Origin of the sequence: Hymenobacter sp. BT730 (assembly GCF_030542105.1) — a bacterium.
Taxonomy (GTDB): domain Bacteria; phylum Bacteroidota; class Bacteroidia; order Cytophagales; family Hymenobacteraceae; genus Hymenobacter.
Genome location: NZ_JAUOFB010000002.1, coordinates 173,015 through 230,685, shown reverse-complemented (window position 1 = coordinate 230,685; position 57,671 = coordinate 173,015). Strand labels below are relative to the sequence as shown.

Below are 57,671 nucleotides of genomic sequence, written 5' to 3'. Positions count from 1 at the left end.
TGTATTGGGCGGCAGGCGCAGGCTTTCCTGCTGGGCTAGTGGGCCATATAGATACAGCATTATCTCAGGGCATAGGCTATGAATCTGTTCTACAAATTCCTGTACCCGGTCGCGCTCCGGCAGGGCCGTCATCACGGTGCATAATGCATGCGGCTGGTACGTCTCGCACACGGCCTTTAACTCCCCTACCGGCAGGTTCTGTCCCAGATACAGCACGTGCTGCCCGCGCAGGCGCAGGGAATAATTCATAAAAAGCAGGGCCAGCTCGTGCATTTCTCCCTCCGGCAGAAATAGTACCCACCGCCGGGCCTGAGCCGGCTGCACCGGCGGCAGGCCATCGATGGCCACTATCATTTTTTGCCGCAACAAATTGGCTACCAGGTGTTCTTGGGCCGGATTAACAGAGCCTGCCTGCCACAGTACACCTATGCGCTGCAGAAATGGATAGGCAACCTGCAAAACGGCTTCTTCAAACCCCAGTTCCTTAATAGCCGTGTCTAACAGGCAGCACAGGCGGCGCTCATCCATTTCCAGCATGGCGGCCAGCAAGGAGTTTACCTGTTGGCAGTAGTCGTGCACATCATCGCAGCAGGAAATAACTGCCTGGCTCAGTTCCTCGGGCTTTAGCTGAGCTACCCGTGAGATGCGGTGCCCGCGGGAGCACAGGGTAGCCACATTCAGCAGCCGGCGCAGGTCTTCGTCGCAATACGTGCGGATATTAGTGGCCGTGCGCACTGGCTGCAGAATGCCATAGCGCTGCTCCCACATCCGGATGGTATGCGCCTTAATACCGGAAAGCTGTTCCAGGTCGCTGATTGAAAACTGTCCCACTAGCGTATTATTTCTTTCTGATTAGCAAACTTTTGTGTTGGCGCCGGGCGGCGCCAGGCCTTCACATAGTATTTAGGGGATACCCATAGCATTCCAAACTCCACCGAGCCCAGGCGGCCGGTAGTTTTGTGGTGCATCTTATGAGCCATATTCAGGGCCCGCAGGTAAGTATTGCGTGACTTACGCCAGAAGCGCAGCCGCCCATGAATCAGGACATCGTGCACAAAAAAGTATACTGTACCGTAGGCAGCAATGCCGGTGCCCACCCAAAAGCGCCAATCTTTAGTTGGGGAGCCATACACGATAAACAGCATTGACAACAGCCCATAAAACAGGAAAAAGAAGTCGTTGCGCTCAAAGCGGTGAGGGTGCCGCACATGATGTGAGCGGTGCAAAAACCACAACGGCCCGTGCAGCACAAATTTGTGCATACCCCAGGCCACCAGTTCCATTCCCAGAAAAGTAGCGGTGGTAACGGCTACAGCTGCCAGCGTTGTCATGTGCTGCTAACCAGCGGATAAGCGAAAAGTTGAGAGAAAACCTCTAGATGAGGGCGCTAGCCTGCAGGTAGATTGAGCAAGGTAAGCAATATAAGGCCCGGCTTTCCTGCAAAAAGCAGCAAAGTCAGGCCTTATTCTATGATTTACCTTAATCCCAGGAGATTTTCTCTTTGTTCAGGAAAGCCGCAATACCGCGACGGCAATCCTGTGAGCCCCTGGCTTCAGCATTCATCTGCGCAGCATACAAGAGGCTGTCTTCCAGCGGCATTTCCGGGATGCGGGCCAGCATTTCCTTGGTCAGCTCCATGCTTTGCCCTGAATTCTCCGTGCACAAGCGGCGGGCAAACTTGAATACGTTATCAGCCAGCTCTTCGCGGCTTACTATAAAGTTTACGAGGCCAAATTCGGCGGCTTTATCAGCGGTAATAATGTCGCCGGTGAGCAGTAATTGTTTGGTTCGCGCCTCCCCTATTTTGCGCAGCAGAAATACGCTTACAATGGCAGGCAGGAAGCCTATTTTCACCTCCGTGTAGCCAAACTTGGCTTCAGGCACAGTAAAAGCAAAGTCGCAAATGGTAGCCAGGCCGCAACCGCCGGCCAGCGCATGGCCCTGCACCTGCCCCACTACTACTTTATTCAGGGTATATATCTGATGAAACAGCTGCATCAGGTGGGTACTGTCGGCCAGGTTATCAGTGTAGCCAAAGCCCTGCAGCTCCTGAATGTATGCCAAATCGGCACCAGCGCAGAACACCTCTCCGGCGGCCCGCAGCACAATTACTTTACAAGTTTCATCGTCTTCAGCCGCCGAAAAGGCCAGCTTTAGCTCGCTTACCATCTCGGCACTGAGCGCATTGCGCTTTTCAGGCCGGTTCAGGGTAATATAGCCGATAGCGTCGCGGCACTCATATTGAATGTAGCGCAGCGCTTCTAACTCCTGGGTAGGAAAATTGTCCATGGTTATTGTTGCTGGCGGTGGTAAAATGGTCGGCCGTAGCGCGTTTTGGTATTTGCAGGCCGGAAAGTGCAGTATCTAAACCTAACAAAAACGATGCTACAAAGAAAGACTTCTCGTGGTATTGTTACGATGAACGGCTGCTGATGAACGTCTTACCGGGGAGGCCGGACGATGAAAGCGCCACGGGCAGCTACATCATATACTTGAATACCAGCTGCTTGAAAGAGAGAATCCTGCCGTAAAATGTACCATGATTTACAAGATGAATCGAACACAACCGGAGGCTGCTTCCCAAAGGTGGCGGCCACCTCCTCGGCCTTCACGCGGGCGTTCCGGCGCAGCACCACTACATCTACGGAAACGGGCTGCCGGTAGCCTTCCAGGCGGCCACTCACCAGAGCTACGCGCAGCCCCTGCCACACCAGAACCTGTACGCCCGGAGCAACCGGCCGCACCGCCAGCGGCACTCCTTCCCACCCCTGATAGTAGCGCACGCGTCGTGCCTCCCGCTGAATGATGCCCGGCACAATACGGTAAGTACGCTCCGTTTCCGACAGGGGTAAGGAATCGGTGGTGACGATTTCCGCCGTAGCGCCGCGCCAGAACCCGCAAACGGAGCGGCGCGGGATACTATAGACAACAAACTGCTCATCGGGCGCCAGGCGGTGGGCAGCCCACACCCGGCTACCGGCAAATATGCCTAACAGGGCGCAGGCCACCATCAGCCACGAGAGGCGCCGCACGGCAAAAAAGGCCAACAGGGCCAGAATACAGGCAAAAATGAGCCAGGCCTGCGGGGCGGTTACGTGAATGCCCGTGAGCAACGCCCCGGGCATGGCCCGCCCAATCCAGAAGATATATTCGTTGAACAGCCAAATCATCTGCTCAAATATCCAGGCAACAAGCCGGGGAAGCCAATCAAGGATAGAGGCCGCTGCCGGAACCAGCAGGCTGAGCAGCGTCACCAAGCCCTTCAGCAGCAACAGCACCACCCCTACATACACCGCCCCCGAGGAAATAGGAACGGCAACCAGATTGGAAAACAGGAACGTGAGGGGGAACTGATGAAAATAAAACAACCCCAGCGGGAAAGTGGCTACCTGTGCCGCCAACGACAAGGCCGTAGCCTGCCAGATCCAGTCGGCGGTATGGCCGGCGCCGCGCCACAGCCGCTGCACGGCGCGTGGCTGCCAGGGACGCAGCTGCTCCAGAGCTTTATCCCGGAAATCAAACCACGAAGCAATGCGCGGCTGCAGGTACACAATGCTCAACACAGCCAGAAAGGAGAGCTGAAACCCTACATCCACCAGCAAAAAAGGGTCGTAGCACAGCAGCACAAAAGCAGCCACGGCTAGGGTATTGTACATGTTGCTCTGCCTTCCCCAGGTACGGGCCAAAATAATGAAGGTGAACATGACGGCTGCTCGCAGCACCGAGGCCGACAGCCCGGTGAGGAACGCATAGCTCCAGATAACCGCCAGCCCTACTCCTGCCGACCAGAACCGGAAGCCCGGCATAGCGCCGAAAAAGCGCGTCAGCAGCCAGGTAACCAGCGCAAACAGCAAGCCCACCTGCAACCCCGATACGGCCATAATATGCGTGGTACCCGTGTTAGCATAAGCCTGGCGGGTTTCCTGATCTACATCATCCTTAATCCCCAGCACCAGCGCCGAGGAAAGCGCATATTCCCGCTTAGCGTGCACATACTCGCGAAATACGCCATCCAGTACCCGGGCCGCCCGCATACTCATAGCTTTTAGCGGGTTAGGCGGCGTGTGCGCCAGGGTGCGATATTGGTCGGGATGAATAAACTGCTGATGGTAAACCTGATGATACTCCAGGTAGCGGCGGTAGTTGAACTCCCCGGGGTTCAGCGGAGGCTTACTGGGAGCGGGGGCTCCGCGTACCAGCCATACATCACCATACTGCGGCATTACCACGCCGGAGTCGCGCGGGATAGACACCCGGATTCCGCCCACTGCGGCCTGCCACTGTCCTGCTATCCGCACCGCCGACACCCGCACGGTGGTAGCATACGTGGCGGGGCGGACCACTGTATAGTCATCTACCACGGCGCGGTAGAACTCTATTTTACCGCCGAAGCGGTAGATATGATTATGCCGGCGGCTCTGGGTAGCTTCCTGTGTGAGTGTGGCCCCCGCCAGGTACAGCACTGCTATGGCTAACAGGCCCGTGGCATCAGTAGCGCTCCGGCTGGGTTGACGACTGGCCCACACTTGCACTACTGCATACACCGCTACCAGGCCTAAAAGCGGGCCCAACAACGGCGGCAGTTGCGTTCCTATGTAGAGGTAGGTAATAATGCCGGCAGCCAATGCCAGCGTTAACCGCACAAAGGCATACGGAGCCCAGGTTATCATAAATTATAGGACAGAAACTATGGAATAGCATAAAACTAACAGCCATGTTACGCAATTACAGGAAGTTCAACAAAAGCAGGATCGATATTTTGTTGCCTTCCTGATCATAAAAGCGCCCTGCTATTCCGAAGAACAGCAGGGCGCTGGCTATTATTAATAGTCTATGAAAACTTACGCCTCGGGGCGCTGCCACTCCATTTTGTAGTGTTCTATGTCGCACTCCGTGAATTTCTCACCCACTTTCACAAAGCCATGGCGCTCATAAAAGGCAATAGCCGGAAGCTGGGCATTCAAGTACACCGTTGCATTGGGATGCTCCTGCTGCACGTCTGCTAGTACGCGCTGCAGAATGGCACTGCCGGCAGCGCGGTTACGAAAGGCCTCCAGAACGGCAAAACGCTCTAGCTTTACCCCATATTCAGTGGTGCGCCAGCGTGCAGCGCCGCAAGGAGTGCCCTCATCTGACACCACCAGGTAATGCCGGGCGTCCCGCTCATCGTGCGAGTCATACTCGTCAGCCCGCGGAACTCCCTGCTCTTCCACAAACACTTTTTCGCGGATGGCAAAGGCCGTGGCACGGTCCTGGGGAGAGGAAATTTGGTAAGCTTTCATGCAGAGGTAAGCGGGGAAATTACAGCTGCTCGTGGTTTACGGGCAACTCAGCGGTACCATCTTCAGCCCGCCGGGCATCCGGATGGTTTTCAGGCGTTTCGGGGCGACGATACTCCCGGCGCGGACGCTGGGCCTGGTCGTGCTGTAGCTTCACGTCGAAACGGTCGTAAGCCATTACAATTTCCTTCACGAGGCGGTGGCGCACCACATCCTCGGCCGTCATTTCCACAAACCCAATACCGCTCACATCCTTCAGAATATCCATGGCCTGGATCAGTCCCGATTTCTGCTTGGTCGGCAGGTCAATCTGGGTCCGGTCGCCGTTCACCATCACCTTGGCTGAGGGGCCCATGCGCGTCAGGAACATCTTCAGCTGGGAGGGCGTGGTGTTTTGGGCTTCGTCCAGCAGCACAAAGGCATTGTTCAGCGTGCGGCCGCGCATGTAGGCCAGCGGCGCTATTTCAATGATTTTGTTTTCCTGGTAGAACTTTAGCTTTTCCGCCGGAATCATGTCTTCCAGGGCATCGTAAATCGGGCGCAGATAGGGGTCTACTTTTTCCTTCATGTCTCCGGGCAGAAAGCCGAGGCTCTCGCCGGCTTCCACTACGGGGCGGGAAATGATGATTTTCTTGACCTCTTTGTTTTTGAGCGCCCGCACCGCCAGCGCCACCGACACGTAGGTTTTACCGGTACCAGCCGGGCCCAGCGTAAACACCAGGTCGTGCTTCATCACGGCATCCACCAAACGCTTTTGATTGGCCGTTTTGGCTTTGATAATCCCACCTTTGGCGCCAAATACAATAACATCGGGGGCAGCAGCCAGGCTGCGCTCCTCCTGCTCCTCATCGGCAGCGTTGAGGTACTGGTTAACGGTTTTGTCTGTGATTTGCCCGTACTGATGGTAGTGCTCGATGAGCGAGGACAGGATTTCGTTGATGCGGGCGATGATGGGCGTCTGCCCTTGAATTTTAATTTCGTTGCCTCGGGATATAATCTTGCTGCCGGGGAAGGCCGCGGCCAGCTGTCGGATGTTCTGGTTATCAGGTCCCAGGAAATCGACGAGGGAGACGTTTTCGAGCGTGATGATTTTCTCGACCAAACTTAAGGGGATTTTGAACGGCGTTAAGAAAAGAAGAACCCGGAAAGACAGCACTTGTTCGAGGCAAATAGCCTACTTTTGCCGCCCTCACGTGGGTAAACAATAGTACGAAGAACTCAGCATTTTGGCATGGGCCTGATTACGTTTCTGTCTGATTTCGGCTACCGCGACCATTATGTGGCCGCCGTAAAGGCGCGGATTCTGCAGCTGGCTCCCATGCAACCGGTCCTGGACATTACCCACGCCATTGAACCCTTTAACATCGCCCATGCCGTGTACGTTCTCGGCGCCGTATTTTCTGACTTCCCAGCCGGCACAGTACACCTGGTTGGCGTAAACGACTGGGGAACGGCAGGCGGCAGTTGGCGGGCGGCTCGCTACCAGGGCCACTATTTTGTTACGGCTGATAATGGGCTGCTCCCTTTACTCACGGATGGACAGGCCGATGAAGTGGTAGCGCTTTCAGCGCTGGAGCCTACTGCCTCCCCCACCCGCGACGTGCTGGCCTCGGCCGCAGTAGCGCTGGCACAGGGCCGCTCCTTATATGAACTGGGCCCACCAGCACCACCACAATATCAGCTCCTCAATCGGCAGCTACGCCTGCAGGACCACCGCATTACTGGCCACGTGGTGCATATGGACCATTATGGCAACCTGATTACGAATATCTCGCGCACCGCTGTGGAAGCCGTCGGTCACGGCCGACCATACACCATTCACTTTGCGCGTGAAGTAGCGCGCGAGATTCTCCCTCACTTTCAGGCTACAGCACCCGGCGAAGCAGGCTGCATCTACAATAGCCAGGGGTATTTGTGCATCGGCATCAATCAGGGCCACGCCTCTGAGCTCCTCGGGCTGCATTATGATTCGCAGGTAGATATCCGCTTTCCGGCAACTACTTAATTAAAAAAGAAGGCCCTTTGCTGCTTTGAAACGCCCTTTTCTTGGAAGCGACATTGATATTTATTTATTATGTTAAGTATTATATGACAGCCTGTCACTCTTTACTTAACCTCTTATTCCTTCTTCCCATATGTTAATTCGCATTGTGCGCATGAGCTTCCAGGCAGAGGCGGTAGCAGCATTCCAGACTATTTTTCAGAACTCAGAGGAAGCTATTCGCAGCATGCCGGGCTGCCTGTATCTGGAGCTATGGCAGGATGCCGATGCGCCCCATATTTTCTGCACGCACAGCCACTGGGAATCCGCAGCGGCTCTGGATGCTTATCGTAAATCGGAGTTATTTGGGCAGGTATGGCCGGCAACCAAGCGGCTTTTCTCTGCTCCTCCAATGGCTTTTTCCGTACGCCACGTAAGAGGGGATTCCGCTGCCGCCCCAACTTCCTCCTAGCTTTTGTGGTTGAGTAGCATCTCTCCTCTCGTTCCTTTACTTATGCAACCAGACTATTTTGAGTTCTACCAGCTTCCCGAAACCTTCCGTCCGGATGAGGCTGCGCTAAAACGCGCATACTATAAGCTCAGCCGCGAATACCACCCCGATTTTCATGCTACCTCGTCCGTAGAGCATCAGCAGGAAACCCTGCATCTGGCAACGCTGAACACTAACGCCTACCGCACCCTCTCCGACCCCGATCTTCGGATGGCCTACATTCTGAGCCGCCATGGTCTTTTGGAGGAAGGCAAACAGGAGCTTCCCGCTGAGTTTCTGATGGAGGTAATGGACCTGAACGAGCAGCTGATGGAGTTGGAATTTGACCCTGATGCCACCAATGTGCGCCGTGTTGAAGATGAAGTAACTATACTTTCCGATACTCTGGAGGCAGGAATTGAGCCTGTACTAGCTGGCTATGAGATGCTTCCGGGAGACAAAAAGCCACAGGCCCTGCAGCAAATCCGCACGTATTATCTTAAAAAGCGGTATTTGTTGCGCATTCGTGAAAGTCTGGCTAAGTTTGCTGCCCGATCCTGAACAACTAACCGAGTTGTTCCTCTTGCCCAGATGGCGGAATCGGTAGACGCGTCGGTCTCAAACACCGATATCGAAAGATGTGCCGGTTCGACCCCGGCTCTGGGTACTTTTTAACGATTTTCATGCTTAAACGCCGGAAAAGTGCCGATTGCAAAGTGCATTGCAGGCTCGTTTTCGGCGTTTTTGTTTACAGATGTTTAAAAGCCGTTTAAAATATGGCTACTGCCAAAATCGTCATGCGGCCACCGGCCCGGGCAGACGGTACGGCCCTAGCCCGGATGCAGGTCATTCTGAACCGTGAAGTGGTAACTATCGGGCTGGGTATCACTTGGCCAGCCGTTTCATTCGATGAAAAGGAATTATTGTCTGACGAAGCTGCCGAAATCTCAGCAGCCGGGATGCTATGATGCGGCTATGAAGGCAGTATATGGCCCGGGCTGGGAGAAACGGGCGAAGGACCACAACCTGCTGATCGGGAAAGGTGGATCAGGTATTAATTCAGGCCCGAGTGGCGAAATGTCTCTCACGAAAGAAGTCTTTCTGCGGTAATATAAGTCGTCGAATAACAAAGCAGACTTCCTGATCTACATGGAACCGCAGTTTAGGGAGCGTTTCAACCGTGGCCATATCAAGCCCAACACCGTCAAAAATCATAATTCCACGCTGAAGAAGGTTTGTTAAAGATCTATTTATTTGACTTCACCACTTTGTAATTATCCTCTACCTTCCAGTCAATCAACAACTGGCGTGGGTCAACACCAACTTTGGCGGGTCGGTCGGGTAGCGTCAATACAATCGTCTGCTTGCCGGATTTGATAAGGTGCTTTTGCAGGTAGAGTTGCTTACCCACCTCCTTTCCTGCCTCGGCGGGTGCGAAGACGCCGATTTCCACCCACTCCTTCATCGGTAGTTTGGTCTCGGTGCCGGCGCTATCCACTACCAGCTTGGTTGCCTGCAGGTGGAGCATTACCTGCCAGGTGCCTCCTTTGAGCTGTTTGGCGGTGGCGGTTTCCGTCGCCAGCTCCCAAAAGGTGTTGGCCTTAAACAGATCATGCAGCAATGGTTGGAGCGAGTCCGGCGTGGCCGTCTGCAACTCCCGGTAGAGGTCCAGCGAAGTTGCGAAGGGAAGCGTCCCGGGGCGGTGCTTGGCCAGCAAATTCCGGAGCGCCCCGTTTACCTGGTCCCGACCAATGTATTGGCTCAGCGCGTACAGCGCGAAGGGCCCTTTGCGGTAGTTTTGGTAAAAGTCGTCGGCCTGCAGCAGCGGCTTGGCAGCCCGGGTACGCGGGGTTTCGTTCTCTTCCCGTAGGAAACTCAGGAGTGTCTGGAGGTGCTCAGAACCATATGCGTCCTCCAGTACGCCCATGGCCGAGTACCATGCCAAGCTTTCGGTAATAAGGCCGGCGCCCTCTACATAGGCTTGTTTGAGTTGGTTACCCCACCATTGGTGCGCTACCTCGTGTGCCACCACGGCCGTTACCAGGTCGAAGCCCCGCTTGTCATCCTTCGGGTTCAGGAGGAAAAAGCCCTCCTCTGCCGTGATGTCGATGGGCGCGGCGTGGTGGCCGAAGGCGTAGCTGGGATGGGCCACGAAGCGCAACTGCCGGTGCGGATAGGGACCAAACTGCTGGGTGTAATAGTCCAGCGAAGCCTGGGCACTCCGGACCATGCGCGCCGGGTTCTCCGTCACCCCCGGGGGATAATAAATCTGAATAGCAACCTCCTGCCCCGGACCGGCCGCAGGGTTTGCCCATTTCCCTTCCTGCAGCGCGTAGTTGGCCGAGAAGAAGGCGTATTCATTCCGGATGGGTGCATCCGTGGCGTAGTGGAAGTAGCGGCGGCCCGCTTTGGTCCAGGTGCGGCGCAGCGTGCCTGGCGCCACCACCGTCTGGTTCGCATCCGTACCCACTACTGCCACAAAGCTGATTTGCTCCGGAAACGGGGCATACCGGCGAGCCGCTAGGTCGTAGAGCGAGTAGGTGGCGGGCCGGGGCGACAGACCATACGCTTTGCGGGCGCCGGCCTCATCCAACTCCCGGTACGGCTGATACCCTAAGACTGGAAGCCACTCCAAATTCCGGAAACTGGTGCCATTGGCCACCACCTGTGCGTCGGCTCCGTTGTTAGAAAAGCCCTGCGCTTTGTGCGTTACCTTAAAGCTCAGGCGCAGCGAATCACCGGGGTGGAGAGGCCTGGCCAGGGCGTAAATCTGGTAGCCATGCTCCGCGTCCGTGAGGACTTCCTTGGCTGGCAGGTTGAAGTGAATCGCGGCGGTTTCTACGCCCGCCCCCGTCGCCAGATGAATGGAGTCAATGGGTGCCGAGCTATTGTTCACCAGCCGGTAAGTGCCCTTTATCTCTACTGCTCGCTGCTTGGGATATATTTCCACCTGCAGGTTTACACCGGTCAGCAGGGGCTGAGGTACGTTCAGGTACCGGCGGTAGCGCTGCTCGTAGGCGGCGCGTTGTGCTGTTATTTCTGCAGCGGACAGGTAGTTATGCAATACGTTGGTGTTGTAGAAGATAAAACCGCCACACAAGAGGATGCCGACTACTGCCGCTGCCGAAACCACGGCGGTGGCACGCGTGAAACGCCGGCGAGCGAGCTGGAGTCGCGAAGCAAAACTGCCCTCCCGGCCCCGTACCCAGAACAGCCGCGCCACCACCGCTAATAGCAGCGCCCAAGCCACCCAATATCCCTTGAACCACAGCCAGGGTCCCAGCGACGAGCTAAAACCAGCCATATCAGTATAGGTCCACGGCGGACTAGAGCCATAGAGGAGGAGCTTGTGCGCTATGCCCAGGTTGGGGGCGTAGGCGATAAAGCCATAGGCTAACAGCGCCACCAGGTGACCTACGAACTTCTGATTGACCAGCACGTGCACCAAGAGGGCCAGCAGGCCGAAAAGCAGGCAATCCACCAACTGCAGTCCGAAGATGGTTTGCAGGTACAGACTGATTTCCGGAGTAGCACCTCCGATGGCCACTTGCGCCACTATTCCGGCCATCATAAGGAAGGCTAGCCACACCACAAGCACAAGACTTAGCGCCAGAAAACGGCTCAGGAAAAGCACCCATTCCGGCACGGGTGCCGCGTTGGCAATTTCGCTCAGACCAGTTTCCCGTTCCCGCCACACCAGCTCGCCGGCGTAGAAAATGGTGAGCAGGGCGATGAGAATCCAGAAACGTTCCGGCGGCGCAAGAGGCCCAGTCAGATAATCCAGAACAAAGTCGGTTCGGGGCAGCAAGGGCGTGCCGCGGCCCTTCAGGTTGCCAGAGATTGTCAGTCCCACCACCAGGGCTATGACGGCCAGCAGGGGCAGCCCGGCCTTGCTTTTGGCGAGCTGCAGAAAGGATTTCGAGGTGATGAGGCGCAACTGGCGCAACTGCGTGACGACTCCATACGTCCCCCGGACTGGCGGCAATGCCTCCCCTGTTCCCCAGCTCAACCTCTCCTGAGGGAGTGCCTCCTCGGGTTTGGGCCGTTTATCCGGCTTCTGTTTTTGACCAGTTTCGGGTAAAACGAATTGAAATCGAAAATACGTGAATGTCAGCAGGCCCAGCGAAATGCCAAGCCAAAGCAGGCGGTTAGTGAGAAAGGAGCCCTCCAGCAGGAACAAGCGCGTATTCTTCTCCAGCGGGCTCCAGTCATTGGAAAGATGACTCAGAACCAGGGTGAACCCCGTGGGGTCTACCAAATTTCCCCATTCCCCCACATCCTGCAACCCCTGTCCTATAATGTAGGCCGCCGCGAACAGGAGCGCCCCGACCAGGTAACTAGCCATGGCCCGGCGGCTGAGCGCCGAGAGCGAGAATTGAATGGCCGTCGCGAAAAAGGCGTTGGGCACCAGGATGTAAAAAACGGTCGTCAAGTAGGCCGCTGCCCGGAACGGCCCCAGAATTTCGGCCTCTACCCCGGCAGCGTGCATGGCCAGCAGAATGCCTACCGGAATAGCAAGCAGAACAAGGACACTTAGGGCGAAGGCGGCCAGAAACCGTCCACCCAGGTAGTCGGCTTTGCTGGCGGGGGCCGTGTAGGTGAGCGAATGCATGCGGGTCTGTACATCGCGGGCGGCCGCATCGCCCGCCACGGAGGCGCCGACCAACAGCCACTTTACGCTGCATATCACCGCAACTGCCGCAATGACGATGGGTGCATTGAGTAAAAAATACCCATCCCGCGCATCGGAGGCAAAGTTGGCAATGACAATCAGAAAAGCAATGGCCAGCAACACCCCGAAGTAAAGCCAGGTAGCGACCCGGCGCAGCTGGTAGCCGAATTCCAGCGCAAAGATTCGTTGCAGCTTCATAGTAATATCCCTTCCGCTTTCGGCTGCTCACTGGCCACTCCGAAGCATCCCGTCATGGCACTGAAATAGACATCCTCCAAATCAGGCTCTGCCAGCTCAAACCCGTTGCCTGGCATTTCAGGGCTGTACACGTGCACCAGAGTGCGGCCACTCAAGAGTTTGGCGGAAATAATCCGGTGCTCCTGCTCCAGCGCCGGCAAGGTAAGTTTATCGGTTAGCTTGCGCCAGATGTGGCCTTTGAGGGCGGCCACGGCCTCCAGGGGCTGGGCCTCCAGCAGGATTTGGCCTTGGTTGATGATGGCCATGTTGGTGCACAACTCGGAGACGTCTTCCACGATATGGGTGGAAAGAATCACCACGCTGTTTTCTCCTAATTCGCTCAGCAGGTTGAGGAAACGGACCCGCTCGGCCGGGTCCAGGCCCGCCGTGGGCTCGTCTACAATAAGCAGGCTGGGGTTACCTAGAAGGGCCACCGCCACGCCAAAGCGTTGCCGCATGCCGCCGGAGTAGCCGCCCAGCTTCTGCTTGCGCTTGTCCCAGAGGTTAGTTTGCTTGAGCAAGGCCTCGGTGGTTGCTCTGCGCAGCGCCCGGTTGGTAATACCTTTCAGCACCGCGAAGTAGTCCAGCAGTTCCTCCGCACTGGCTTTGGGGTACACACCAAACTCCTGGGGCAGATAGCCCAGCGTCTGGCGCACCGCTTCCTTCTGGTTCACTACATCAATGTCGCCCAAAAAGATTTGCCCTTCATCCGGCTCCTGCAGCGTGGCGAGCGTGCGCATGAGGGTGGACTTACCCGCGCCATTCGGGCCGAGCAGCCCGTACATACCCGGCGGAATATCCAGCGACACATTGTTCAATGCCTGCACGCCATTCGCATACCTTTTGGAGACATTGCGGATGACCAAGCCCAACGGGTGATTTCCCATTTTATCGGATTTGCTTCGGTGAATCGTTTAAAAAGAGAGACGTGAAGCACCTTGACTAATGCCTGCTTTCTCTATTTCAGGACGAAGCAACTGTTACCCGACAGGAAAGCAAAAAACGATATGCTGATGCAGAGAAGTATTCGACCAAGTTGGATTTTGCTTCTGCCAAAGCACTGGCCGGCTCCTTTGCACCTCTCGTAGATTCGCCTTAGCAACTAGTCGAAACACTGGCCTGGGCAACAGCCGGAAAAACCACCTTTGTGCTATGGACCGCGTCAAAAAAATCTTCTGGCTGATTCACCTATCCGTTTGGATCTTGTTCACCTTGTTGGTCGGCTTGCAGCTGAGCAGTGAAGGTGATGCCCACTGGCTAAGCACAACCAAGGGATTCATAGCGACCTGCCTGTATGTTTTTTACAGCCATTTCTACCTGCTGACCTGGTATACCGGGCAGCGAAAAGACAGAGGCTATTGGCTCCGACTGGGGGGAATTGCGTTGAGCGGGCCGTTTCCCTTTTTGCTTTTCCACCAGAAGCCGTTCGATTTTGGGTTTTATTTGATGTACTTGGTCACGACTGTACCCATCTTTCTCTTCCTGAGTTGGCTGGCCCGAGTCACCGAGACGCTGGTACTGAATACCATCCGGAAAGAGCAGCTGGAGAAGCAGGCCGTGGAGGCCGAACTCACCAACCTGAAGTCGCAGATTAACCCGCACTTCCTGTTCAATACCCTCAACAACATCCACACGCTGGTGTACAAGCAGGCCCCGGCCGCTCCGGAGGCGGTCATGCACCTGGCCTCGTTGATGCGCTACATGATTTATGAGTCCAATGCGTCCACGGTTCCGCTGACCCGGGAGCTGGACTATTTGCGGGATTACGTGAGTTTGCAGCAGCTCCGGTATAAGAATAGTCCAGTAGTGGACCTGCAGATAGCCGGGGAAACCGAATCCTGCTACATTGCCCCCTTGCTGTTTATTCACTTACTGGAAAACGCCTACAAACACAGCCCCGCCCGCCTGGAACCCGGCGACCTAAAGGTGCGGATGGAGGTAAAAGAAGATACCCTCATTTTCAGCGTGCAGAACCCCATCGGGAAAAAGTCGGCTAATCCGCTGGAAGAACCCGGTGGCATTGGCTTGCCCAACGTCCGGAAAAGGCTGTCTTTGTTGTATCCTGACCAGCACACGCTGACCATTCAGCAAACCGGCGAAACCTTTACGGTCAATCTTACCATCCACGGTCTTCACGTACCGGCTCATGAAAGACAAGCTCACCTGCTACATCATTGAAGACGAGTACCTGGCCCAGGAAATACTGGAAGAATACATCCGGAAAGTCTCTTTTCTGGAGTTGAAAGGGACCTACGTGAGTCCCTTGGAGGCCGCTGCTCATTTGGCAGAAGACAAACCCGACCTGCTGTTTCTGGATATCAACATGCCGGACCTGGATGGACTCAGCTTCATCCCGATGCTGAACCCCAAACCCATGATTATCCTCACCACCGCCTACGACCAGTACGCGCTGAAGGCGTATGACCTGGAGGTGAAGGATTACCTGTTAAAACCCTTTACGTTCGAGCGGTTTTACAAAGGCGTGTTACGCCTGTACCAGGAACAAAGCCCTTGGCATGCCCTAGAAAAGAAGGAAGAAAAAGCGGAAACGAAGCCGGAGCAAGAGTATATTTTTCTAAAGGTGGGCCACCGCATCCAGAAAGTAGCGACCCGCGACATTCTCTTCGTGGAGGGCATGAAAGACTATTTACGGATTCATACCAGGGAAGAGAAGATCATGACGCTGCTCAGCTTTGCCAAACTGGAAGAGCTGCTGCCCTCCCAGGATTTTGCCCGCGTGCACCGATCCTTTCTGGTCGCCCTTGACAAAATTGACCACATCGAGAAAAACCGGATTCAGATTGCCGACCAAATCATCCCCATCAGTGATACCTATGCCGAGGCTTTTTATAAACTGCTGAAGGGGCTTTGAGGGGGAAGTTCGTAGTTGAGGTCTTTGGGTGTTGGTAAACAAATCGGGAGAGATGACCTCGCCCTGGTTTATGCTCACCAAGACAGTGGTGTACCGCTGTTCGCGGGGGCTTTTCCGGCACTGGCGCGAATTTTCCGGCACTGACGCGAAAGGGTATGCGGGTAAGGCCAGAGCGTCGCAGTTTTGGGCTGTTCATCATCTCAACTCCTTTCCCGACCATGACCACTCAGCAACTCGCCCGCGACGTAAAATTCCTGAAAGCTTACGCTTTAGTAGCCACGCTCCTCCCAGCCACGGCGCTGCTCTTCGCCTTCAGCAAGCCCGACAAGCCCGTCCGCTTCGGCGAAATTACAGTGGAGCGCCTGGAGTCTTACTTCAACGATACGCTGGTGGTGCACCTCAAAGGCCAGGCTACTACCCTGACCAGCAGCACGCACCGCACCCCGGAGCTACGCCGGTGGCTGCTCGGCAGCTAATGTCAGGTCTAGGAACATTGACTTATCCAGCTTCATGAGAGGTATGAAATGTACTCTGCAAGCTCTGATAAGACTGGATTATGAAGTCGTCGATGGTCCAAATAAAGTTGCTTATTCCTTAGTTAAAAGGCACAGAATAAAGATAATCCGCGGGCTTGGTAAGACCAAAGGCAGCAAATCGTGGGGTGAAAGAAGAGCAAAACAGTGTATACCTGCTTTCTGAAAGGCGTAAATGTGTTTTGTATTCACTTTCTTGGGTGCTCTATTTCCTATCCTTCTTATAGTTAGTGGTTATTCGATTATGAAAAACTCTCTGCTTATTGGCTTGAATTGTTGACTCCAGAAGTGAGGAAGTTGCGTCGAGCCAATGAAAATGCGCGGGTAATCATCAGCTTGAGAAATTTAAAGAAGCACTGGAAGGCCATCGATTTATCAGCCGAAACACTGGCAAATCTGCTACAAAAAGTTAGTCTGGTATCAATGGTTGATTACCGTATTGCGGCTTGTATTATTGGCGTCGCGGCCTAAACTGAATTTGCATCTGAATAGAAAAATTGCAGTTTAATGAACGGCAATTGTGTCATATCCTTTAGGTGTATGTGCACAAAGCTGACTTCATCTAACTTCTACTATCATTGCCATCTACATCAACAGACCATTATCTTATCCAATGCAGCTTATGATTCGCGTCGGCTTTCTTCTGGTTTTGCTTTGCGTAGTTGTGGCACTGCCAGTATCGGCGCAGGCACGCCGGGAAATTCTACTGGATAAGAACTGGAAGTTTACAAAGGGAGAAGTAGCAGACGCTGCTTCGCCGGACTTTGATGACAGTAAGTGGCAAAGTATTTCTGTGCCGCACGACTGGGCTATTTATGGTCCTTTTGATGGTAATAATGATTTGCAGGAAGTAAGAATTGAGCAAAACAGCGAGCAGAAGGCTACTTTGAAAGCCGGGCGCACGGGTGGGCTGCCGTTTATTGGAACAGGCTGGTACCGGCGCAGACTGCAGGTGCCGGATTTTAAAGCGGGTAAACGGGCCTTGCTCCTCTTTGATGGGGCCATGAGTAACGCCAAAGTCTATGTAAACGGTAAGGAAGTTGGCTCCTGGCCCTACGGGTACAACTCATTTTTCTTCGATATTACTTCCTCCTTGCGGTCGGATGGGAATAATACCTTGGCCGTACGTTTGCAAAACCAGCCGCAGTCCTCGCGCTGGTACCCAGGAGCCGGGCTTTACCGGAACGTACACCTACTGATAACCAATCAGGTCCATATTCCGGTCTGGGGTACTTACCTTACCACCCCGGACATCACGGCAGAGCGGGCTAAAGTTCACCTGCAAACCCGGGTAGAAAAGTCTGCTGGCACTCCGCAACTGAGGCTGCATACCGAAATCCGCGATGCGGCCGGCAAAGTGGTAGCCAACACGGAAACCCTGCTGGCCCCAAATGCCGGAGGGGAGTTCGAACAGAATCTGGAAGTAAAATCTCCCCGGCTTTGGTCGCCGGAAACGCCGGTTCTATATACGGCCTATTCCCGGCTTTTCGACGGCAAACAGCTTCTGGATGAATACAGCACCCCGTTTGGCATTCGTTCCTTTCGCTTTGAAGCCGATAAAGGCTTTTTCTTAAACGGGAAAGCGCGCAGGTTTAAGGGCGTGTGCAACCACCACGACTTGGGGCCACTGGGCACTGCCGTAAATACGGCCGCCCTGCGTCGTCAGCTTACCCTGTTGAAAGACCTGGGCTGTGATGCCATTCGTACGTCACACAACATGCCGGCCCCGGAGCTTGTCAGCCTGTGCGATGAAATGGGCTTTATGCTAATGGTAGAATCCTTTGATGAGTGGAAGACTCCAAAGGTAAAAAACGGCTACAGCCAGTATTTTGATCAGTGGGCAGAGAAAGATCTGGTCAACATGATTCACCGGGACCGAAATCATCCTTCGGTTATTATGTGGAGCATTGGCAATGAGGTGCCGGACCAAAAAACGCCCGAAGGCGCTTCCATTGCCAAACGCCTCCAGGATATCTGCCACCGCGAAGACCCAACCCGGCCGGTCACGGCAGGTATGGACCAGATTGACCATGCCTTAAAAAACAACTTTGCAGCAGTGCTGGATATCCCTGGCTTTAACTACAAGCCTTCGCGCTACCAGGAAGCCTACAACCAGCTCCCGCAAAAACTATTGTTGGGCTCCGAAACCGCTTCCACAGTCAGTTCCCGGGGGGTATATAAGTTTCCGGTAGAACCTACCAAAGACAAAAAGTACCCGGATAACCAGGCCTCTTCCTACGACCTGGGCGTGTGCTACTGGTCGCAGACTCCGGATGAGGAATTTGTGAAGCAGGACGACCTGCCTTACGTGCTGGGAGAATTTGTGTGGACAGGTTTTGATTACCTCGGAGAGCCGACCCCCTATGATGAGCAGTGGCCCTCTCATAGCTCTTACTTTGGCATCCTGGATTTAGCCGGCATTCCGAAAGACCGATACTACCTCTACCGGGCCCGGTGGAATACCACAGCTCCTACCCTGCACCTGCTGCCGCACTGGACCTGGCCTGGCCGCGAGGGCCAGATTACCCCCGTATTCTGCTATACCAACTCCCCTACCGCCGAGCTGTTTGTAAACGGCAAAAGCATGGGCAAGCAAACCAAAACCACCACGGGCAGCCCCCAGGAGCGCTACCGCCTGATGTGGTATAATGTGAAATACGAGCCAGGAACCCTGAAAGTAGTAGCCTATGATGCCCAGGGAAAAGCTGTAGGGGAAGAGCAGGTACATACTGCCGGTCAGCCACACCATATCCGGCTGGTTTCCGACCGAACCAGTTTAACGGCTGATGGCAAGGATCTGGCCTTTGTTACGGCGCAGGTAGAGGATGCCAAGGGCAACCTTTGCCCGGAAGCTACCGATCAGCTACAGTTTACAGTAAGTGGAGCAGGGAGTTTCCGGGCGGCAGCTAATGGCAACCCGGCTAGCCTGGAGCTGTTTCACGAACCTCAAATGAAGGCTTTTCAGGGAAAGCTGGTAGCCGTACTGCAGGCAACGGAGCAAGCCGGCACCATGGAATTGAAAGTAACCGGCAAGGGCTTGAAGAGCGCCTCTCTCCAGTTAAAAACCAAGTCTGCCTCCCGGAATCAGAATTGATTTCAGGGAGGCAGACTTGGAAAATAGTCTCTGTGCTTTAGCGCCCGAAGTCATCCTGCACCCGCACAATATCCTGCTCATCGGAGGGCTGTTGGGCATCTGTGTGCTGCCAGATTTCGGCAATAATACCCCAGTCATTCAAGCCCACCAGCCGGTGCCGCTCACCTTGCGCCAGCGTAATTGTTTGGCCAGGACCATAAGTTTTCAGCTCGCCCTCGGTATCGGTGGGGCTGGTAATGACGCCCACAGTTCCCTGCACTACTTTCCAGATTTCGGCCCGGCGGTGATGATACTGCCAGGACAAGCGCTGGTGCGGCGCTACCAGTAAAATCTTAGGACTGAGCTTGCCGGAAATGCGCAGCTGCTCCACCGGCAACCCATCGAAATAAGTATCAGCAAACGACTGGGCCTGGCTTTCATCCAACACGAAAAAGCCTCCCCACGGGCGCGCCTGATCCTGCTGGGTAATGCCGAAGCCTTGTTGCTGAAGCCGCTGTTCTATTTGCTGGAACAGATGTTGTTTAGATAAGTCAGTGCTCATAATCCAATCAAAAGAAGATTCACAACAGGTTAAGTGGCCTTAGCCACCAGGATACTTACGCTATTTGGGCAAGCTCGTCTGCCGCGAATGGTGCAGAGAGGATTCGCGAATAATCAGTTCCGGCTTGAGCACCAGGTGCGGCGGCACATACGAGGGGCCCCGTTTGAGCAACTGCAGAAACAGACGCACGGCCGTTTCCCCCATCTGCTCTGCCCGCTGGTCTACCACCGTGAGTTGGGGCTGCAGCATGGCCGTGAAGGGCTCATTGCTGAAGCAGGCAATGGCAATATCCTGGGGCACGCGCAGAGACTTCTCCCGCAGTACTTCCAATGCCCCCACCGTGGGTATGGCGTAAGCAGCAAATACCCCATCCAGCGGTGGCTCCAGGGCCAGCAGGTGTTGCATGCCTAAGCGGCCGGCATCATGTGTTAGAGATGGCAGGGCATATACCAACTGCTCATTAAACGGCAGGCCATGCGCTTCTAAAGCCGATTTGTAGCCTAAAAACCGGTTGCGGCTGGTATTCAGGTGCTGCGGACCGGCCAAGTGGGCAATCCGCGTGCAGCCCTGCTCAATAAGATGCCGCACGGCTTGGTAGGCCCCCTGAAAATCATCCAGAATAACGGCCATGCTTTGTGGCAGCTCGGGCATACGGTCAAAGAAAACCAGCGGGGTCCCCTGCTGGCGCACCTGCTCAAAATGCTGCGTCTCGCTGAATGTAGTAGCCGAAACGGAGATAAGAATACCTTCTACCTGGGCCGCCAGCAGGGCCTCAATGTTCTGCTGTTCCCGCCGAAAGTCTTCGTTCGACTGGCACATCATCAGGGTGAAACCCTCCTGGGTGGCAACTTTTTCAATGCCGTTCATCACGGCCGGAAAAAAGTAACCGTTAATGTGCGGCACAATTACGCCCAGAGTTTTGCTGTGGCCTTTGCGCAGAGCGGCCGCCAGTTGGTTGGGCCGATAATGAAGCTCCTGAGCTACCTGACGGATTCTTTCCTTGGTGGCCTCACTGATATCCTTGTGGTTGGCCAGCCCCCGCGACACCGTGGAAGTAGACAATCCGAGCAGTTGCGCTATGTCGCGGATGGAAGTTTTTTGCTTGGAAGCGGCCATACATCAGCGCATTTGATGGAAGAGAAATTGTCTGTCAACCCCAAATGAACGCAACAGAAGTCTATTACCAAGCTTTGGCCCTATTTAAACTGCCAGGAGAAGCAGGCTTTTGCCGAAAAAAACGATTTAGCGGAAGCCGCCGGGCTTAAGCCGCCTGAATCTCGAAGCCGGCGTTTTCTACCGCTTCCATAATCTGTTCGGCCGTGAGCTTGTCCGTAGTAACCGTTAAAATCTTATTGGGGTTGGTAGTATCCACCTGCCAGTTGCCGGCACCAGCCTGCTCATTAAGCGCTGGCGTAACTGCCTTTATGCAGCCGCCACAGTTAATATTCGTCTTGAATTGGAGCGTTTTCATGTATATAAATGTAAGGTGAAACCGGAAAAGTGGCTTTGGAAAAGTAACACGCAAAAGTACAAAGGGGTGCCACCTGACAGGTACGCAATTGTGCCGGTTACTTGCAGGATTATGGACTCTGGCAGCCCGGTTTCATCCTTCTAGCAGGGTCAGCGTGCAAATTATGTACCTCTGAGGACGGATTTCGTAAGAACCCTCCGCCAGGCAGGTTGTTTCTTTGTAGCACCGTTCCGGGCTTTAGCACTACTGCTTTCTGACCCGCGGCTATGCTTCTCTGATTCTACTGATGGAACCCCAAACAAAAACGGAAACCCTTGATATAGAGGGCATGACCTGTGCCTCCTGCGCGGCCTCCGTGCAGAAGTCGCTCAGCCGTACCCCTGGCGTGCAGCGGGCGGTGGTCAACTTCGCCACCGAGAAAGCCACTGTGGATTATATACCCTCCCAGGCAACCTCGGCCATGCTGAAGGATGCTGTGGTGAAAGCAGGCTTTGGCATTATGGAGCGTGCGCCGGAGACGTCCGCGGCCGAGCGCAGTGCCGAGATAGACCGGCAGAAGGCAGCCGCATATCAGAAGCTGAAGCGTCGGTTCTGGGTAGCGGCCGCCCTGGCCCTTCTCATCATGCCCCTGAGTATGCTTATGCTCTGGCCCGGGATGATGACCTGGATTCCCATGCCTGTGCTCAATTACGTGCTGCTGGGCCTTACACTGCCGGTATTGCTGTACAGCGGACGCGAGTTTTACTTTTCGGCCTGGAATGGGTTTAAGCACCGCTCTGCCAACATGGATACGCTCATTGCAGTGGGTACCGGGGCAGCCTTTCTCTACAGCCTGGCCACCACGCTAATCCCAAATTTCTTTAGGCAGCATGGGCTCATGCCGGAAGTATATTATGACACCACCGCCACCATAATTGCCCTGATTCTGCTGGGAAAGATGCTGGAAATGCGTGCTAAAACCCAGACCTCTGCGGCTATGAAATCCTTGTTGGGACTACAGGCCAAAACCGCCCGCCTCGTGCGCCCGGATGGCCGGGAAGTAGATGTGCCCATTGAACAAGTGCAGCTGGGCGACCTGGTGGTGGTGCGCCCTGGTGAGAAAGTAGCTACTGATGGCTTGATTGAGGAAGGACACTCCGCCGTGGATGAGGCCATGCTGACAGGCGAGAGCCTGCCAGTGGAGAAAAAAGCGGGGGACCCTGTATTTGGGGCCACCCTCAACAAAACCGGGTCTTTCCGTTTCCGCGTGACCAAAGTGGGTACGGAAACCATGTTGGCCCAAATTGTAAAAATGGTAGAAGATGCCCAAGGCAGCCGCGCGCCAATCCAGCGCCTGGCAGACAGGGTCAGCGCCATTTTTGTGCCTACCGTGGTGGTCATTGCCATCCTCACCTTTGTGCTCTGGTTTAATCTGGCGCCAGTAGAATCTCGCCTGCCGCTGGCCCTGGTTAACTTTGTGGCTGTTCTTATCATTGCCTGCCCCTGCGCGCTGGGATTAGCTACACCCACGGCCATTATGGTGAGCACGGGCAAAGGCGCCGAAAACGGAGTCCTCATCCGCAACGCCGAGGCCTTAGAAAAAGCCTATCAGGTGAATACAGTGCTGCTGGATAAGACCGGCACCATTACCCGCGGCGAGCCTGCCGTAACTGATGTTGTGCCTGCCGAAGGATGGCAAGCCGCGCAATTATTGCCGCTGGTGGCAGCTGTGGAGCGGCAGTCAGAGCACCCGCTGGCCGAAGCTGTGGTGCGCTATGCGGAGGCGCAGCCGGCCCCCCTCCTCACCGCCACTGGTTTTCGCGCCGTGGAAGGAAAAGGCGCGGCGGCTAGTGTCAATGGGCAGGAAGTACTGATTGGCAATGCCCGCCTGCTGGAAGAGGCCGGGGTAACCCTTTCCCCCGCACTGCGCCAGCAGGCGGAAAAGTTACTGACCCAGGCCCAGACGGTGCTCTACCTGGCCGTAGCGGGGCAGGCAGCCGGACTGCTTGGCGTGGCCGATACCGTGCGCGATACTTCGGCGGCAGCAGTTCAAAAGCTGCAGGCCTTGGGTATTGAGGTGGTGATGATGACCGGCGACAATCCGCAGACGGCGGCCCAGGTAGCCGCGCAGGTGGGTATTAAGCGTTACTTTGCTGAGGTGCTTCCCCAGGATAAGGCCGCGAAGGTGAAACAGTTGCAGAGCGAAGGCCGCATTGTGGCCATGGTTGGGGATGGTATCAACGACGCACCCGCGCTGGCCCAGGCCGACCTTGGTCTGGCCATGGGAGCGGGCACGGATGTGGCCATGGAGGCCGCCGGCATCACGCTGATGCGCTCTGATCTGAACGGTGTGGTAACGGCCATTGCGCTGTCCCGCCAGACCATTCGCACTATCCGTCAGAACCTATTCTTCGCCTTTATTTACAATACGCTGGGTATTCCGGTAGCGGCGGGCGTGCTGTATCCCTTCTTTGGGCTGATGCTCTCCCCCATGCTGGCCGCGGCCGCCATGGCCCTGAGTTCTGTCTCGGTGCTCACCAACTCACTGCGGCTGCGCAGCTTCTCCCCTGCTAAAAGCTAACCCTTATGGATTCGGCAGAAATCATCGTGACCGGGATGGGACTTGCACTGGCTGTCCTCGTTATCTGGTACTTCTTTTTCTCGGCTCGCCAGACGGCCAGCGCGGTGTCGTCCTCTGGCGGGGTGCAGGAAGTCGGCATCACGGTAAAAGGTGGCTACTCACCCGATGTCATTGAGGTGGAACGCGGCAAGCCCGTGCAGCTGAGCTTTTACCGGGATGAGGAAAATACCTGTTCCGAGGAAGTACTGTTTCCGGATTTCCGCATTCGCCGAGACCTACCCGCCTTCAAAACCACCCTGATAGAACTGCTGCCGGAAAAGCCGGGTACTTATCCGTTTACCTGCGGTATGGGCATGCTGCGCGGTAGCCTGGTGGTCAAATAAGCCTGCTCTAACCCAGGAAAGCTAATGCAGGGGCCGTCTTTTGAGCATGCCGCCCACCGCATCATCCACGCTATGCTGCACCAGAAAGGCATGCGGATCCAAGCGTTTTACTTCTTCCCGAAGCTTGGGCAGCTCTAACCGGGTAACTACTGTGAAAATAATATTCCGCTCCTCCCGCTGCTCGCCGCGCTTGCCATAGCCACTCTGGCCTTTATAAATGGTTACGCCCCGGCCAAGGTGAGTGGTAATAGCTTCCCGGATTTCCTCACTGTGCTCTGAGATAATGGTTACCCCGGTGTATTGCTCAATACCATTGAGCAGAAAGTCCAGGGTTTTAGACGCCGATACGTACGTGAGGATGGAATACAGCGCCTCTGTAACGCCCAGGATAAAGGCCGCTACCCCGAAAATGAAGATATTCAGGATCAGGATGATGTCGCTGACTTTAAGCAGCGGTGTGTTGCGGTTGATGAGCAGGGCCAGGATTTCGGTGCCATCCAGAACAGCTCCGCCGCGCATGGCCAGCCCAATGCCGGCCCCAATAAAGACCCCGCCAAAAACGGCCGTAATCAGCAGGTCCGGGGTTACATCGGGGTAAGGCACCACTACCAGGCACAACGCCAGGCCGGCAATGGCTACCGCGCTTTTTACCGCAAACCGCAGGCCCATTTGCCGGTAGCCCAGCAGCAGGAAAGGCAGGTTAATCAGGAGCAGCCCCCAGGACAAGGGTAGGTTCAGCCCGGTAGCCAGCAGCATGGAAATACCTGTGGCGCCCCCATCAATGAAATGACTCGAGAGTAGAAAACCCTTCAGACCCATACCCGCCGACAAAATACCCGCCACAATAAAAGCGGTGTTTTTCAGAATGCTGCCGAGGCGTTTACCAGGTGTGCCGGAATCCGGCTTAGCCGCAAGGGAGGCCGTAGCTTGGTTCATAGGAATGGGAATATGTCGGGAAGAAACAGCTCAGCGAGATGCTTCAAAGTATTTATCAATTAGGGGCACATGCCGGACCCAAAGCTACCCCTTTGGCGCCATGCCCATTTATTGACCCTGGCAAGAAAAAAATTCCGTCTAATTCCCTGTACCCTGCAGGTGGGCTTTTGGTGCAGCTTGGTCCAGAAAACGTACCTTCTGTACCGTTAGCCGCTATTTATTTAGCTACGCCAACTTTTATCACTCAATAAAAGCAGAACCCCCGTGGCAGAACCCAAGTAAATATAAAAATATAAGCAACGAAATTATGTATGTACATTATATGTACATACATTTATAAGCGAATAAGGGTAGCCCCTGGCGCCTGCCTTTCAAAGTTGCTGCTCTGTATAGCTTTACTCTGTCTCATCTTTTTCTAAAACTCAATCATATGGCCACCAACTGGAAATTAGACCCTGCCCACAGCGAAGTGCAATTCAAAGTGAAGCACTTGATGATTACAACTGTAACGGGCTATTTCAAAAAATTCGATGTGGAAGTTACCACTGAAGGGGATGATTTCTCCACGGCCACGTCTGTCGTTTTCAGCGCTGATGTGGACTCTATCAGCACCAACAACGAGCAGCGGGATACGCACCTGAAATCAGCTGATTTCTTTGATGCAGAGACCCACGGCCAGATTGTTTTCCTGGGCCGGCAGTTTGAAATGACGGGCTCAGACACGGCCAACCTGCACGGCGACCTGACTATCCGGGGCGTGAGCAAGCCCGTGACGGTGAAAGTAGAGCTGGGCGGTATTGTGGTAGATCCTTATGGCCAGACCAAAGCTGGTTTCACGGTGGAAGGCAAAATCAGCCGCAAAGAGTTTGGCCTGACCTGGAATGCCGTAACAGAAGCCGGTTCGGTTGTGGTTAGCGACGATATTAAGCTGCTGGCTGAAATTCAGCTGATCAAGCAGGCATAACCCGAAGAAGGGCTGTTTCTTCGGTCTTTCTTTTCTGGCAAAGCCGTCATTCCCGCGTTTCCCTTGCCAGGGCAGCGTTTTGGGAATGGGGGCTTTGCTGCTTTTATGCAGCGGTACTTTCGCCCATAGGCGGGCTGTTCTCAGCATAAATTAGCGGGCAGGTCAATAGGGTATGGAAAGCGGGCAACACCGGAGTAGGGATTTATGGCGAAGAACTACAACTTGCCCCTGAATTCTGCCTCTTCCTGCTTGCCTGCTATTGGGAGTGCGCAGGCGCAGTAATTTCTTCTCTCCCCTGCTTCCCATCCTCCTGCAGCAACCCGGTTGCAGGAAGCTAACTGTCCTAAATAACAATTATGATGAAACAACTTCCCGGTTTCCGGTTGTCTGCTCCCCGGCACAGCCAATGGTTTCTGCTGCTTTTTGCGTTTCTGGTATGCCGTGCGGCCAGCGCAGCGGAAATCAAGTCTCCTGATAAGCAACTGACGCTGGACTTTTCGGTGCAGCCCGGCGGCGTACCCACGTATAGCCTGACTTACAAAGGCCGCGCCGTGATAAAGCCCAGCAAGCTGGGGCTGGAGCTAAAAAACACTACTTCGCTCACCAGCGGTTTTACTATCACCGACACCAAAACCTCTTCCTTCGATGAAACCTGGAAGCCGGTTTGGGGCGAGGTAAAAGAGATTCGCAACCATTACAACGAGCTGGCCCTTACTCTGACCCAGGCAGAAACCAGCCGTACTATTATCCTGCGCTTTCGCCTGTTTAACGACGGCCTGGGCTTCCGCTACGAATTTCCGCGGCAGCCCAAGCTCGATTACTTTACCATTAAGGAGGAGCGCACACAATTTGCCCTGGCCGGCGACCATAAAGCCTTCTGGCTGCCCGGCGACTACGACACCCAGGAGTATAGCACCGTTACCTCCAAGCTCTCGGAAGTACGCGGGCTGATGAAATCGGCCGTGACGGGCAATGCCTCGCAGACTACCTTCTCGCCTACGGGGGTGCAGACGCCCCTCATGCTCAAAAGCCAGGACGGCCTGTACATTAATATTCACGAGGCAGCGCTGATTGATTACTCCTGCATGCACCTGAATCTGGACGACAAAAGCTTCGTGCTGGAGTCGCATCTGACGCCCGACGCGGTGGGCGACAAAGGCCTGTTGCAGACCCCGGCACTCTCGCCCTGGCGCACTATTATTGTGAGCGACAAAGCAGGCGACATTCTGCTATCCAAGCTGGTGCTGAACCTGAATGAGCCCACTAAATTCAAAGATGTTTCCTGGATTAAGCCCGTAAAGTACGTGGGCGTATGGTGGGAGATGATTACGGGCAAGAGCACCTGGTCCTACACCAACCAGGACAACATTAAGCTCGATTCTATTGACTACCGCAAGGTGAAGCCCAACGGCACCCACGGCGCCAACACGGCCCACGTGAAGGAGTACATCGATTTTGCGGCCAAGCACGGTTTTGATGCGGTGCTGGTAGAAGGCTGGAACACCGGCTGGGAAGACTGGTTTGGCAAGCACAAGGACTACGTGTTTGACTTTGTGACGCCCTATCCCGACTTCAACGTGCCGGAATTGCAGCAGTACGCGGCCAGCAAGAATGTGAAGATCATTATGCACCACGAAACCTCCGGCTCCGTGCGCAACTATGAGCGCCACCTGGATTCGGCCTTTCAGTTTATGAACAAGTACGGCTACGATGCGGTGAAGACCGGTTACGTAGGCGACATTGTACCCCTGGGCCACCACCACTACGACCAGTGGATGATAGACCACTATAACTACGTGCTGAAAAAGGCCGCTGACCACCATATTATGGTGAATGGGCACGAGGCCGTGCGCCCCACGGGTCTGGCCCGCACCTACCCCAACCTCATCGGCAACGAGGCAGCCCGCGGCACGGAGTACGAATCCTTCGGCGGCAATAATGCCGACCACACCACCATTCTGCCCTTCACGCGCCTCATCGGCGGGCCGATGGACTACACCCCGGGCATTTTCCAGACTAAGGTCAGTGCCTACAATCCGCAGAATAACTCCTTTGTGCACAGCACACTGGTGCGGCAACTGGCCTTGTACGTAACGATGTACTCGCCCCTACAAATGGCCGCTGACCTGCCCGAGACATACAACAAGTACCTCGACGCTTTCCAGTTTATCAAAGACGTAGCGGTGGACTGGGATGATACCAAGGTATTGGAAGCGGAGCCCGGTGACTACATCACTTACGCCCGCAAAGCCAAGGGCAAGAGTAGCTGGTTTGTGGGCAGCACCTGCGACGAAAATGGCCGCACCTCCAAAATCAGCCTGAGCTTCCTTGACCCGAAGAAGAAGTACGTGGCTACCATCTACGCCGATGCCAAGGATGCGCACTACGAAAAGAACCCGCAGGCCTATACCATTCGCAAAGTCACGGTAACCAACAAATCCAAACTCTCGCAGTATTGTGCGCCGGGCGGCGGCTATGCCATCAGCCTGATAGAAGCCGGCAGCAAATAGCCTGGCGTAAACACAAAGTAACCGGGCTCGTTCCGCTCCGCTACAGGAAAGCATGTTGCTACCTGTGGTGAAGCAGGACGAGCCCGGTTCGATAATTGGCAAGTTCCTGCGGGCTTGCATCTGGCCCCAGGGGTACCTTCAGGACTAAGTTTTATGGCAAAGACTGGTCTGGTTTCTACTACACCGGAAGGGTGTACTGTTCCCCACTGGCCAACAAATGCACCTTCAGGTCGCGGATGGAAAATACCTCCCCGGGCTTAATCCGATAGAGCGTGTTGCCGGTGCAGTCGTGGCCATCTACCAATACCACAATGCCATTGCCGAGCACTTCCATTTCTTTGCCTTTGCTGATGAGCACGGCCGTATCCTCTTCCAGGCCCAGGCCAATACAGCCGGGGTTGGTAGCAATGATCTGAGCCATGCGCACGATGCGCCCGCGGGCAACAAAGTGTGTATCAATAGCTACATCCCGCAGCAGCTGCAGGCCGGTAGTAATATGAATCTCATCTTTGAGGTAGCCGGCATCGTTACGACCCTGATAAATCATGGGGGTAGACATAGCCGCTGCCCCGGCACTGGTACCCGCTATTATTATGGGCTCCTGCATATACCGCTCGTACAGACGCTTCAGCACCTGGGTACCACCTAAAATACCCGTAAGCCGGAGCTGGTCGCCGCCAGTGAACATGACACCATCGGCCTGATTGATCAAATCCAAAGCCTCCGGACTATTAGCCTCCGTGCGGCTTTGCATATTCAGCACCTTCACCTGCTTAATACCCAGGGAGGTAAATACTTTGATGTAGTCTTTAGCCGCTTCTTCTGGCTGTTCGGAAGCGGTAGGAATGACGACGACCGTGCCTTTGCTGGCTAGCTCATCCACGAAGCGCTTCAGGATAAATTCGGCCGAGGCATCGTCGCTATCCTGCTGATCTTTCTTGTCCGGTGATTCTCGTTGCTCGTGCCCGCCAATGGCCAGTAAGCGGCCCTTGGGAATGGTGGTAAATGCAGTCATTAGTACTTTAAAGTATATATAGATACCGACGACACGTGCCTAACGGGCACAGCGCCATCCTCTTGGAAGCTGGCAGGCCTCCGAGAGCCGAGAATCTCCTTTAGCATTCCCGCGTTTTGGGAGGAGTTTAGTCCGCGGCTTCGTCGGTCCAGATAGCTACGAAGGGCTCCTCCTCCCCGATGCGGTAGCCGCGGCGCATCACGTTGCAGTTGGTTTCCAGGGCCACGTTGCCGTCTTTATCAATGGCAATAAAACCTTTGTCTCCTTTCAGATCTTCGGCCCGCAGTTCAAGCGCTTCACGGCAGGCTTCCGGCGCCGAAAGGCCTTTGTACTTCACCAGCGCATAAATTTCGTGCGCCAGTGCCCCCCGCATGATTACTTCCCCGTCGCCGGTGCAGGAAACAGCGCAAGATTCGTTGGCAGCGTATGTACCACCACCCAGCACGGGGCTGTCTCCCACACGGCCTTTCAATTGGCCTTCGATGCCACCGGTGCTGGTGGCGGCGGCCAGGTTACCATCCTGATCCAAGGCTACGGCCCCTACGGTGTCTTTTTGGGGCACTTTCTCCTGCTCCTGCACAATTTCCAGCCACTCTTGCCGGGTCTTCTCCGTTTCGAAGTAGTGCACTGCCTCTATTTCCAGTCCATGCTGCAGCGCAAACTCCAGAGCACCATCGGCGGAGAGGTACACATGGGGGCATTTCTCCATAATGGTGCGGGCCAGACTAATGGGGTTTTTCACGTACCGCACCGTATCCACAGCGCCGGCTTTCAGGTTGCTGCCGTCCATGATGGAGGCATCCATCTGTACTTCGCCCTGCAGGTTCAGGCTGCTGCCGCGCCCGGCGTTAAAATGCTCGTCGTCCTCCAGTACCCGCACGGCGGCTTCCACCGCGTCCAGCGCGCTGCCCCCCTGGTGGAGTATCTCCCAGCCGGCCTGCAAGGCCTGCTGCAATCCTTCCCGCTGGGCCGCTTCGGTTTCCGGGCTTAGCTCGCTTGGGTCCATAGTGACGGCCCCACCGTGAATGACAATGGCGTATTTTTTCATAAAAGAGCATAAAAAGAGGCTTCGCCAGCAGCATCCAGACGGATGCCGGAGAAGCCTCTTTTACGATGGAAGATTAGGGAGGAATTATCCTCGTGCCAGGGATAATGAGAACAAGAACTGAGGGGCTACCAACCTAAGTGACTAGTATTAGTAGTGGGACTGGGCCAATCATTATTGCGGCTGTCCAGCGGCGATAAGTAGGCATGGTCGTTTTCGCTCGGCAAGGGGTCAAAGTCCTGAAAACGGGCATTGTTGCGGCGTACCTGCTCGTTGATTTTCCAGTCCGGTTTTTGCGCTTGGTTTTTGGTTGTGGTCTTGGTATTCATGGTACTGTTATTAAAGTAAGTCAGCCTTTTTATGGGTTGCTACTCGCTTAATTCAAACGGCCGTTGCACAGCCGAGGATGCCTAAAGATGCCCCCGAGGGTATTTTTAAGTATGTTTTGGGAAGCTCATCCGTAGATTCATCAGAGTCTCGGAGAGAAACACGGAGCAGGCCGCCCTTCGCTACTCTGGAAGCGTCAGGCACGGGTTATTTCTCGTTTTTTCTTTGATATAGTTCTGCCTCCCGCTCTTGTCTCGTCCTGCTCCAGTCACCCGCGCTATACCGGTCTATTGGCCGTTGCCTTTTAAAAGGCTTGATTAAACCTCACCTTAATATATGTATTTTCTATTATTTAATTATACTTCCCATTTACCCTTCCGAAAGTGGCATTCCGTGGCCACTGCGTTTTCCCGGAGTATCCAGTTACCGGGTCGGCCCTGCCAGGTCAGGCGCCCATCCGGGGCAGGAGGGCCGGCAAAATCCAGGGAGCATACGTCCAGGCTTTCCGTTTCTACCCGGTTTACCCGCAAGGCTTCCACATACTGCAGCGTCAGCTTGCCTTTATCAATACAGGAAGGGTGCAGCGCCAGGTTGTGTGCCGGGGAAGGCATGGCGGCCGAAGGGTAGAGCAGCCCATCGAAGGCGGTGCCTAGCTGGCAGGCCTCCGCAATGGCAATAGACAGGCGGTAGTTATGCGCCTCATCCTGACCGGTTACTGGTTTGGTGAAGGCGCGTGTGAGAAAGTTGGAAAGGTGGCGGACGGGGGCCGGCAGTTGGGACAGGGCACGCCGCAGGGCGGTATCCCGGTCCGTGTGGGGGTCATCTACGCCCAGTTCTGCGGGCGCGAACGTAACAATGCGCAGGGGCCGCTGGGTTTGCCAGCGACTGATGATGATAGGGTCTTGCGGCTGCACCCCGGCTTCAAAAAAAGGAGGATGCCAGGTAGCGCTGCAGTAAAACATGGGCACGCCGGCCCGGCTGGCCCGTTGGTCGTGGTGCACGCGCCCGGCCGGCGGATACGAAACCTCCTGCAAGCACCTAGGGCGGTGCGCGCCTGCAATACCCCGGTAAAGAGATACACCCGCCGGAAAATTCAGACAGCGCAAAGCATGCCCTTCCAGTAGCGCCTGAACTCGAATGCAAAGCTCCTCTATTGAATAGTGCTGCAAATCCAGGTGCTGAAGCGAATGAATCTCTCGCTTGAGGGTAGACTGCTTAGAAGAAAGTGTAGGCATGGAAAGCAAAAAACCATTACGGCCAGGGCGTGCTGCCTGCCTGGCCCCTCCGCAGTGGAACCGGTTATGGCTAAGTGCGCAACCCTAACGAGAAAAGTGCTTATCAGCAGCCTGACCATACGTGGCCAGGCTGCTTGCCTATACGAAGTTCTAAAAGGGGAAACCGGTAAAAACGGCTCGAATAAATACGGATTTTGCCTGATAAAAACGGAGGCGCTTCCCCTAAAATACTGAGCGGGGCTGCTTGCAGAGCTCTTAAAAAGGTCTAGTTTGTCCAGCGGGTACAGGCTTCGGCATCCAGCAAGGAGGCGGCTATCAGGAGCTGGTCTTCTGGCAGACCCGTATGTGCCGGAAGGCGACAGGAGGCTGGCGGATGACAAAGCACTACCTGTACTCCTATTTGCCGCAGCCGAGAGGCTTCCTGCATTACCAAAGTCAGTGCCTGGTCCTCTAACTCATCCATATGACTGCAATCCACCCAAATATTGGGGCGCCCGCTCCGGCCGGCACGCTGCAAAGCCTCCCGCAGGGAGGCAAGGGCGGGGTCAGGCTCGTTGCTTAAAATAAGTAGATAACTGTTGTGTAGAATTTCCCGATCAATGCGCATGGAATTAAATAAACGGTAACTATTTAGGTTGAAAAGCCATAATTCGGGAAGTGGTTGGCACCTCTTCCAATAGCAAATCCTGAGGGCCTCGGTAGGCCTGGGCAGGCAAGAGAGACAATACCTCTGCCAGCCCCGTAGCGGTTAAATGGGTGGCTACATCTGACGGCAAGCCACACCAGTGAAGCTTAATCCCTTCCTTCCGGGCCTGGCGGTCCAGTTGCAGCAGGGCACGCTGGGCCTGGCTGCTGAGCGACTCTAACTGTCGGCAGTCTATCCATATTTCCAGACTGCGTATTTCCAGCACAAAGCCTAAGGCCTGCTGCAGGTGCATAATTTCCTTCGGCTCAGTGCAATTTCCCCGAATACTGATTCCCACACTGCCCTGATAGCCGCCGGTGTAAATATGTAAATTCGACATGGCAGCGGAAGACTCTTATACCTAGAATATCAAATCTAGGCATGTCCTCAGAGAATGTTGCCGAGTAAAACACTGATTCTCACACAGGAAAACACGTAATAATGCCTTTGTCGCCTCAGCCGGCTTGACCTAGTTCCAGGGCATATACATAGAACGAGCCTACTTAGAAAGTGACGACGTAAGCTTAAAGTCTTCAAAAACCGCTTCTGCCGAGTTAGGGCCTTTTACAAGTAGTCCGGCGCGGATGCCCCGGTCCCAGGGCGGCAGATAGCTTCCATCTACTTTGGTGCCATCAGCCGGCATCTTGTGCCAGTTTTGTCCCCCATCAGCGCTCCAGACGAAGGCAAACCGGCTTCCTTCCTTAGCATCCAACATCATTAGAACCGTTTTGGTAGCGGGTAGCGCAGTTTCTTCCAGCACTTTCAACTGCCCTTTTTCCGTGCGGGCGAGCTGTATTTTCCCATTTCCAGCCAGCAGGGCCAGCGTGTTGTCCTCGTCGCCGTGCACGGCCAGACCAGCGTGGGCACCGGCCGGCAGCGCGGCATAGTTTGTCAGCGTAGTGGAAGCAATAAAATTGGGGGAGGTTACGGATTGCCCAAGAGCCGCACCCGAATGATCGGGGCGGGCGGTGAGGTGCAGCTGCCCGCCTTGCAGGCTAAAGGCAGGACGCTGCTCTATCGGCCACTGCCAGGAGGGCTGTAGCACGGCACCTTTAAAATCGTCGGTGAACAGTCTTGGAAACAGAGGATTAGCCGATACCGGCGTGCTACCCCCTTTGAAAGTAGGCCAGCCACTTTCGGTCCAGACAAACTCACTGAGCACGCCCTGACGCCCCACAAATTGCCGGCCATCATTATTGTAAGCGTGGTGCAACAGGTACCAGCGGCCTTTGTCCTCCACCACAGTGCCGTGGCCCGGGCATTTCCAGGTATCGTTATTCATCAGCACTGGGTTCCGGGTGTATTTCTCCCAGGGGCCCAGCAGATTCTCGGCGCGAGCTACGCCGGTGGCATAAGTGCAGCCGCTGCCGCAGCAGCCATTGGCCGCATAAAAAGCATAGAAGTAGCCATCATGGCGCACCATCGAGACGCCTTCTACCAGGTTACCTTCCCAGGTGCTGGCATCATTGCGAAACAACTCCACCTTCTCCCCTACCAAGGCTGTGCGCTCCTCATTCATACGCTGCGCCCAAATAGGGGTAGGCTCCTGCACACTGTTGCCGTCTTCCTTCCAGATGAGATATAACTCTCCTTTTTCGTCGCGCATCGGAAAGCCGTCGATGGAGCCATGCGGCTGTCCTACCAGCGGGCCGTGGTCGGTATAAGGGCCGGCCGGATTAGTGGCGCTGGCCACGCCTACGGCCAGGTTGCCGCCGCGCCGGTGGGCCGTGTAGTACACGTAGGTTTTGTTTTTTTCCTGGCTGATTTCCGGAGCCCAGAAATAGTAGTCGGCCCAGCCGGGTGGGCCATCCGGAAACACGTGGCCCACCAACTCCCAGCTGGTCAGGTTGCTGGATTTGAGCAACGGAAATGCCGGGCCCCAATTGGAGGAAGTGGCCGTAGCCCAGTAGGTGGTGCCTACCTTGGTTACGGAAGGGTCTGGGAAGTCACCCGGAAGCACCGGATTGGGCAAAGCCACTGCAGCGGACGCCATTCCACTTTTTCTAAGCGTGGTGGCCGGGCTGGTAGTGACTAAGGGACGCTGGCAGGCCGTCAGCAGCCCCAGGCTCACTATCAAAGCCTGGGCGGTATACAATTGATGGGCAAGGAAGCGGCGCATAGCGGTGGATATTCGGATGAGTGGATAATGGTGCAATTTCTATGGGGTGCGGCTGATCCTAAGCCGGGTTTATTGCTCGCCGGAGGGACGGGGCAGGGCTACGCCGGCCGGCTGGGGAGAACCGAAATTAGGTGTGCCATCTGCGTTCCAGGAAAAGGGCTGCATGCGCGGGCTGCGCTGATTACCGCAGCCCTGCCCGGGCTGGCTGTTGGCGTGGTACAGAATCCAGTCCTGCGTGCCATCCGGAGACTTAAAAAAGGAGTTGTGTCCCGGTGCGTAGACGCCCGCAGTGGCATCCTGCCGGAATACCGGCTCCGCCGATTTCGTCCAGGAGCGCTGCCGGCGCAGGTTACTCCCCGGAGTGGCCGTGAGCATGCCCAGGGCATAGGAATCGGTCCAGCAGCCGCTGGCGGAATACACCAGGAACAGCTTATCGCCGTGCCGTAATATCTGTGGACCTTCGTTTACATCCACGTGGGGCGGATTCTCCGGGTCGTGCAGGTCCCCATCCTTTTCCCAGGCATACTGCGGGGTAGAAATCAGCTGCCGCCGGCCTTTCACCTGCCAGGGATTCTTCAGCCGGGCCAGATAAATGCTTTGCCGGCCATTGGTGTCTCCTTCCCACCCCGACCACACCAGGTAGAGCTTTTTCCGATACTCGAATACCGACCCATCAATGGCCCATTTGTTGGTGCCATCGGTGAGCTGCCCTTTACTGATCCAGGTGCCCTGCAGGGGGTCGGTAGAAGCATTTTCCAGCACCCAAAGCCGATGAGTCTGGTTGCTGCCGGCATCGGCGGAGTAGTACAGATACCACTTGTTGTGGATGCGGTGCAGCTCGGGTGCCCAAATGCCGTGCGCGTTAGGCCCTTCAGCGGGCGGGGTCCACACTACGCGGCCCGCAGCCTGGGAAAGCTGACTCAGGGAGCGGGTTTTCCAGACGGTGATGTTGTGGCCGGTGGTATGGGTGTAGTAATAATAGCCTGCGTGGTAAATACTCCACGGATCAGCGCCGGAGGGCAGCAGTGGGTTGGTAAAGGTGGCAGCAGCCGTTTGCGCTACGCTCGGAGCGGTGACCAGCAGGCACAGAAACAGTGCTGTGCCCTTTATTTGGTTTCGCAGCGCCGCGCAAAAGCAAGCCAGATACGCTGCCATGCTACTTGCCGTTGAGCTTCTTGATCAGGTCGGTTTCATCCCGCCGGTAGGGCTGCCCATCCTGCCGAAATACCTCATGAAACCACTCAATGGGCTCGCTGCCATCGGCCAGGGGCGTATCCCAGGCATACTTGGTGTTGGTTTTGCCTTCCACCAGGCCCCAGTTAATAGCGCCCACATTTTCCCGCTTCAGCAGGGGCATAATGTTGGCAAAGCGGCTGTTGCGGGGCCGGGCCATGTACTCCGTACAGATAACGGGGCGGCCGCTGGCTTTCAGCAGCTGGATAACCCGCAGGTGCCAGGCCTCGTCCTCGTAGTCGTGGTAAGTGATGATGTCGGAATGGCGGAGCTGCAGTGCATTCAGCGCAGTAAAGTCCCAGGCCCAGAGGCCCACACTTAGCGGCTGCTCGGGGTTTACTTCGCGGGCCCAGGCAAATACGTTGCGCACCAGCGGCAAGGAGGTCGTGCGCTTTTCGGAGTTGCCGGGCTCGTTGTACAGGTCCCAGAATAGGACGCGCTTATCGGTTTTAAAAGCAGTCAGCACATCCTGCACGTAGGGCTTCAGCTTAATGAAGGAAGCGGAGTCCCGCGAAACAGCATCGCCGGGGTCCTGCATCCAGCCGGAGTTGTGAATACCGGTTCTGGGCGCGGGCTGCAGGCCGGGCTTTGGCTCCTTGTTCCAGCAGTCGTCAAAAAACACGAAAATGGTCTGGATGTGGTGCTTGTCGGCCAGCGCCAGATAGTCATTTACCCGCTTCTTGAAGCCGGCCGGATCCTGCTGCCAGGCCACGCTGTGCAGGAACACGCGCATGGTATTAAAACCGATGCTCTCAGCCCAGCCCAATTCCCGGTCGATGGTGTTGGGGTCGAACGTAGCGGCCTGCCACATTTCCAGTTGATTGATGGCCGAGCTGGGCGCAAAGTTGGCCCCACTTATCCACGCGTGGGTTTTGTACCAGGCCTGCGCCCTTTCCGGGGTCCACCGCCGGTCAGCAGCTGCCACCACTGCTGGCGCGCCCTTGGTTTTGATCTTCGTTTTCTGAGCGTAGCTACCAGAAGCAGCCAGCAGCAGCCAGCACAGGAGAAGCAGTTGTTTCATGTGAGCAGGGAACGGGGTAAGAATAGACACTGCAAGCGAATAACTGACCCCACAAATTCGGGGCTTACTAAAGCGCAAAGACCGCGCGTGCGGGCCAACCAAACCGGTAGCCGCCAGCTACAGCGACTTGGTAAAACCGACTTTTATCTTCAATTGAAAATCTGCAATAACTTTGAATATTTCCTTGAGCGTGACCTGCTCCACCTGCGTGAGGCTTGACGGGTCCAGGTAATTAGTAGGCGGGGTCCGGTCGTTGATCAGCTGGTGGGCCTGCTTTTTCAGGCGCATGCCCATCAGATAGTAATAGGCCTGCAGCAGCTCCTGATATTCCTTTTCCTTAAACACGCCCTTTTCCCGCAGCTGCGCCAGCCGCTCGCCGGTATTGGTGCTGAAAATCTGCTGCTGCAGGGCATATACCCGCACCAGATCCACAATGGGCGTCATGGTTTTCTTGAGGTCGAAGACCTGCTGGCCCTCCTGAGCAAAGGTGCGGAAGCCCCGGAAGAAGGTGAGCGGAGGCTCATACTGCAGGGCATTTTTGGCCATAAAGAACAGGAAGCGGTCCAGGGGCTGGGCCAGTTCCTCGTGCAGGAAAGCCTGCAGCTCGTCCATCAGCGCGGCTTCGCCATACAAATAGCGGCAGTCGAAGAACGTAGCAAACTGCATCACCGTCTCCGCGTTCGACTCGCTCATCCAGGCGTGGTAGTTGCGCTTCCAGTGCGAGAGGGAGTGTGTCCACTTGGAGTTTTTGGCCATGAAGCCGCCCGTGCAGTAATGTAGGCCAATGTGGTCGAGCTGGTCGGAAACGGCGGCGGCAAAGCGCAGAAAGTAAGCGCGCACCAGCTCCCGCTGCTCGTTGGCCTTGTCCTCGTAGATAATGGCGTTATCCTGATCCGTGAGCAGAGTTTGCTCCTTGCGCCCCTCGCTGCCCAGCACCATGAACACGAATTTGGCGGGCGCGGGTCCTTGCTCGGCCAGCACGTTTTCTATCACCTTGAGGGAAATGGTATCAGCCACGGTGGAAATCACCTGATTCACGATTTCCGCCTTTACCCCGCGGCTCAGCAGCTGGTTTACAATGTCGGGCACCATTTCCCAGCGCCGCTTCAGCTCCCGGGTGCTTTGGGCCAGCTTCACGGCCTGAATAAACATGAACGGCGACTGGGCCAGGTCACTCAGCAGCTTATTCCGACTAATAAAGCCCACGTACTCCCCTTTCTCCTCTACCAGCAAATAGCGCGTCTTGGTCTGAAAAAGGCGCAGAATGGCCTCATACACGTAGGCCTCACTGGGGATGGATACCAGCGGCGTAGCCACTATTTCCGCCACGGGGCGGGCAGGATCCAGCTGCCGGGCCACCACCATATCGCGCAGGGTAATATCGGTGCAGTAGCCAATAATCTCGCCCGTGGTGGCGTCCTTCACAAACAAGCAGCTGACCTTGGCCGCAGCCATACGCTGTGCTGCCTCATAAATGGGTCGGTCGCTGGGGCAGGTGACCAGCTCGCGCACTTCCAGGGTGTTGATGCGTCGGGAAAAGAGCTGATCGGCTACCAGAAAGTTCTGCTCCGGTGTGGTGACAGGCTTTACGAAATGCGCAAACTCTTCATCCTGCATCCGCTCGCCGTAGCGGGCCGTGAAGTAGTGGAAGAATGGCTCGTAGGCCTGGCACAGGGCCCGGAAGTCGCGGCGCGGCAGCTGCAGCACCCGGGTGCCTTTGTGCACGATTACTGTGCGTAAAGAGCGTTTTTTGTTGAGCAGTATGGACATGCCTCCGTAGCAGGTGCCCGGGCCATACACTTCCGGCAGGCGCTTGTGCTGCTCGCTGTCGTAGAAAAACGTCTCGTACTCGCCCTCCACAATAATATCCAGACTGCGCAGCTTGGAGGTTTCCTGTTGATAGAGCAGGGTTTCCCGCGGATGACGCACTTCCTGGAGCAGGTCTACCAGGCCCTGCAGCACCTCATCAGGCAGCAGGGTAAAGGGCTCTACGGTGCGGAGAAAAGCAAGACGTTCATCCATATACCAGCCAGGCTAAAAGCGGAAAGCTGCCAACCGCGGCCAGCAGAAACAGCCATCTAAACGGTCTGGGTTTAGCCTGGTCTAATGGCTCCGTGAGGCGAGGTTGGCTGGCCATAAGCTCCGGGGTAATCAGCCCGCGGCGGCGCAGCTCGAAAAAGCACCGGGCGGTGGCCAGGGCATCGATATAGGCATCGTGCAGGCGCTCCAGGGGCTCATTGAACAAAAGCTCGTGCAACTCCTGTAAGCGCCAATGACGCTGCGCCGGCTTGCCTTTCAGGGAGGGCCAGGCAGGCTGCATGGTGCAGAACTGGGGCAGCTCAAGCAGTGGATTGTCCAGCTCAGCGCGCAGGAAGGCGGCACCCAGCACGTGAAAGTCCAGCTGCAGGAAATGGCCGATTACCCGAGGGGAATAGGTGGCCAGATCCCGCCGCAGGAGGCGCAGCACCGCTTTGGGGTCCCGACCATGAATGCGCATGAACTCGGAGGTCAGCCCGTGAATGGCCGTGGCGGAAGCCGGCATGCTGCCGGGCGGAATCTGCAGGTAGGCCTTGTTGGACTTGACCAGCTCCCCGGCTTCCGTGTAAATCACCCAACCCAGCTGGGCTACGTACGGCCAGGCCTGCTTTTCCGCGTAGGGACGGTCCCAGCGGGCAGGCAGCCCAGTGGTTTCCGTGTCCAGGAAAAGCAGATATTCCGGCGCCATCGTCCTGTCGGGTTAGGCTTTTTCGGTGGCTACGCTGGCGGAGGAAGCGTGCTCCTCCAGATGCCGCACTGAGGACTCACGCACCAGCAGCTCGGGGCGCAGGGCTACCTGCCGGGGGGTAAAGGGGCGGCCGTCGGCCTCAATTACTTCCAGCAGCAGCCGCACGGCCGCCTGCCCCATTTCCTCGCAACGCTGATCAATGGTAGTGAGGGTGGGCTCGGTGATGACCGTGAAGGCCTCGTTGCTGAAACCGGCAATAGCCAGGTCCTCGGGCACCCGTAGCCCCTGGCGCTTGGCTTCCTGCAGGGCTCCCAGGGCGCTGTAGTCGCCGGCTGCAAACACGCCATCGGGTGGGTTGTCGGAGGCAAGCAGCTGGCGCATGCCTTCCACGCCCTCCTGCTGGGTCATGTCGAAATACATAACCAGGCTTTCGTCTTCGGGCAGTCCAGCCTCGCGCAGGGCATCGAAGTAGCCCTGGCGGCGGTTTTTGTAGATATTCAGGTGCTGGGGGCCGGCCAGATGGGCAATACGGCGGCAGCCCTGGCTGATGAGGTGGCGCGTGGAAACGTAGCCTCCCTCCTGGTCGTCCAGGATAACGGCATTCACATTGTCGCCTTCCACTACCCGGTCAAAAAACACCAGCGGCATACCGCGGCTGCGTACTTTATCAAAGTGGCGGTAATCCAGCGTAGTGCGCGACAATGAAACCAGAATACCGGCTACCTGGGCGCTGAGCAGGATATCCAGGTTGCGCCGCTCCTGCGCCACGTCCTCGTTGGACTGGCAAATTATAACGTTGTAACCCGCCTTGCTGGCGGCGGTTTCTATGCCGTGCACTACGGAAGGGAAAAAGCGCCCTTCAATGTAAGGCACTACAATACCCAGCAGCTGACTTTTTCCTTTGCGCAGCGCCGAAGCCAGGCGGTTGGGCTGATAGTTATATTTCTTGGCCAGTTTGAGCACTTTCTGCTTCATGGCCGGGCCAATGCTATGGTGGTCGCTCAGGGCGCGCGAAATAGTAGTCATGGACACGCCCAGCTCCCGGGCCAGGTCGGCCATGGAAACGGGGTTACTATTATTTGAGTCCGATACTTGTTTTTTACGAGGTGCCATGAGGGAGTAAGCTACACAATGCTTTGTGTAAAGATAGGATTATCTGCGATGCGCCGGATAGTTGCGGGACTATATTATCGTTTTTTATCGTATTTCTGAGCAGGACAGGCATTATACAAGATAAATTTCGACTGAATGTTGAGCACAGACTCGCTTAATTTTTCAAGAAAATTATCTAGTTGTTGAGATTTACTTATTACTTTACACAAACGATTGTGCCACGATACGGATAGACTTCGGGTAGGTGGCCCAGCTGTTCCTCCTAAAAATCCCCATTTGCCGCAACGGCAGCCGTCTTCTTCCCCAAGTTTTCTGCCTGCCCTGCGCTTCCCTCATTTTATCTACTTCATGTCCACTCCTTCTTCCACCCGATTTGCCCAACTGGCCGGTAGCCTGGCTTTGTGCAGCACCGTTAGCCTGGCACCAGTTCTGGCCCAAACCAAGTCTTCGGCGGCTAATACTCTCACCGTGCAGGTGAACAAGCCCGGGGCGCCCATCGCCAAAACCATGTACGGCCTCTTCTTCGAGGATATCAACTTCGCGGCCGACGGCGGCCTGTACCCGGAGCTGGTAAAGAACAAGTCGTTTGAGCTGGATGAGCACCTGCTGGGCTGGCGCGGCATTAAGGGCGCAGCGGCCTTATCTACCTACACGGTTTCCGGCCAGCAGCCCATTAGCAATAGCAACAGCCACTTCCTGCGCATGACGGCCGCTACGGCCAGTCCCGATGCCGGCTTCATTAATGAAGGCTTCCGCGGTATGGGCGTGATAGAGGGCGCAGAATACACGTTTTCGGTGTATCTGCGGCGTGGCCCCGGCAGCGTAAGCGGCCTGAACGTAACGCTGGAAGAGGAAGGCCAGCGCGGCGCGGGACCCGAAGCGGCAGGCTCGGGCAGAGTACTGGCGCAAACGAAAATCACCGGCCTCACGGGCGAGTGGAAAAAGTACACCGCCGTGCTGAAATCAGCGGGCACGGCTCCACGGGCGCGCCTTAAGCTGACCATGGAAGGCGCGGGCACCCTGGATATCGATGTGGTAAGCCTGTTTCCAAAAGACACCTGGAACAAACGGGAGAATGGCCTGCGCACCGACCTGGTGCAGCTGCTGAAGGATATGAACCCCGGCTTTCTGCGCTTTCCCGGCGGCTGCATTGTGGAAGGCCGCAACCTCACGGAGCGGTATCAGTGGAAAGAAACCATTGGCGACGTAGCCTCGCGCGTGCCGCTGGTCAACCGCTGGAACATGGAGTTCAAGCACCGTTCTACCCCGGATTATTATCAGTCGTTTGGCCTTGGCTTTTATGAGTACTTCCAGCTTTCCGAAGACATTGGCGCCGAGCCCGTGCCGATTCTGAACGTAGGCATGGCCTGCCAGTTTAACTCCGCCGAGCTGGCTCCCATCAGCAGCACGGGTGGGGCCAGTGGCCCCAGCGCTTCTACCGCCCCAGCCGGCCACAACCACGCCGACGATGACCCCACGCTGGAAACCTTTATTCAGGACGCGCTGGATCTGATTGAGTTTGCTAACGGCCCCGCCAGCAGCGCATGGGGTGCCAAGCGCGTGGCCATGGGCCACCCCGCCCCTTTCAACCTGAAGTTTATCGGCATTGGTAATGAGCAGTGGGGCCCCCAGTATTTGGAGCGCTACGAGCCGTTTATGAAAGCTGTGAAAGCCAAATACCCCAACATGAACATCGTCTCCAGCGCCGGCCCCGCGCCCGATGGAGAGCTGTTTGAGAAAGCCAGCAAGCGCCTGCGTGAGCTGAAGGCGGAAGTAATTGACGAGCACTACTACGCCAAGCCGGAGTGGTTCCGTCAGAACGTGGGCCGCTACGACAATTACCCCACCACCGGCACCAAAATCTTTGCCGGTGAGTATGCCGCGCAGAGCGTAGCCATCGGCAGCCCCGACAACAAGAACAGCTGGGACTGCGCCATTTCCGAAGCGGCCTTTATGACCGGCCTGGAGCGCAACGCCGACAAGGTGATAATGGCCTCCTACGCCCCGCTGTTTGCCCACGTAGATGCCTGGCAGTGGACGCCGGACCTGATTTGGTTTGACAACCTGAAGGCATACGGTACGCCCAACTACTACGTGCAGAAGATGTACTCCACCAACCCCGGCACCACCATGCTGCCCGTGCAGCGCGGCGACAACGCCAAAAATGGCCAGGACAACCTCTTCAGCAGTGCCGTGGCCGACGACAAAACCGGCGAAATCATCGTGAAGCTGGTGAACTACTCCACCGAAGCCCGCCCCGTGACCATTAATCTGCAGGGGGTAAAGAAAATGGGCAAAGCAGGCAAAGCCATTGTGCTGGCCAGCAACGACCTGAACGCCGTGAACAGCCTGGAGCAGCCCATGAATGTAGCGCCCAAAGAAGAGCCCTTCAAGGTATCGTCTTCCAAGGTAACCTACACGCTGGCGCCTAATTCCTTCACGGTGCTGCGTATTCCCGGCAAGCGCTAAGCGGCAGGCATCATGAACCTGAAAAACCTGCTTCTACCCGCTTCCTGGCTGTGCCTGACTGGCCTGCTGACGGCTTCTACCAGCTGCGCGGTTGCGCAGACCTCCGCCGTGTCGGTTCCGGTGGCCGGCAACCCCGTCATCAAGGATAAATACACTGCCGACCCGGCCGCCCTGGTGCACAACGGCACCGTGTACCTGTATACCGGCCACGATGAGGCCCCGCCCCGACAGGAAGGCTATGTAATGCACGAATGGCTATGCTTTTCCTCCCAGGACATGGTGAACTGGAAAGAGCATCCCTCCCCCCTGAACGTGAAGAATTTTGCCTGGGCCAAAGGCGACGCCTGGGCCTCCCAGGTGATTGAGCGCAACGGCAAATTCTACTGGTATGCCGCCGTAGAGCACGGCTCCATTCCGGGCAAGGCTATTGGGGTGGCGGTTTCGAACAGCCCGACGGGCCCCTTCCAGGATGCGCGGGGTTCGGCCCTGATTACCAATAGCATGACCGAAAGCAAAATAACGTGGGATGATATTGACCCCACGGTTTTTGTGGACGACAAGGGCCAGGGCTATCTGTATTGGGGCAATTCCAACTGCTACTGGGCCAAGCTAAAGCCCAACATGACCGAGCTGGACGGGCCTATCAATAAGGTAACCAACCTGCCCAACTTCACGGAGGCTCCCTGGATTCATAAAAACAAAGGCTGGTACTACCTGAGCTACGCCTATCAGTTTCCGGAGAAGATTGCCTACGCCATGAGCCGCAGCATTGAAGGCCCCTGGGAATTTAAGGGGATTCTCAACGAGGTGGCCGGCAACTCCAACACCAACCACCAGTCCATTATCGACTTTAAAGGGCAATCCTACTTCATCTATCACAACGGCAGCATCCCCACAGATGGGGGCTCCTTTCGCCGCTCCGTCTGCATCGATTACCTGTACTACAACAAGGACGGCACAATGAAGCGGGTGGTCATGACCACGGAAGGCGTGAAGCCGGCGAAATAAGTAGCCTGAAGTCGTGAAGAAACTGTTATCCTGAGCTCTGCGAAGGACCTTATGGGATGAGAACGACCATAGTACCAACGACTCTTTCCCACGTGATAAGGTCCTTCGCAGAGCTCAGGATGACAGGTAAAGTAGTAGGTATTTTAGCGTAGGCTCCGCTTGACAATTCATTCTGGTTTACGGCAAAACTCCTGAACATCAGCATTAATTGCTCTATCCCCCTCATGCTGAAATCCGTAATAAGCTGCTGCCTACTGTTTTTTAGCAGTGTAGTATCTGCCATGGCCCAGCCTAAGTCTCCCATCGTTATTGAAACCCAGCATGTAAGTATGGTACTGGCGGTGGGCGAAAATCAGAAGCTTTACCAGACATATCTGGGTGCCAAGCTGGCCAGTGCGGCCGATTACGCCCAACTACCCCGCTTCCACGAGGCCTATGTTCCGGCCGGGACCGACAACCTGTTTGAGCCCGCCATTCGGGTGCTGCACCCTGACGGCAATCCGTCGCTGGTCCTGACTTTTGCTGATCAAAAAACCAACCAAACCAGCGAGGGGGTAACGGAAACTACTATACGGCTGCGTGACCCGCAGTATCCGGTGGAAGTGCTGCTGCACTTCGCGGCATTTTATCGGGAAGACGTAATAAAAACCTGGACCGAAATCCGGCACCGGGAAAAGAAGCCGGTGGTGCTGACCAACTACGCTTCGGCCATGCTGCACTTTGATGCGCATCAGTACTGGCTCACGCAGTTTCATGGCGACTGGGCCGAGGAAGCCCGGCCGCAGGAATCCCAGCTGACCAGCGGCATCAAGGTTATTGACACCAGGCTGGGCACCCGCGCCGACTGGTACCAGACGCCGGCCTTCTTTCTGGCGCTGAATCAGGCTGCCACCGAAACCAGCGGTGAAGTACTGGCTGGCACGCTGGCCTGGACCGGCAACTTCCGGATGGCTTTCGAGCTGGATAATATGAATACCCTGCGTGTTTCGGCCGGCATTAATCCGCATGCCTCGGAGTATACACTGCCCGCTAACCAGACTTTCACTACGCCCGAGTTCATCTTCACTTATAGCACTACCGGCAAAGGCCAGGCCTCGCGCAACCTGCACCGCTGGGCCCGCCGCTTCGGTGTGCTCGATGGCACCCAGCCCCGCCTTACGCTGCTCAACAACTGGGAATCAACCTTTTTCGATTTCGACGAACCCAAGCTGGACCGCATCATTGGCGACGCCGCCACGCTGGGCGTGGATCTGTTTCTGCTGGATGATGGCTGGTTTGGCAACAAATACCCCCGGAGCAACGACCAGACCGGCCTCGGCGACTGGCAGGCCACCAAAACCAAGCTTCCCAACGGTGTAGGCCATCTGGTACAAACCGCCAGCAAGGCAGGCGTGAAATTCGGCATTTGGGTAGAGCCCGAAATGGTGAACCCCAAGAGCGAGCTGTATGAGAAGCACCCCGATTGGGTACTTAAGCTGCCGAACCGCCCGGAGGACTATTACCGCAGCCAGCTGGTGCTGGACCTGACTAACCCCAAGGTGCAGGACTTCGTGTTCAATGTAGTGGATGAGCAGTTCCGGCAGAACGTAGCCTACATTAAGTGGGATTGCAACCGAATGATAACCAACGGGTACTCACAATATTTGAAGAAAAATCAGTCGCACCTCTACATTGACTATGTGCGTGGCCTCTACAAAGTGTTTGAGCGGGTGCGCCAGAAGTACCCGCACGTGCCTATGATGCTGTGCTCAGGCGGCGGGGCCCGCTCCGACTACGGAGGACTGAAGTATTTCACCGAGGTCTGGCCCAGTGACAATACCGACGCCGTGGAGCGGGTATTTATCCAATGGGGCTTCTCTAACTTCTTCCCATCCAACACCCTGGCCAGCCACGTCACTAACTGGAACCGCCAGCACACCATCAAGTTCCGCACCGATGTAGCCATGATGGGCAAGCTGGGCTACGATATTGAGGTGGAGAAAATGACACCGGATGAGCTGAAATTCAGCCAGCAGGCCGTGCAGAACTTTAAGCGCTTGAGTGGTGCCATCCAGCAGGGCGACCAGTACCGCCTTCGCTCCCCCTACGAAGGCAATCAGACCTCCGTGCTGTATGTGGATGATGCGAAAAGTAAGGCCGTTCTCTTCGGTTACAACCTGCACACCCGCACCAACGAAACCGTGCTAGCCGTACGCCTGCAGGGCCTGGACCCGGCCAAGCGCTACCGGGTTACAGAAATTAATATGATGCCCGGCGCCAAATCCGAGCTGCCTGCCAGCGGCCAGACGTATTCCGGTGATTACCTGATGCAGGTGGGCCTTACCGTTTCGCCGGTCAACGCTCCGGCTCTCACCAGCCACGTCCTGGAACTGACGGCCGAGTAATCGTTCTTCCTCTGATTCTAGAGTAAGGCAAACACACATAAGTAAACACAATCGTTTATGTATTTCAGCATTTTGAAGCGAATCGGGTTACTGGTTTTACTACTGGCGGGCCTGAGTGCCCAAGCGCAGAATACCGCCTCTTTGATTCCGGCGCACGACCCGGTCTTGATCCAGCAAGAGGGAACCTACTATATGTTTTGCACCGGGCAGGGCATTGCGGTTTGGTCATCGAAGGATAAAAAGAACTGGAAGCCGGAAAAACCAATTTTTGCTGCCGCGCCGGAGTGGGCAACCAAGGCAGTGCCTGGCTTTAAAGGCAACCATATCTGGGCCCCGGATATTTCCTTTCACAATGGAGTGTATTACCTTTTTTACTCCGTTTCCGCCTTCGGCAAAAACACCTCCTGTATTGGTCTGGCTACCAATAAGACCCTGAACCCTAACTCTCCCGATTTCAAATGGCAGGATCATGGCCGGGTAATTCAGTCCGTGCCCGGGCGCGACATGTGGAATGCCATTGACCCAAACCTTATCCGGGACGAAGCCGACACGCCCTGGCTCACATTCGGCTCGTTCTGGGATGGTATTAAGCTGGTGAAACTCCGCCCGGATTTAACTGCCCCGGCTCAGCCCGAGCAGTGGCGCACCCTGGCCAAGCGCCCTCGCAACCCCCAACTCAACGACTCCCTACCCGGCGATGGGGCCATTGAAGCGCCGTTTATTTTCCGGAAAGACGGTTACTATTACCTGTTTACTTCCTTCGACTATTGCTGCCGTGGCCCGCAAAGCACCTACAAGATTATGGTAGGCCGCTCCAAAAATGTCACTGGCCCCTACGTAGACCGGTCCGGAGTAGCCTTGGAGCAAGGTGGCGGCACTCTGGTACTGGCTGGCGACAAGAACTGGTTTGGTCTGGGCCATAACTCGGTTTACACCTTCGGCAAGCAGGATTTTCTGGTTTTCCATGGCTACGATGCCGCTGATAAAGGCCATTCCAAGCTCCGCATAGAGAAGCTCAACTGGGACTCAACCGGCTGGCCTGTAGTACAGCCTTAGGTCGGGTATAATTAGTGTTTTATTACACAATCGTTTGTGTAATTCATTAATAGTTTCTACTTTTCAGTCCAGGAACAAGCAGTTCATCAAATACGTTGGCAGGCCCCTTTTGCCGTGTCAGAAAAGCCAACTACGCCTAGACCCGCTGCTTTCCCCTACACCCTTTATTTCCCCGCATCGTGAACCAGTCGACCGTTTCAACCGCCGAGCTCAGTGTAAACACCATCCGCCTGTTATCGGTGGATATGGTGCAGGCCGCCAACTCTGGTCATCCGGGCTTGCCGCTGGGCGCGGCTCCTATGGCGTACGTGCTGTTCTCCCGGTTTCTGCGCTTTAACCCGCAGGACCCGAAGTGGCCGAACCGGGACCGGTTTGTGCTGTCGGCCGGGCACGGCTCTGCGCTGCTGTATAGCCTGCTGCACTTGTATGGGTATGATTTGTCTTTGGATGATCTGAAAGCGTTTCGGCAGCTCCACTCCAAAACGCCCGGCCATCCGGAGTCCCACATGACCCCGGGGGTGGAAGTAACGACCGGCCCCCTGGGGCAGGGCTTCGCTAACGGCGTGGGTATGGCCATGGCGGAGGCGCATCTGGCCGCCGTGTACAACCAGCTCGGCCACACGCTGATGGACCACTACACCTACGCCATTGTAAGTGATGGGGACCTGATGGAAGGAATTGCCGCGGAAGCCGCTTCTCTGGCCGGCCACCTCAAGCTGGGCAAGCTCATTTACCTCTACGACGACAACGACATCTGCCTGGACGGACCCACTAATCTTTCCTACACCGAGGATGCCCTGGCCCGCTTTGATGCCTACGGTTGGCACACTCAACGGGTAGCCGATGGCAATGATCTGGAGGCTATTGAGGCGGCTATTCGGGCAGCTCAGCAGGAAACGGAGCGGCCTTCGCTTATTTCCGTGAAAACTATCATTGGGTACGGCAGCCCACAGGAAGGCACCAGCAAGGTGCACGGCTCCCCCTTGGGGGCGGAAAACCTGAAGAAAGCCAAGGAATTTTTCGGGTTCGACCCCGAAGCAACTTTTATAGTGCCTGAAGAAGTGCGCACCCATCTGGCGGAAGCCGGACAGCGGGGCGCACGCCTGCAGGAAGAGTGGCAGCAGACAACAGAGGCGTACCAGCAGAAGTACCGGGCGGGGTGGGACCTATTCAGGGCTTCGTTTGCGGGTGAGCTCCCCGCGGGCTGGGACGCCTCGCTGCCAGTCTTTACCGCCGCTGACGGGGCATTAGCTACCCGTCAGGCTTCCGGCAAAGCATTAACGGCGCTCAAACAGAGCGTACCTTTCCTGTTCGGCGGCTCCGCCGACCTGGCCAGCTCCAACGAAATGCCCACCAGTGGTGCCGTAAGCTTCCAGCCGGGCAGCTATGAGCACAACAATATCTGGTTTGGGGTGCGGGAGCACGCCATGGGTGGGGCCATGAACGGTATGGCCCACCACGGCGGCGTACGCACCTACGGCGGCACCTTCCTCACTTTCTCCGACTACATGCGCGGCGCCATCCGCCTCACGGCTTTGGCGGAGTCTAATGCCACCTTCGTGTTTACTCACGACAGCATAGGCCTGGGTGAGGACGGCCCTACTCACCAACCCGTGGAGCAGGTAGCCGCCCTGCGCACCATCCCCAATATTGTGGTCCTGCGCCCCGCCGACGCCAATGAAACCGTGGAATCCTGGCGCATTGCCATGACCACGCCCAAGTCGCCGGTGGTACTCATTCTTTCCCGGCAAAAGTTGCCGGTCCTGGACCAGGAGCAGTATGGCTCAGCGCGGGAAGGTGTGGCCAAAGGCGCCTATATCCTGCGGGAAGCCGAAGGCGGCCAGCCCGAGCTTTTGCTGCTAGCCACAGGTTCTGAGGTTTCTCTGGCGCTGCAGGCCCAGGACGTACTCCAGCAGCAGGGGGTTCCTACCCGGGTAGTAAGCATGCCTTCCTGGGAGTTGTTTGAAAAGCAGGATAAAGCTTACCAGCAGCAGGTTTTGCCCCCCACGGTACGCAAACGGGTGGCCATTGAAGCCGGCTCGCCTATGGGCTGGCATAAGTATGCCACCGATGAAGGCACCATCATTGCCATGAACCGCTTTGGCGAGTCAGGGCCGGGTGAGGCAGTCATGGAGCTATTTGGGTTTTCCGTAGACAACGTGGTAAAGCAGGCGCAGGCAGTGCTGCAGGGGCAGCCGGCTGAAGTGGAACCGAAAGAAGTGCTTTCGTAGATACCCGGCACAACGTTCTTTTTTGCCTTGACTTAAAGCTCCGCAGAGCAAATACTTTATTGATTATGAGCACACATAAAAATCCCCTCGTTGCTATTCACGATTTCGGCCAGAGTATCTGGTTAGATTATATCCGCCGCAACATTCTGCACAATGGAGAACTACAGCGCCTGATTTCCGAAGATGGTCTGCGCGGCGTAACGTCCAATCCGGCTATTTTTGAAAAAGCCATTGCGGGCTCTGATGACTATGCTGATGATATCCGGCAGTTGGCCCAGAAGGGCCTAACGGCGGAGCAGATCTACGCGCAGCTGGCCGTGGCCGATGTGCAGCAGGCCTGCGACTTGCTGCGCCCCCTCTACAACCACCCCGAAAATGGTGGCGACGGCTACGTGAGCCTGGAAGTATCGCCGGAACTGATAAACGATACCGAAGGAACCGTCACGGAGGGTCTGCACTTCTGGCATGCGGTAGAGCGGCCCAACGTCATGATTAAAGTGCCCGCTACCCTACCCGGGCTGCCGGCTATTCGTCGGCTGATTGCGGCCGGAGTTAATGTGAATGTTACGCTGGTTTTCAGCGTGGACCGCTACCGGGACGTGGCCGAAGCTTTCCTGGCCGGCCTGGAAGACCGGGTGAAAGCCGACCTTCCGGTAACGCGCCTGGACTCCGTAGCCAGCTTCTTTCTTAGCCGCATTGATGTGCTGCTTGATCCTCAGTTGGAGACGCTGTCCAATGCTGGTGGCGGGCAGGCAGAGCTGGCTCAGTCCCTGGTGGGCGAGGTAGCCATTGCCAGCGCCAAGCAGGCTTACCAGGTTTATCAGGAGATTTTTGCCGGTCCCCGTTGGGAAGCATTGCGGGCCGCCGGAGCGCAGCCCCAGCGTCTGCTGTGGGCCAGCACGGGCAACAAGAACCCCAAGTACGATGACCTGAAGTATGTGGAGGCCCTTATTGGCCCCAATACGGTGAATACCATTCCGGTGGAGACGCTGGATCTGTACCGCATCAATGGGAAGCCCGCCGCTCGCCTCACCGATGATGCCGACAAGAACGTACTGGGCCGCCTGCCCGAGTTAGGTCTGGACTTGACTGCGCTGACTAATCAGCTGGAGGAAGAAGGTGCCCGGAAGTTTACCGAGCCTTTCGGCAAGCTGCTGGCGGTGCTGGAGCAAAAACGTCAGGAAGCCCTGGCGCCTACTACCGCTTAAGCAAGTACCGGGTAAAGGGTCGACCAACGGCGCCACACACATATTGTCTATGTCTGAGATTACGCCTCACCAGCGCCGGGTGGCTGTTAGCGCCCTGTTTTTTGTGGCCGGCCTGTGCTTTGCCAGCTGGGCCTCCCGCATTCCGGATATTGCCCTCAAGCTAGGCCTGAGTGAGGGAGAGCTGGGCCAGTTGCTGCTGGCCTTGCCCGCTGGTGCCCTGCTGGCCCTGCCGCTGGCGGGATGGGCGGTACACACCTACGGCAGCCGGGTGGTGGTTATGCTGGCTGCGAGCCTCTATGCTACCTCTCTCCCACTGCTGGGCTGGACGGATGGATTCTGGAGTCTGGCGGCCAGCCTGGTCGTATTTGGTTTTGCCGGCAACCTGGTCAACGTATCCGTTAATACACAGGCTATCGGCGTTCAGCAGGAGTACGGCAAGCCCATCATGGCCTCCTTCCACGGGCTGTGGAGCCTGGCCGGTTTCTTAGGTGGCGCCCTAGGCACCTTGCTGATCCGGGCTGATCAAACCCCTTTTCAGCATTTTCTGCTGGTTATGGGCATTGGTCTGATCATCACCATGCTTGCCCATCAGCGTACTCTGCCTCAGGATACCGGAGCCGATGCGCCCGGACCCAGCTTGCGGCGGCCGGAGCCTCATCTACTGCGGATTGGCCTGATTGCCTTTTGCGGCATGCTCTGCGAGGGCTGCATGTTTGACTGGAGTGGAGTGTATTTTCAGAAAGTGGTGCGACCTGATGCTACGCTGGTAACATTGGGATATGTGGCCTGTATGAGCACTATGGCGCTCGGCCGGTTTATTTCGGATAGCCTAACCCACCGCATTGGAGCTACCCGCATGCTGCAGCTCAGCAGTGCTTTGATTACCATGGGCCTGCTGATAGCAGTAATATGGCCCGCTTTTATACCGGCCGTAATCGGGTTTCTGCTGGTGGGGTTTGGTATTGCATCCGTTACACCGCTGGCGTATAGCGCCGCTGGCAGAGCTACCACTGTTTCTCCGGGAGTAGCTCTGGCCATTGTTACCACCGTTGGCTTCTTTGGCTTTCTGCTGGGGCCACCACTAATTGGCCTGGTAGCCGAAGTTTTTAACCTACGCGTATCTTTTGCCATGGTGGCAGGACTGGGAGCAGCCATCAGCCTACTGGCCGCCCGCAAAAGCCCAACCCCTACCGCTATCCGACAGGCTGCTTAAAAGGCGCAACTCTGCCGGAGGGCTGGCTCTGTTTTTACCTGCTGCTGGTGAAAGATACTCCTACCCCTGACCAGCCAATAAAATAACTCCTTAATAATTTGTTGGTTAATTGATTTCATTTCATTAACCTTACTCAACATTATCTATATAGCGGGCGCTGTGGTTGTTTATGTTTAATTAAAACCCCGCCCACGCTCTCTAAACCCACATTTGCTCGTTGAGCTTTTTTTTCGATACAATACACAAACGATTGTGGAAAAATTAGAAACACAAACGATTGTGCTACTTACCACTTACTCCCCACACTTATTTCCCATGAAGAAGCCTGTACCCAAAATGCGCTGGATGTCATTGCCAGCCTTGCTCTGCTGCCTGCCCCTGCAACCTGCGCTGGCGGCGGCTTATTCTGAGTTTTTAAGCACGCCCCCTATATCAGCTTCCATGCCGGCCGATATAACGGTAACGGGCCGGGTGGTAGACGAGCGGGGCTCCGGTATGCCGGGCGTAAACGTAGTGGTGAAAGGCACCAATGTGGGTACGCAGACGGATACGGATGGCCGCTTCACGCTAACCGCTCCAGAGAACGGCACACTGGTATTTTCCTTTGTTGGTTATACTGCACAGGAAATAGCCGTGAATAACCGCTCTTCCCTGTCGGTTAGCCTGGTTCCCGATGCCCGGGCGCTATCGGAAGTAGTGGTGGTAGGCTACCTTACGCAGGACCGCCAGAACGTAACCAGCTCGGTAAGCAGCCTGGATGTAAAAGAGGCCGTGAAAGCCCCGGTAGCTACGGCTACGCAGGCGCTGCAGGGCCGCCTTCCCGGCGTGCAGGTGCAGGGTTCTGGTGGCCCCGGTGATGCCCCGGTGGTAAACATCCGCGGCATTGGTACCCTGGGCGCGGCCGGCTCCTCCCCCCTCTACGTTATTGATGGGCTGTGGACCTTCAACATTCGGGACTTAAACCCCAATGACATTGAAACCCTGACGGTACTAAAAGACGCTTCGTCTACCGCTGTTTATGGCTCTAGCGGCGCCAACGGGGTAGTGCTCATCACCACCAAGAAAGGAAAAGCCGGTACACCTTCTATCAGCTTTAACGGCTACAAGGGCTTTGATCAGATTTACAAGCGCTATAACCTGACCAATGCCAGCGACTGGGCCGACCGTGCCGTGCAAGCCTATGCTAATGCCGGCATCGACCCCCTGAACGCCGGGCAGAACAGCCTGGCTGGTGCCGTAAAAGGCCCAGGTGGTGCCTTCAACCCAAATATTGATACTGACTGGCAGGATGAATTCTTCCAGACAGGCACGCTGGAAGACTATAATCTGACGTTTGCTGGTGGCACCGCCGGTGACAAAAGCGCCAGCAACTTCCTGATTTCAGGGGAGTACTTTCACCAGGAAGGGGTAGTAAAAGGCCCGGACTTTAACCGTTACAGCCTGCGCCTGAACTCGGGGCTTACCCGCGGACGGGTGAAATTCCAGGAGAATGCCCAGTTCACGCACCTTGATGTGACCCTGCTGAATGGTGGTTCCTTCATTGATGTGCTGGCCATGCTGCCCAGCATCCCGGTATATGATCCGGCTAATAAAGGCGGATTCGGCACTGGCTCGCCTATCCTGAATACATTTGCGACCAACCCCATTGGCAACCAGGAGCTGCTGCGCCGCACGCAGGCCGATAACCGCCTGGCCGGTAACATCAGCACCGACGTTTCTCTTTTTGACTTCCTGACTTACCGCCTGAATGTTGCCTTAGACGGGCATACCTACAGCAACCGGGATGCGCAGAAAGAGGGAATTCTACGCCAGAACACTGCCATCAATACTTCTCAGCTCAATGAGTTCCTGGGCTATGATGTGTTCCTGCTGGCTGAAAACACTCTGAACTTCAACAAAACCCTGGGCGACCACCACTTTAATGCCTTGGTAGGTTACTCCGAGCAAAGCTACCGGCAGCACAACATCCAAGCTGGCACACAAGGGTTTACCAGCCAGCCACAGTACTACTTTGAGCTGAGTGCCGGCGCCAACAAAGGCATCATTGGCGGTGCTACTACGGAAAATGCCAAGCGCTCCTACTTCAGCCAGGCCACCTACGATTTCAAAAACCGCTACCTGGTGTCGGCCTCGTTCCGTCGCGACGGGTCTTCCCGCTTTGCGCCCCAGAACCGCTGGGGGAACTTTGGGGCCGGCTCGCTGGGCTGGCGCATTAGCGAAGAGGACTTCTTCAAAAATGCGCTGCCACAGGTAAATAACCTGAAGCTGCGCGTCAGCTATGGCGGCAATGGTAACGATGCTCTGGCTGGCAACTATGGCGGTAACTACCTCACCACGCCTATTATTGGCCAGAACGTAAACTACGTGCTGGGCACGGGCCAGGTAATTGTGAATGGCTCTACGCAACTGGCCCTGAGCAGCCCTGATCTGCAGTGGGAAGAGCGGTATACAAAGGACGCTGGCCTGGACCTGAGCGTGTTGAACAACCGCCTCAACCTGTCGGCAGACTACTACATTTCCGAAACGCGCAAAGTACTGGCCCCCGTGCAGGTTCCCACTTACCTGGGGCACTTTGGCGACATTCTGTACCAGAACGCCGGTAACATTGAAAACCGCGGATTTGAGCTAGCCCTGGGCTTCCATGATAACAAGGATGACTTCTCCTACGGAGCTGATTTCTCCCTGACTACCATCAAAAACAAGATTACGAGAGTACCCGTTGTAGGCCAGGCATTTGAGGGCGGAGAGCTCCTGACCCGCTCTGAACTGGGCACCTCCCTCGGTGAGTTTTACCTGATTCCTTTTGAAGGCATTTTCCAATCGGAAGAAGAGGTACAGAACCACAAAACCGCCGATGGCAAAGTAATTCAGCCCTATGCCTCAGCCGGTGACGTGCGCTACCGTGACTCTAATGGTGATGGTGTGATTACAGCTGATGACCGGGTGTATGTAGGCCAGGCCATTCCGAAGCTGCAGATGGGCCTCAATCTGAATGCTGGTTATAAAGGCTTCGACTTCTCGATGTTCCTGCAGGCCGTTACTGGTAATAAGGTGTACAACTCGGCGCGGGTGGCGCTGGAAAGCTTCAACGGCCCCAATAACTACAATGCAGACGTGCAGCCCTGGACGGCGGCCAACCCCTCCTCTACCGTGCCGCGCATGCTGCAGGGCCTGAGCCCCGACCCGGATCTGGCGGAGGCAGCCAGCAAAAATGCCCTGGGTAATACCACGCGTTGGCTGGAAGATGGTGACTACCTGCGCCTCAAAAACATTCAGGTGGGCTACACCTTCCCAAAAACGCTGACAAGCCGGGTGCCTAGCCTGGGCAGCGTGCGGGTGTACCTCACGGGCCGCAACGTAGTAACCTTCACCAAATACACCGGCTTCGACCCGGAGGTAACTGGCACGGGCTTCTACAGCCGTGGTGTTGACAACAGCGCTTATCCCAACGTACGCAGCTTCACGGGCGGTCTGCAAGTCAACTTCTAGCCTCTGTGCTATTCGTCGTCCCCTGTAGCATCGACCATCTTTATTCCCGACTTACCATGAAACTACATAAAATACCTGCGCTGTTGCTGGCTGGCAGTTTGCTGCTGGCTACTGGCTGCGAGAAAGACCTGCTGGATAAAACCAACCCCAACGCCCCTTCCACTTCTCAGTTCTGGAAAACCCAGGATGATGCCGTGAAAGGCGTAAATGCCTGCTACTCCGGCCTGCAGCAGTTTGCCTGCTACTACCGCAGCTGGCACTTTATGGCGCATCGCTCTGATGAGTCCTTCAGCCAAAGCCCTTTCATTGCGCTGGCCGAGTTTACGCGCTTTATCACCCCCGATAACAACTTCTTCATCTCCTCCTTTGCCTGGAACGATTACTACCGGACTATTTACCGGACCAACCAGGTAGTAACGCACGTGCCCGGCATTGAGATGGACGCCGAGCTGCGCAGCCGCCTGGTAGCGGAAGCTAAGTTTGTGCGGGCCTTGTCTTACTATGACCTGGTATACTTCTTCGGTAATGTGCCGCTGATTGTGGAAGAGCCAGTGGTAACTACCCGCGTGGTACAGGCAGCCCCTGCCGAAACTGAGGCCCAGATCATTGCTGACTTAAAGGACGCAATTCCCGCTCTGCCTCTCTCCTATTCCGATGCGGAAAAAGGCCGCGCCACGAAAGGGGCTGCCCAGGCATTGTTGGCCAAAATGTACATGCACCAGCATAAGTACGCCGAGGCATCCGCCCTATTCACGGAGATTATGGGCTCCGGGCAGTATGCTCTGGTAAGCAACTACCTGGACAACTTCACGGATACCAACGAGAACAACCAAGAATCGGTATTTGAAGTGCAGTTTACGGGTGCCGTGCTGGAAGTAGGCCAGGGACAGGATAACGCCTCTTCCTCCGAAAGCCACGACCGGCCGAACTTCTTTGGCCCTCCCGGCCCCACGTTTGCCGACGTACAGCCCCGCCGCTGGCTGCTGGATGAGTACAAGGATTCTACGGTTTCTTTTGCTCCCGGCAGCACCAAGAAGCATATGATTGACCCCCGCCGCGACATCAGCATTATTCACGTGGGCAACCCTGATAAGTTTTACGGCAAGACCTTCAAGGAATGGGGTTGGAACTCCAGCCAGCAATACTGGCGCAAGTATCTGAATGACCGCACCCGCGAGAACGAGAACTTCACCTCCGGCATTAATCACCGCGTAATTCGTTACGCCGATATTCTGCTGATGCAGGCCGAAGCGCTTACGGAGCTGGGCCGCATGGATGATGCGCTGCCCCTGGTAAACCAAGTGCGTGCCCGCGTAGATCTGGCTCCTAAAACTGGCAGCTTCTCACAGGATGATATGCGCAAGCTCATCCGCAGCGAGCGGGCCAAGGAGTTTGCCGGCGAGGGCACCCGGTGGTTTGACATTCTGCGTTGGGGCCTGATGGACACCCAGGCCGGCATTGACGAGCTGAAGACCCGCGACCCTGACTTTGGCAATTTCCGCTTAGGTGTTTCGAAGCTGCTGCCTATTCCGCAGCGCGACATCGACATCGATCCGAACGTTCATCAGAACC

Annotated in this window: 45 protein-coding genes and 1 tRNA gene (2 of these 46 running past the window's edge); 22 read left to right on the top strand and 24 right to left on the bottom strand. The window is 55.9% G+C overall.

The genetic code is table 11. From position 1 onward, the window contains the following. From Q4G72_RS07915 to Q4G72_RS07890, 6 genes are all read right to left on the bottom strand, one after another. Positions 1-831: the 5' portion of a MerR family transcriptional regulator gene (locus Q4G72_RS07915; protein WP_303310878.1), read on the bottom strand. It extends 81 nt beyond the left edge of the window; 831 of the gene's 912 nt are visible here — the first part of the coding sequence; the start codon lies at positions 829-831; the stop codon falls past the left edge of the window. Beyond that, positions 831-1,331 (bottom strand): sterol desaturase family protein, encoded by a 501-nt coding sequence (locus Q4G72_RS07910; protein WP_303310877.1) that lies wholly within the window; start codon positions 1,329-1,331, stop codon positions 831-833. Before Q4G72_RS07910 ends, Q4G72_RS07915 begins: the two co-directional genes overlap by 1 nt. Before the next feature lie 148 nt (positions 1,332-1,479). Then, positions 1,480-2,289 (bottom strand): enoyl-CoA hydratase/isomerase family protein, encoded by an 810-nt coding sequence (locus Q4G72_RS07905; protein WP_303310876.1) that lies wholly within the window; start codon positions 2,287-2,289, stop codon positions 1,480-1,482. Between the two features lie 152 nt (positions 2,290-2,441). Beyond that, complete coding sequence (locus Q4G72_RS07900) at positions 2,442-4,670, bottom strand: ComEC/Rec2 family competence protein (RefSeq protein ID WP_303310875.1); 2,229 nt, start codon at positions 4,668-4,670, stop codon at positions 2,442-2,444. A gap of 171 nt (positions 4,671-4,841) precedes the next feature. After that, a complete protein-coding gene (locus Q4G72_RS07895) occupies positions 4,842-5,282 on the bottom strand; it encodes a GNAT family N-acetyltransferase (protein WP_303310874.1) in 441 nt (146 codons plus the stop codon). 19 nt (positions 5,283-5,301) lie between these two features. Next, positions 5,302-6,381 carry a PhoH family protein gene (locus Q4G72_RS07890; RefSeq protein WP_303310873.1) on the bottom strand — a complete coding sequence of 360 codons (1,080 nt, stop codon included), beginning with the start codon at positions 6,379-6,381 and terminating at the stop codon, positions 5,302-5,304. 129 nt (positions 6,382-6,510) lie between these two features. On the opposite strand from Q4G72_RS07890, the gene Q4G72_RS07885 reads away from it, so the two are divergent. The 5 genes from Q4G72_RS07885 (at position 6,511) to Q4G72_RS07865 (ending at position 8,718) form a co-directional block, all read left to right on the top strand. Beyond that, positions 6,511-7,284 (top strand): SAM hydrolase/SAM-dependent halogenase family protein, encoded by a 774-nt coding sequence (locus Q4G72_RS07885; RefSeq protein ID WP_303310872.1) that lies wholly within the window; start codon positions 6,511-6,513, stop codon positions 7,282-7,284. Positions 7,285-7,414: 130 nt separating this feature from the next. Continuing rightward, positions 7,415-7,732 carry a putative quinol monooxygenase gene (locus Q4G72_RS07880; protein ID WP_303310871.1) on the top strand — a complete coding sequence of 106 codons (318 nt, stop codon included), beginning with the start codon at positions 7,415-7,417 and terminating at the stop codon, positions 7,730-7,732. 42 nt (positions 7,733-7,774) lie between these two features. Beyond that, positions 7,775-8,311: a Fe-S protein assembly co-chaperone HscB gene (hscB, locus tag Q4G72_RS07875; protein ID WP_303310870.1), complete on the top strand. Its 537-nt coding sequence runs from the start codon at positions 7,775-7,777 to the stop codon at positions 8,309-8,311. Positions 8,312-8,335: 24 nt separating this feature from the next. Continuing rightward, a tRNA-Leu gene (locus Q4G72_RS07870) sits at positions 8,336-8,417 on the top strand. A gap of 109 nt (positions 8,418-8,526) precedes the next feature. After that, positions 8,527-8,718 carry a hypothetical protein gene (locus Q4G72_RS07865; protein WP_303310869.1) on the top strand — a complete coding sequence of 64 codons (192 nt, stop codon included), beginning with the start codon at positions 8,527-8,529 and terminating at the stop codon, positions 8,716-8,718. A 278-nt stretch (positions 8,719-8,996) separates the two neighbouring features. Here Q4G72_RS07865 and Q4G72_RS07860 read toward each other — a convergent pair whose 3' ends face one another. After that, the gene (locus Q4G72_RS07860) at positions 8,997-12,620 is read right to left on the bottom strand and encodes an ABC transporter permease/M1 family aminopeptidase (RefSeq protein ID WP_303310868.1); all 3,624 of its coding nucleotides are present in this window, start codon (positions 12,618-12,620) and stop codon (positions 8,997-8,999) included. Further along, on the bottom strand, positions 12,617-13,546 hold the full coding sequence (locus tag Q4G72_RS07855; protein WP_502213673.1) for an ABC transporter ATP-binding protein: 930 nt from the start codon (positions 13,544-13,546) through the stop codon (positions 12,617-12,619). The genes Q4G72_RS07860 and Q4G72_RS07855 overlap by 4 nt, the downstream gene beginning before the upstream one ends. Positions 13,547-13,811: 265 nt before the next feature. Here Q4G72_RS07855 and Q4G72_RS07850 point away from each other — a divergent pair, with 265 nt between their 5' ends. The 4 genes from Q4G72_RS07850 (at position 13,812) to galB (ending at position 19,158) form a co-directional block, all read left to right on the top strand. Continuing rightward, a complete protein-coding gene (locus Q4G72_RS07850) occupies positions 13,812-14,837 on the top strand; it encodes a sensor histidine kinase (RefSeq protein ID WP_303310867.1) in 1,026 nt (341 codons plus the stop codon). After that, positions 14,806-15,531 (top strand): LytR/AlgR family response regulator transcription factor, encoded by a 726-nt coding sequence (locus tag Q4G72_RS07845; protein ID WP_303310866.1) that lies wholly within the window; start codon positions 14,806-14,808, stop codon positions 15,529-15,531. Before Q4G72_RS07850 ends, Q4G72_RS07845 begins: the two co-directional genes overlap by 32 nt. A gap of 218 nt (positions 15,532-15,749) precedes the next feature. Beyond that, complete coding sequence (locus Q4G72_RS07840) at positions 15,750-16,007, top strand: hypothetical protein (RefSeq protein WP_303310865.1); 258 nt, start codon at positions 15,750-15,752, stop codon at positions 16,005-16,007. Positions 16,008-16,728: 721 nt separating this feature from the next. Continuing rightward, positions 16,729-19,158 (top strand): beta-galactosidase GalB, encoded by a 2,430-nt coding sequence (galB, locus tag Q4G72_RS07835; RefSeq protein ID WP_303310864.1) that lies wholly within the window; start codon positions 16,729-16,731, stop codon positions 19,156-19,158. Between the two features lie 37 nt (positions 19,159-19,195). On the opposite strand, the gene Q4G72_RS07830 is transcribed toward galB, so the two are convergent. From Q4G72_RS07830 to Q4G72_RS07820, 3 genes are all read right to left on the bottom strand, one after another. After that, positions 19,196-19,699, bottom strand: a complete 504-nt coding sequence (locus Q4G72_RS07830; RefSeq protein WP_303310863.1) for a cupin domain-containing protein — start codon at positions 19,697-19,699, stop codon at positions 19,196-19,198. 60 nt (positions 19,700-19,759) lie between these two features. After that, positions 19,760-20,815 carry a LacI family DNA-binding transcriptional regulator gene (locus tag Q4G72_RS07825; RefSeq protein WP_303310862.1) on the bottom strand — a complete coding sequence of 352 codons (1,056 nt, stop codon included), beginning with the start codon at positions 20,813-20,815 and terminating at the stop codon, positions 19,760-19,762. A 145-nt stretch (positions 20,816-20,960) separates the two neighbouring features. Further along, a complete protein-coding gene (locus Q4G72_RS07820) occupies positions 20,961-21,170 on the bottom strand; it encodes a heavy-metal-associated domain-containing protein (RefSeq protein WP_303310861.1) in 210 nt (69 codons plus the stop codon). A 286-nt stretch (positions 21,171-21,456) separates the two neighbouring features. Between Q4G72_RS07820 and Q4G72_RS07815 the strand changes: the two genes are divergently transcribed. Together Q4G72_RS07815 and Q4G72_RS07810 are read left to right on the top strand one after the other, a co-directional pair. Further along, the gene (locus Q4G72_RS07815; RefSeq protein ID WP_303310860.1) at positions 21,457-23,730 is read left to right on the top strand and encodes a heavy metal translocating P-type ATPase; all 2,274 of its coding nucleotides are present in this window, start codon (positions 21,457-21,459) and stop codon (positions 23,728-23,730) included. 5 nt (positions 23,731-23,735) lie between these two features. Then, a complete protein-coding gene (locus tag Q4G72_RS07810; protein WP_303310859.1) occupies positions 23,736-24,113 on the top strand; it encodes a cupredoxin domain-containing protein in 378 nt (125 codons plus the stop codon). Between the two features lie 21 nt (positions 24,114-24,134). Here the strand turns inward: Q4G72_RS07810 and Q4G72_RS07805 are convergent, their stop codons facing one another. Continuing rightward, positions 24,135-25,049 (bottom strand): YitT family protein, encoded by a 915-nt coding sequence (locus Q4G72_RS07805; protein WP_303310858.1) that lies wholly within the window; start codon positions 25,047-25,049, stop codon positions 24,135-24,137. Between the two features lie 430 nt (positions 25,050-25,479). Between Q4G72_RS07805 and Q4G72_RS07800 the strand changes: the two genes are divergently transcribed. After that, positions 25,480-26,013 carry a YceI family protein gene (locus tag Q4G72_RS07800; protein ID WP_303310857.1) on the top strand — a complete coding sequence of 178 codons (534 nt, stop codon included), beginning with the start codon at positions 25,480-25,482 and terminating at the stop codon, positions 26,011-26,013. Positions 26,014-26,369: 356 nt separating this feature from the next. After that, a complete protein-coding gene (locus Q4G72_RS07795; RefSeq protein ID WP_303310856.1) occupies positions 26,370-28,523 on the top strand; it encodes a glycoside hydrolase family 97 protein in 2,154 nt (717 codons plus the stop codon). Between the two features lie 178 nt (positions 28,524-28,701). On the opposite strand, the gene Q4G72_RS07790 is transcribed toward Q4G72_RS07795, so the two are convergent. The 12 genes from Q4G72_RS07790 to Q4G72_RS07735 all read right to left on the bottom strand — a co-directional run bounded on the left by Q4G72_RS07790 (position 28,702) and on the right by Q4G72_RS07735 (position 41,041). Further along, positions 28,702-29,538: a cyanophycinase gene (locus Q4G72_RS07790; RefSeq protein WP_303310855.1), complete on the bottom strand. Its 837-nt coding sequence runs from the start codon at positions 29,536-29,538 to the stop codon at positions 28,702-28,704. 127 nt (positions 29,539-29,665) lie between these two features. Then, on the bottom strand, positions 29,666-30,586 hold the full coding sequence (locus Q4G72_RS07785) for an isoaspartyl peptidase/L-asparaginase family protein (RefSeq protein ID WP_303310854.1): 921 nt from the start codon (positions 30,584-30,586) through the stop codon (positions 29,666-29,668). Between the two features lie 125 nt (positions 30,587-30,711). After that, a complete protein-coding gene (locus Q4G72_RS07780; protein ID WP_303310853.1) occupies positions 30,712-30,912 on the bottom strand; it encodes a hypothetical protein in 201 nt (66 codons plus the stop codon). A 354-nt stretch (positions 30,913-31,266) separates the two neighbouring features. Next, positions 31,267-31,944: an RES domain-containing protein gene (locus tag Q4G72_RS07775; protein WP_303310852.1), complete on the bottom strand. Its 678-nt coding sequence runs from the start codon at positions 31,942-31,944 to the stop codon at positions 31,267-31,269. Positions 31,945-32,410: 466 nt separating this feature from the next. Next, complete coding sequence (locus Q4G72_RS07770) at positions 32,411-32,752, bottom strand: STAS domain-containing protein (protein ID WP_303310851.1); 342 nt, start codon at positions 32,750-32,752, stop codon at positions 32,411-32,413. Positions 32,753-32,771: 19 nt separating this feature from the next. Beyond that, positions 32,772-33,170: an STAS domain-containing protein gene (locus Q4G72_RS07765; protein WP_303310850.1), complete on the bottom strand. Its 399-nt coding sequence runs from the start codon at positions 33,168-33,170 to the stop codon at positions 32,772-32,774. A gap of 159 nt (positions 33,171-33,329) precedes the next feature. Further along, positions 33,330-34,949, bottom strand: a complete 1,620-nt coding sequence (locus tag Q4G72_RS07760; protein ID WP_303310849.1) for a family 43 glycosylhydrolase — start codon at positions 34,947-34,949, stop codon at positions 33,330-33,332. Positions 34,950-35,018: 69 nt separating this feature from the next. Next, positions 35,019-36,104: a glycoside hydrolase family 43 protein gene (locus Q4G72_RS07755; protein WP_303310848.1), complete on the bottom strand. Its 1,086-nt coding sequence runs from the start codon at positions 36,102-36,104 to the stop codon at positions 35,019-35,021. Between the two features lies 1 nt (position 36,105). Next, positions 36,106-37,203 carry a cellulase family glycosylhydrolase gene (locus Q4G72_RS07750; RefSeq protein WP_303310847.1) on the bottom strand — a complete coding sequence of 366 codons (1,098 nt, stop codon included), beginning with the start codon at positions 37,201-37,203 and terminating at the stop codon, positions 36,106-36,108. 117 nt (positions 37,204-37,320) lie between these two features. Continuing rightward, on the bottom strand, positions 37,321-39,225 hold the full coding sequence (locus Q4G72_RS07745; protein WP_303310846.1) for a DUF294 nucleotidyltransferase-like domain-containing protein: 1,905 nt from the start codon (positions 39,223-39,225) through the stop codon (positions 37,321-37,323). Continuing rightward, on the bottom strand, positions 39,218-39,928 hold the full coding sequence (locus Q4G72_RS07740) for a 3'-5' exonuclease (RefSeq protein ID WP_303310845.1): 711 nt from the start codon (positions 39,926-39,928) through the stop codon (positions 39,218-39,220). Before Q4G72_RS07740 ends, Q4G72_RS07745 begins: the two co-directional genes overlap by 8 nt. A 12-nt stretch (positions 39,929-39,940) precedes the next feature. After that, entirely contained in the window at positions 39,941-41,041 is a 1,101-nt protein-coding gene (locus Q4G72_RS07735; protein WP_303310844.1) for a LacI family DNA-binding transcriptional regulator, read from the bottom strand. A gap of 348 nt (positions 41,042-41,389) precedes the next feature. Between Q4G72_RS07735 and Q4G72_RS07730 the strand changes: the two genes are divergently transcribed. The 9 genes from Q4G72_RS07730 to Q4G72_RS07690 form a co-directional block, all read left to right on the top strand. Next, positions 41,390-43,510 (top strand): alpha-L-arabinofuranosidase family protein, encoded by a 2,121-nt coding sequence (locus Q4G72_RS07730; protein WP_303310843.1) that lies wholly within the window; start codon positions 41,390-41,392, stop codon positions 43,508-43,510. A gap of 12 nt (positions 43,511-43,522) precedes the next feature. After that, on the top strand, positions 43,523-44,518 hold the full coding sequence (locus Q4G72_RS07725; RefSeq protein ID WP_303310842.1) for a glycoside hydrolase family 43 protein: 996 nt from the start codon (positions 43,523-43,525) through the stop codon (positions 44,516-44,518). Between the two features lie 281 nt (positions 44,519-44,799). Beyond that, positions 44,800-46,902, top strand: coding sequence for an alpha-galactosidase (locus tag Q4G72_RS07720; RefSeq protein ID WP_303310841.1), 2,103 nt, complete (start codon positions 44,800-44,802; stop codon positions 46,900-46,902). A gap of 57 nt (positions 46,903-46,959) precedes the next feature. Next, the gene (locus tag Q4G72_RS07715) at positions 46,960-47,958 is read left to right on the top strand and encodes an arabinan endo-1,5-alpha-L-arabinosidase (RefSeq protein ID WP_303310840.1); all 999 of its coding nucleotides are present in this window, start codon (positions 46,960-46,962) and stop codon (positions 47,956-47,958) included. A gap of 179 nt (positions 47,959-48,137) precedes the next feature. After that, positions 48,138-50,189 carry a transketolase gene (gene tkt, locus Q4G72_RS07710; RefSeq protein ID WP_303310839.1) on the top strand — a complete coding sequence of 684 codons (2,052 nt, stop codon included), beginning with the start codon at positions 48,138-48,140 and terminating at the stop codon, positions 50,187-50,189. A 65-nt stretch (positions 50,190-50,254) separates the two neighbouring features. Further along, a complete protein-coding gene (tal, locus tag Q4G72_RS07705; RefSeq protein ID WP_303310838.1) occupies positions 50,255-51,397 on the top strand; it encodes a transaldolase in 1,143 nt (380 codons plus the stop codon). Positions 51,398-51,446: 49 nt separating this feature from the next. Continuing rightward, positions 51,447-52,610: an MFS transporter gene (locus Q4G72_RS07700; RefSeq protein ID WP_303310837.1), complete on the top strand. Its 1,164-nt coding sequence runs from the start codon at positions 51,447-51,449 to the stop codon at positions 52,608-52,610. 315 nt (positions 52,611-52,925) lie between these two features. Beyond that, positions 52,926-56,099: a SusC/RagA family TonB-linked outer membrane protein gene (locus Q4G72_RS07695; protein WP_303310836.1), complete on the top strand. Its 3,174-nt coding sequence runs from the start codon at positions 52,926-52,928 to the stop codon at positions 56,097-56,099. A 56-nt stretch (positions 56,100-56,155) separates the two neighbouring features. Beyond that, positions 56,156-57,671, top strand: partial view of a RagB/SusD family nutrient uptake outer membrane protein gene (locus Q4G72_RS07690; protein WP_303310835.1) — the 5' portion only. Its footprint extends 11 nt past the window's final position; 1,516 of the gene's 1,527 nt are visible here — the first part of the coding sequence; it begins with the start codon at positions 56,156-56,158; its stop codon lies off the right edge, out of view.

Excerpts from the sequence above, each read along its gene's own strand:
- Q4G72_RS07910 (WP_303310877.1), bottom strand. The coding sequence starts at position 1,331 with ATGACAACGCTGGCAGCTGTAGCCGTTACCACCGCTACTTTTCTGGGA.
- Q4G72_RS07905 (WP_303310876.1), bottom strand. The coding sequence starts at position 2,289 with ATGGACAATTTTCCTACCCAGGAGTTAGAAGCGCTGCGCTACATTCAA.
- Q4G72_RS07900 (WP_303310875.1), bottom strand. The coding sequence starts at position 4,670 with ATGATAACCTGGGCTCCGTATGCCTTTGTGCGGTTAACGCTGGCATTG.
- Q4G72_RS07895 (WP_303310874.1), bottom strand. The coding sequence starts at position 5,282 with ATGAAAGCTTACCAAATTTCCTCTCCCCAGGACCGTGCCACGGCCTTT.
- Q4G72_RS07885 (WP_303310872.1), top strand. The coding sequence starts at position 6,511 with ATGGGCCTGATTACGTTTCTGTCTGATTTCGGCTACCGCGACCATTAT.
- Q4G72_RS07880 (WP_303310871.1), top strand. The coding sequence starts at position 7,415 with ATGTTAATTCGCATTGTGCGCATGAGCTTCCAGGCAGAGGCGGTAGCA.
- hscB (WP_303310870.1), top strand. The coding sequence starts at position 7,775 with ATGCAACCAGACTATTTTGAGTTCTACCAGCTTCCCGAAACCTTCCGT.
- Q4G72_RS07865 (WP_303310869.1), top strand. The coding sequence starts at position 8,527 with ATGGCTACTGCCAAAATCGTCATGCGGCCACCGGCCCGGGCAGACGGT.
- Q4G72_RS07860 (WP_303310868.1), bottom strand. The coding sequence starts at position 12,620 with ATGAAGCTGCAACGAATCTTTGCGCTGGAATTCGGCTACCAGCTGCGC.
- Q4G72_RS07855 (WP_502213673.1), bottom strand. The coding sequence starts at position 13,546 with ATGGGAAATCACCCGTTGGGCTTGGTCATCCGCAATGTCTCCAAAAGG.
- Q4G72_RS07850 (WP_303310867.1), top strand. The coding sequence starts at position 13,812 with ATGGACCGCGTCAAAAAAATCTTCTGGCTGATTCACCTATCCGTTTGG.
- Q4G72_RS07845 (WP_303310866.1), top strand. The coding sequence starts at position 14,806 with ATGAAAGACAAGCTCACCTGCTACATCATTGAAGACGAGTACCTGGCC.
- Q4G72_RS07840 (WP_303310865.1), top strand. The coding sequence starts at position 15,750 with ATGACCACTCAGCAACTCGCCCGCGACGTAAAATTCCTGAAAGCTTAC.
- Q4G72_RS07830 (WP_303310863.1), bottom strand. The coding sequence starts at position 19,699 with ATGAGCACTGACTTATCTAAACAACATCTGTTCCAGCAAATAGAACAG.
- Q4G72_RS07825 (WP_303310862.1), bottom strand. The coding sequence starts at position 20,815 with ATGGCCGCTTCCAAGCAAAAAACTTCCATCCGCGACATAGCGCAACTG.
- Q4G72_RS07820 (WP_303310861.1), bottom strand. The coding sequence starts at position 21,170 with ATGAAAACGCTCCAATTCAAGACGAATATTAACTGTGGCGGCTGCATA.
- Q4G72_RS07815 (WP_303310860.1), top strand. The coding sequence starts at position 21,457 with ATGGAACCCCAAACAAAAACGGAAACCCTTGATATAGAGGGCATGACC.
- Q4G72_RS07810 (WP_303310859.1), top strand. The coding sequence starts at position 23,736 with ATGGATTCGGCAGAAATCATCGTGACCGGGATGGGACTTGCACTGGCT.
- Q4G72_RS07805 (WP_303310858.1), bottom strand. The coding sequence starts at position 25,049 with ATGAACCAAGCTACGGCCTCCCTTGCGGCTAAGCCGGATTCCGGCACA.
- Q4G72_RS07800 (WP_303310857.1), top strand. The coding sequence starts at position 25,480 with ATGGCCACCAACTGGAAATTAGACCCTGCCCACAGCGAAGTGCAATTC.
- Q4G72_RS07795 (WP_303310856.1), top strand. The coding sequence starts at position 26,370 with ATGATGAAACAACTTCCCGGTTTCCGGTTGTCTGCTCCCCGGCACAGC.
- Q4G72_RS07790 (WP_303310855.1), bottom strand. The coding sequence starts at position 29,538 with ATGACTGCATTTACCACCATTCCCAAGGGCCGCTTACTGGCCATTGGC.
- Q4G72_RS07785 (WP_303310854.1), bottom strand. The coding sequence starts at position 30,586 with ATGAAAAAATACGCCATTGTCATTCACGGTGGGGCCGTCACTATGGAC.
- Q4G72_RS07780 (WP_303310853.1), bottom strand. The coding sequence starts at position 30,912 with ATGAATACCAAGACCACAACCAAAAACCAAGCGCAAAAACCGGACTGG.
- Q4G72_RS07770 (WP_303310851.1), bottom strand. The coding sequence starts at position 32,752 with ATGCGCATTGATCGGGAAATTCTACACAACAGTTATCTACTTATTTTA.
- Q4G72_RS07765 (WP_303310850.1), bottom strand. The coding sequence starts at position 33,170 with ATGTCGAATTTACATATTTACACCGGCGGCTATCAGGGCAGTGTGGGA.
- Q4G72_RS07760 (WP_303310849.1), bottom strand. The coding sequence starts at position 34,949 with ATGCGCCGCTTCCTTGCCCATCAATTGTATACCGCCCAGGCTTTGATA.
- Q4G72_RS07755 (WP_303310848.1), bottom strand. The coding sequence starts at position 36,104 with ATGGCAGCGTATCTGGCTTGCTTTTGCGCGGCGCTGCGAAACCAAATA.
- Q4G72_RS07750 (WP_303310847.1), bottom strand. The coding sequence starts at position 37,203 with ATGAAACAACTGCTTCTCCTGTGCTGGCTGCTGCTGGCTGCTTCTGGT.
- Q4G72_RS07745 (WP_303310846.1), bottom strand. The coding sequence starts at position 39,225 with ATGGATGAACGTCTTGCTTTTCTCCGCACCGTAGAGCCCTTTACCCTG.
- Q4G72_RS07740 (WP_303310845.1), bottom strand. The coding sequence starts at position 39,928 with ATGGCGCCGGAATATCTGCTTTTCCTGGACACGGAAACCACTGGGCTG.
- Q4G72_RS07735 (WP_303310844.1), bottom strand. The coding sequence starts at position 41,041 with ATGGCACCTCGTAAAAAACAAGTATCGGACTCAAATAATAGTAACCCC.
- Q4G72_RS07730 (WP_303310843.1), top strand. The coding sequence starts at position 41,390 with ATGTCCACTCCTTCTTCCACCCGATTTGCCCAACTGGCCGGTAGCCTG.
- Q4G72_RS07725 (WP_303310842.1), top strand. The coding sequence starts at position 43,523 with ATGAACCTGAAAAACCTGCTTCTACCCGCTTCCTGGCTGTGCCTGACT.
- Q4G72_RS07720 (WP_303310841.1), top strand. The coding sequence starts at position 44,800 with ATGGCCCAGCCTAAGTCTCCCATCGTTATTGAAACCCAGCATGTAAGT.
- Q4G72_RS07715 (WP_303310840.1), top strand. The coding sequence starts at position 46,960 with ATGTATTTCAGCATTTTGAAGCGAATCGGGTTACTGGTTTTACTACTG.
- tal (WP_303310838.1), top strand. The coding sequence starts at position 50,255 with ATGAGCACACATAAAAATCCCCTCGTTGCTATTCACGATTTCGGCCAG.
- Q4G72_RS07700 (WP_303310837.1), top strand. The coding sequence starts at position 51,447 with ATGTCTGAGATTACGCCTCACCAGCGCCGGGTGGCTGTTAGCGCCCTG.
- Q4G72_RS07695 (WP_303310836.1), top strand. The coding sequence starts at position 52,926 with ATGAAGAAGCCTGTACCCAAAATGCGCTGGATGTCATTGCCAGCCTTG.